The 57,671-nt window shown below is 43.7% G+C and carries 42 protein-coding genes and 1 tRNA gene (1 of these 43 cut by a window edge); 9 read left to right on the top strand and 34 right to left on the bottom strand.

Annotated elements, in window-relative coordinates; genetic code table 11:
• Positions 1–162: 162 nt before the first annotated feature.
• The 3 genes from ABQ275_RS08280 to ABQ275_RS08270 form a co-directional block, all read right to left on the bottom strand.
• Positions 163–438: an RNA-binding protein gene (locus tag ABQ275_RS08280; protein WP_349317815.1), complete on the bottom strand. Its 276-nt coding sequence runs from the start codon at positions 436–438 to the stop codon at positions 163–165.
• Between the two features lie 257 nt (positions 439–695).
• Entirely contained in the window at positions 696–848 is a 153-nt protein-coding gene (locus ABQ275_RS08275) for a hypothetical protein (protein WP_349317814.1), read from the bottom strand.
• A 60-nt stretch (positions 849–908) separates the two neighbouring features.
• Positions 909–1,934 carry a sterol desaturase family protein gene (locus ABQ275_RS08270; protein ID WP_349317813.1) on the bottom strand — a complete coding sequence of 342 codons (1,026 nt, stop codon included), beginning with the start codon at positions 1,932–1,934 and terminating at the stop codon, positions 909–911.
• 122 nt (positions 1,935–2,056) lie between these two features.
• On the opposite strand from ABQ275_RS08270, the gene ABQ275_RS08265 reads away from it, so the two are divergent.
• Positions 2,057–3,148 (top strand): metallophosphoesterase, encoded by a 1,092-nt coding sequence (locus tag ABQ275_RS08265; protein ID WP_349317812.1) that lies wholly within the window; start codon positions 2,057–2,059, stop codon positions 3,146–3,148.
• Here ABQ275_RS08265 and ABQ275_RS08260 read toward each other — a convergent pair.
• Entirely contained in the window at positions 3,127–3,717 is a 591-nt protein-coding gene (locus ABQ275_RS08260) for a dihydrofolate reductase family protein (RefSeq protein ID WP_349317811.1), read from the bottom strand. The two genes, ABQ275_RS08265 and ABQ275_RS08260, sit on opposite strands and share 22 nt — an antisense overlap.
• 98 nt (positions 3,718–3,815) lie before the next feature.
• On the opposite strand from ABQ275_RS08260, the gene ABQ275_RS08255 reads away from it, so the two are divergent.
• From ABQ275_RS08255 to ABQ275_RS08245, 3 genes are all read left to right on the top strand, one after another.
• Positions 3,816–4,796, top strand: coding sequence for a helix-turn-helix domain-containing protein (locus ABQ275_RS08255; protein WP_349317810.1), 981 nt, complete (start codon positions 3,816–3,818; stop codon positions 4,794–4,796).
• 43 nt (positions 4,797–4,839) lie between these two features.
• Positions 4,840–6,492, top strand: a complete 1,653-nt coding sequence (locus tag ABQ275_RS08250) for an acyl-CoA dehydrogenase family protein (RefSeq protein WP_349317809.1) — start codon at positions 4,840–4,842, stop codon at positions 6,490–6,492.
• Between the two features lie 101 nt (positions 6,493–6,593).
• A complete protein-coding gene (locus tag ABQ275_RS08245; RefSeq protein ID WP_349317808.1) occupies positions 6,594–8,765 on the top strand; it encodes a TonB-dependent receptor in 2,172 nt (723 codons plus the stop codon).
• A gap of 146 nt (positions 8,766–8,911) precedes the next feature.
• Here ABQ275_RS08245 and ABQ275_RS08240 read toward each other — a convergent pair whose 3' ends face one another.
• The 12 genes from ABQ275_RS08240 to ABQ275_RS08185 form a co-directional block, all read right to left on the bottom strand.
• Entirely contained in the window at positions 8,912–10,084 is a 1,173-nt protein-coding gene (locus ABQ275_RS08240) for an N-6 DNA methylase (protein WP_349317807.1), read from the bottom strand.
• Between the two features lie 6 nt (positions 10,085–10,090).
• A complete protein-coding gene (locus tag ABQ275_RS08235; protein ID WP_349317806.1) occupies positions 10,091–10,957 on the bottom strand; it encodes a hypothetical protein in 867 nt (288 codons plus the stop codon).
• Positions 10,957–12,672, bottom strand: coding sequence for a hypothetical protein (locus ABQ275_RS08230; protein ID WP_349317805.1), 1,716 nt, complete (start codon positions 12,670–12,672; stop codon positions 10,957–10,959). Before ABQ275_RS08230 ends, ABQ275_RS08235 begins: the two co-directional genes overlap by 1 nt.
• Before the next feature lie 867 nt (positions 12,673–13,539).
• Positions 13,540–13,623: transfer RNA gene (locus tag ABQ275_RS08225), tRNA-Leu, on the bottom strand.
• A 95-nt stretch (positions 13,624–13,718) separates the two neighbouring features.
• Complete coding sequence (locus ABQ275_RS08220; protein WP_349317804.1) at positions 13,719–14,123, bottom strand: carbohydrate-binding protein; 405 nt, start codon at positions 14,121–14,123, stop codon at positions 13,719–13,721.
• Between the two features lie 220 nt (positions 14,124–14,343).
• Positions 14,344–15,408: a glycoside hydrolase family 76 protein gene (locus ABQ275_RS08215; protein ID WP_349317803.1), complete on the bottom strand. Its 1,065-nt coding sequence runs from the start codon at positions 15,406–15,408 to the stop codon at positions 14,344–14,346.
• 112 nt (positions 15,409–15,520) lie between these two features.
• Positions 15,521–16,666, bottom strand: coding sequence for a glycoside hydrolase family 76 protein (locus ABQ275_RS08210; protein WP_349317802.1), 1,146 nt, complete (start codon positions 16,664–16,666; stop codon positions 15,521–15,523).
• A 7-nt stretch (positions 16,667–16,673) separates the two neighbouring features.
• Complete coding sequence (locus tag ABQ275_RS08205) at positions 16,674–17,807, bottom strand: SusE domain-containing protein (protein WP_349317801.1); 1,134 nt, start codon at positions 17,805–17,807, stop codon at positions 16,674–16,676.
• A 26-nt stretch (positions 17,808–17,833) separates the two neighbouring features.
• Positions 17,834–19,441, bottom strand: coding sequence for a RagB/SusD family nutrient uptake outer membrane protein (locus ABQ275_RS08200; protein WP_349317800.1), 1,608 nt, complete (start codon positions 19,439–19,441; stop codon positions 17,834–17,836).
• 19 nt (positions 19,442–19,460) lie between these two features.
• Positions 19,461–22,955 (bottom strand): TonB-dependent receptor, encoded by a 3,495-nt coding sequence (locus tag ABQ275_RS08195; protein ID WP_349317799.1) that lies wholly within the window; start codon positions 22,953–22,955, stop codon positions 19,461–19,463.
• 79 nt (positions 22,956–23,034) lie between these two features.
• The gene (locus ABQ275_RS08190) at positions 23,035–24,051 is read right to left on the bottom strand and encodes a FecR domain-containing protein (protein ID WP_349317798.1); all 1,017 of its coding nucleotides are present in this window, start codon (positions 24,049–24,051) and stop codon (positions 23,035–23,037) included.
• A gap of 82 nt (positions 24,052–24,133) precedes the next feature.
• Positions 24,134–24,742: an RNA polymerase sigma-70 factor gene (locus ABQ275_RS08185; protein ID WP_349317797.1), complete on the bottom strand. Its 609-nt coding sequence runs from the start codon at positions 24,740–24,742 to the stop codon at positions 24,134–24,136.
• Positions 24,743–25,246: 504 nt separating this feature from the next.
• On the opposite strand from ABQ275_RS08185, the gene ABQ275_RS08180 reads away from it, so the two are divergent.
• On the top strand, positions 25,247–26,371 hold the full coding sequence (locus ABQ275_RS08180) for a peptidoglycan bridge formation glycyltransferase FemA/FemB family protein (RefSeq protein WP_349317796.1): 1,125 nt from the start codon (positions 25,247–25,249) through the stop codon (positions 26,369–26,371).
• Positions 26,372–26,380: 9 nt separating this feature from the next.
• On the opposite strand, the gene ABQ275_RS08175 is transcribed toward ABQ275_RS08180, so the two are convergent.
• From ABQ275_RS08175 to ABQ275_RS08160, 4 genes are all read right to left on the bottom strand, one after another.
• On the bottom strand, positions 26,381–27,145 hold the full coding sequence (locus ABQ275_RS08175) for an SDR family oxidoreductase (RefSeq protein WP_349317795.1): 765 nt from the start codon (positions 27,143–27,145) through the stop codon (positions 26,381–26,383).
• A 97-nt stretch (positions 27,146–27,242) separates the two neighbouring features.
• Positions 27,243–28,145, bottom strand: coding sequence for a helix-turn-helix transcriptional regulator (locus ABQ275_RS08170; RefSeq protein ID WP_349317794.1), 903 nt, complete (start codon positions 28,143–28,145; stop codon positions 27,243–27,245).
• A 51-nt stretch (positions 28,146–28,196) separates the two neighbouring features.
• Complete coding sequence (locus ABQ275_RS08165; RefSeq protein WP_349317793.1) at positions 28,197–28,517, bottom strand: hypothetical protein; 321 nt, start codon at positions 28,515–28,517, stop codon at positions 28,197–28,199.
• Positions 28,518–28,694: 177 nt separating this feature from the next.
• On the bottom strand, positions 28,695–29,981 hold the full coding sequence (locus ABQ275_RS08160) for a glycoside hydrolase family 71/99-like protein (protein ID WP_349317792.1): 1,287 nt from the start codon (positions 29,979–29,981) through the stop codon (positions 28,695–28,697).
• Between the two features lie 164 nt (positions 29,982–30,145).
• Here ABQ275_RS08160 and ABQ275_RS08155 point away from each other — a divergent pair, with 164 nt between their 5' ends.
• Both ABQ275_RS08155 and ABQ275_RS08150 read left to right on the top strand, forming a co-directional pair.
• Complete coding sequence (locus tag ABQ275_RS08155) at positions 30,146–31,069, top strand: SMP-30/gluconolactonase/LRE family protein (protein ID WP_349317791.1); 924 nt, start codon at positions 30,146–30,148, stop codon at positions 31,067–31,069.
• Positions 31,070–31,251: 182 nt separating this feature from the next.
• On the top strand, positions 31,252–31,680 hold the full coding sequence (locus ABQ275_RS08150; protein WP_349317790.1) for a response regulator: 429 nt from the start codon (positions 31,252–31,254) through the stop codon (positions 31,678–31,680).
• Here ABQ275_RS08150 and ABQ275_RS08145 read toward each other — a convergent pair.
• The 11 genes from ABQ275_RS08145 to ABQ275_RS08095 form a co-directional block, all read right to left on the bottom strand.
• Positions 31,662–33,347, bottom strand: a complete 1,686-nt coding sequence (locus ABQ275_RS08145; protein ID WP_349317789.1) for a PAS domain S-box protein — start codon at positions 33,345–33,347, stop codon at positions 31,662–31,664. The two genes, ABQ275_RS08150 and ABQ275_RS08145, sit on opposite strands and share 19 nt — an antisense overlap.
• Before the next feature lie 85 nt (positions 33,348–33,432).
• Complete coding sequence (locus tag ABQ275_RS08140; RefSeq protein ID WP_349317788.1) at positions 33,433–34,302, bottom strand: sugar phosphate isomerase/epimerase; 870 nt, start codon at positions 34,300–34,302, stop codon at positions 33,433–33,435.
• A gap of 2 nt (positions 34,303–34,304) precedes the next feature.
• Positions 34,305–36,737 carry a sugar-binding domain-containing protein gene (locus ABQ275_RS08135; protein ID WP_349317787.1) on the bottom strand — a complete coding sequence of 811 codons (2,433 nt, stop codon included), beginning with the start codon at positions 36,735–36,737 and terminating at the stop codon, positions 34,305–34,307.
• A complete protein-coding gene (locus ABQ275_RS08130; protein ID WP_349317786.1) occupies positions 36,724–37,731 on the bottom strand; it encodes a nucleoside hydrolase in 1,008 nt (335 codons plus the stop codon). Before ABQ275_RS08130 ends, ABQ275_RS08135 begins: the two co-directional genes overlap by 14 nt.
• Before the next feature lies 1 nt (position 37,732).
• Entirely contained in the window at positions 37,733–38,557 is an 825-nt protein-coding gene (locus tag ABQ275_RS08125; RefSeq protein ID WP_349317785.1) for a polysaccharide deacetylase family protein, read from the bottom strand.
• 27 nt (positions 38,558–38,584) lie between these two features.
• Positions 38,585–40,771, bottom strand: coding sequence for a PQQ-binding-like beta-propeller repeat protein (locus ABQ275_RS08120; protein WP_349317784.1), 2,187 nt, complete (start codon positions 40,769–40,771; stop codon positions 38,585–38,587).
• 6 nt (positions 40,772–40,777) lie between these two features.
• A complete protein-coding gene (locus tag ABQ275_RS08115) occupies positions 40,778–42,250 on the bottom strand; it encodes a RagB/SusD family nutrient uptake outer membrane protein (protein WP_349317783.1) in 1,473 nt (490 codons plus the stop codon).
• Between the two features lie 18 nt (positions 42,251–42,268).
• A complete protein-coding gene (locus tag ABQ275_RS08110; RefSeq protein ID WP_349317782.1) occupies positions 42,269–45,571 on the bottom strand; it encodes a TonB-dependent receptor in 3,303 nt (1,100 codons plus the stop codon).
• A 255-nt stretch (positions 45,572–45,826) separates the two neighbouring features.
• A complete protein-coding gene (locus ABQ275_RS08105; RefSeq protein ID WP_349317781.1) occupies positions 45,827–47,023 on the bottom strand; it encodes a FecR domain-containing protein in 1,197 nt (398 codons plus the stop codon).
• 121 nt (positions 47,024–47,144) lie between these two features.
• The gene (locus ABQ275_RS08100; protein ID WP_349317780.1) at positions 47,145–47,732 is read right to left on the bottom strand and encodes an RNA polymerase sigma-70 factor; all 588 of its coding nucleotides are present in this window, start codon (positions 47,730–47,732) and stop codon (positions 47,145–47,147) included.
• Positions 47,733–47,815: 83 nt separating this feature from the next.
• Positions 47,816–48,409, bottom strand: a complete 594-nt coding sequence (locus tag ABQ275_RS08095) for a hypothetical protein (protein WP_349317779.1) — start codon at positions 48,407–48,409, stop codon at positions 47,816–47,818.
• 203 nt (positions 48,410–48,612) lie between these two features.
• On the opposite strand from ABQ275_RS08095, the gene ABQ275_RS08090 reads away from it, so the two are divergent.
• Positions 48,613–50,991, top strand: coding sequence for an ABC transporter permease (locus tag ABQ275_RS08090; protein WP_349317778.1), 2,379 nt, complete (start codon positions 48,613–48,615; stop codon positions 50,989–50,991).
• 26 nt (positions 50,992–51,017) lie between these two features.
• Here ABQ275_RS08090 and ABQ275_RS08085 read toward each other — a convergent pair whose 3' ends face one another.
• Positions 51,018–53,294 (bottom strand): hypothetical protein, encoded by a 2,277-nt coding sequence (locus ABQ275_RS08085; RefSeq protein WP_349317777.1) that lies wholly within the window; start codon positions 53,292–53,294, stop codon positions 51,018–51,020.
• Positions 53,295–53,393: 99 nt separating this feature from the next.
• Entirely contained in the window at positions 53,394–55,706 is a 2,313-nt protein-coding gene (locus ABQ275_RS08080) for a hypothetical protein (RefSeq protein ID WP_349317776.1), read from the bottom strand.
• 482 nt (positions 55,707–56,188) lie between these two features.
• Here ABQ275_RS08080 and ABQ275_RS08075 point away from each other — a divergent pair, with 482 nt between their 5' ends.
• Positions 56,189–57,085 (top strand): AraC family transcriptional regulator, encoded by an 897-nt coding sequence (locus ABQ275_RS08075; RefSeq protein ID WP_349317775.1) that lies wholly within the window; start codon positions 56,189–56,191, stop codon positions 57,083–57,085.
• Positions 57,086–57,117: 32 nt separating this feature from the next.
• Here the strand turns inward: ABQ275_RS08075 and ABQ275_RS08070 are convergent, their stop codons facing one another.
• A protein-coding gene (locus ABQ275_RS08070) for a glycoside hydrolase family 97 N-terminal domain-containing protein (protein ID WP_349317774.1) crosses the window boundary here: on the bottom strand, positions 57,118–57,671 show its end. The gene runs 1,327 nt beyond the window's last position; 554 of the gene's 1,881 nt are visible here — the last part of the coding sequence; the start codon falls outside the window, past its right edge; it ends in the stop codon at positions 57,118–57,120.

The following is a 57,671-nucleotide window of genomic DNA, read 5'->3' as shown; positions in this document are numbered from 1 at the left end:
TATTTAGTTGTAAGATTGGAGGGTAGTTCAACAGTACGATGGCTATTATTATCAATACCACCCGCAAGTAAATGGGATGGTATATGATGTAAGCCGTTAAAAAAGTCTGAAAGACAATTTATAATATGCTGGTAATACAAGTGAGATGACGATAACGCTATCTTACCACCTGTTATTCCTGTTATTATTGTTATTCTCTTTGGGTCTGGCAACTGCTACTCCCAGTGATCTACCCTGTACTTCTGTGTTATTCAAACCCTGAATTGCTTCGTTTGCTTCTGCATCGGAAGGCATTTCAATAAAACCAAATCCACGTGACTGGTTAGTAAATTTATCCACGATGATTTTTACGGAATCAATGGCGCCGAATTTAGAGAACAGGTTCCTCAGGTCTTCCTCTGTAGTATATGAACTCAGATTAGAAATATAAAGATTCATGATGACGTATTTTATGTTAGATATTAAACTTTGTGAAGGAAAAACCGGGAAAAAATTCCCGTTGATTCAAGTAGTGATTCCGCTGCCATTGAACGTCAGCTGAGCTACTTACGTAGTGAAGGTAGGTCAATTTAATGATATCAGAATAATTATTTACAGATACAACCGTGCCTGTACAACAAATCCCGTCAGTATGTAAAAAGCCATGTTACCGTTTGATAACATGGCTTTTTAATCGGGGGCCTTCACGCAGCTCATCAACTTCCTCTTGTACCACCTGTCTTTACCGGTTTCTTGGTAAAGGAGGGTGCAACATTGGGTTTGATGAATGCGTTGCCACCTGGCATATTGTTCTTTACTTGCTTATTATCTTTTTTACCGTTTTTCTTGTTGTTGTTTAGCAGAGACATAATATTCAGCGTTGGTGTAAAACAAATATAATACATCGCGGGGAACAAAGTGCATGTATTTTACGATACCGGCTCTTCTACAGGCCTGACCTCTCCCCTGGCCTTCATTTCATCGAGATAAGCCTGTTTCACTACTTTTGCTGTTTTATGCTGGCCCGTATGGCTCCATCCGGGCGGCATCACAATGTACAACAGCTTGTTGGTGATACCGGGTGCATGAATGATATCCCGGCCAAGACAATACAGCTCCCCGAAATATACATCCCATAAGTTACCCGGATTCATCTCTCTCGAAATACCATACTCAATCTCCAGCTCCTTTTTCTCGTATTGGAATGTGCCGAATACCTTATCCCATATATTGAGCAGGTTACAGAAATTAGTATCCATATAAAGCGGATTCTTGGCATGATGCACCCGGTGATGTGAGGGTGTCAGCAGTATCCTGTTCAGAAAACCCAGCCGCCCGTCTTTGATCAGATTCTCGCCTACATGAATAAAAGCACCCCAGGTACCATCAATAAACATGATCAGGAATAACAACGGTGGATTAATCCCCGCCAGGATACAGATCGTTGTACGGATCACATCTGCATAGGGCGCCTCCAGGAAAAAATGCGTATAGGTAACCGACAGGTTCATTGCCTTGGGCGCATGATGCGTGGAATGCAGACACCAGAACAACCGCACCTTATGCCCCAGGTAATGATAAATGAAGTGCGAGAACTCCCACACCACATAGCCATAGATAAACCAATACCAGGTAAAAGTGGTTTTAATAGGCGCATACTTTTCAAAGAAACCGATACAGAAAGCAACAGCCGCAATAGAAATAAACCTGGAGATAAAACGATTAAGCACAAAGATCAGAAAAGGAATTTTATAATCTTCTATCTTAAATCTTTTGTAGATAAAAGCGCGGATTACTTCTATCAGCAGTAAAAAAGGAACAACAGGAGAAATTACAGAAAAGATACCTTTAAGCGTAAGCAGCGCCCTATAATCACCTGTTTTATACATCTCCAGTAACTGCCCGATCCCCAGAAAAGAGATCAGCTCATGATATATTGTCTGTAAAAAATCCATAAGCATACCATTAAAATGAATAAAACGTAGAAAATCTTCTCCTGAAAATTAATAATTTTTTGATAGATTTCAGGAAATACAATTTATTGTAACATTTCTGTCTTTTTTTAATCTGACACTACGTGCCTTCAATCAAAAGAATACTGGCCCGGTTCATCATATGGGCATCCAATAAAATATCATCAAATCCTGACAGGGAAACGGTTTTTACCTCTTTATCAAAATTGCAGCAGGATATCCTCGACGGCAAGGAAGATAAAGGGCTGATCTTGTCCTGTGACCAGGAAAATGCCCGCTTCATTATTTTTTCCGATCAGCATAAAGGTGCAAAAGATGCGGCAGATGATTTCATGCCCGCAGAAAAGAACTACCTGGCCGCCCTTGGCCATTATTATGAAAATGACTTTACCCTGATTAATCTCGGCGATTGTGAAGAACTCTGGGAAAGCACACCCGGGAAAGTGATAGAGAAAAACCGTTCCTCCCTCCTGGAAGAAGCCCGGTTCCTCCAAAAAGACCGGTACTATCGGATCTTCGGTAATCACGACCTGGAATGGCACTACCTCGTACCACGGGAGCAGTTCCTGAAACCGATTTTCGGCAAAAAACTCAAAATATACGAAGGACTGATCCTGCAAACAAAATACCAGGATGCCGATTTCCGGATATTTCTCGCACACGGCCACCAGGGTGACCTGAGAAGCGACGGAAACGCTTTCAGCAAATGGGTGGTAGCCGCCATATGGACCCCCATCCAGCGCCTGTTTGATATTCACCTGGACACTACCGCCGACTCCTTCGATCTTGTAGATGCCCATAATATCATCATGTATGAATGGACCATCCAGTATAAAAACACCCTGCTCATTTCCGGGCATACGCATAAGCCTGTTTTCGCCTCCCTCGATCATATCGACCGCCTCACCAAACAACTGATAAAAGCAAAAGAGAAAGGCGACGCCGATCAGATGAAAGCACTCGAGGCAGAATTGCAGAAACGGCAGGCAGAATATGCCGGCAAACAGCTGGTAAAAACAATGGTACACCCCACCTATTTCAATACCGGCTGCTGCTGTTTCAGTGATGGCGATATCACAGGTATAGAAATAGCCGATGGCTTTATCCGCCTGGTGAAATGGGTGAAAACGGATGCGGCCCCTACCCGTAAAGTGCTGGAAGAATCACCCCTCTATTATTTATTTGAACAGCTGTAAAGCGCCTGATAGTAGAGCACAACAACGCCCGATCTGAATCTTTTAGTCTTTAACAGTTTCAGGTCCAGTTTATCATGCAGGCCATGGAGAAAAGGCATCCCCTCTCCTAAAATAACGGGATACACCCACACCAGATACTCATCAATTAAGCCCAGCTCCATAAAAACAGTTACGATGCTGCCGCTACCAAGTATGACCAGGTCTCTGCCGGGTTGTTGCTTCAGTTGCATCACTTCTGCGGCTATATTTTCCCTGATCAGCCTTGTATTTTTCCAATCAACCGTGGAGAGTGTTTTTGAGAAAACAATTTTGTTGTAATTGTTCATCATAAAGGCATACGCAGCATCCTCCGCCGTGGCGGCATAGTTGGATTCTACAGATTGATAATAACCAGCCATCGCCTCATATGTAACCCGTCCCAATAAAACGGTATCTATTCTGCTCAGCTGCTGATCCGCATATCTTGACATCTCATCACTCCAGTGTGGGAAATGCCAATCAAGCCCCCCGTTTGATGTTGCCATGAAGCCATCAAGCGTTACATTCATGGATACAATTACCTTTCTCATACTATAGGCAAATATACCGCCGGCATGCCGGTTTCAGGACGTGCAGATGCGACATTTTAAGGGGTTGATCGCGACTTTTTATTCCTTATCTTTATTCTATGAAACACATCACCATACTTGTTCCCAACGAGGCTGTCTTAGCCAGTATTTCAGATCCGCGCTATATGTTCACCGCCGTAAACGGATTCCTGGAAGCAGCCGGCAAAGCGCCGATGTTCCATGTTCAACTGGCAGGACTTTCCCCGGAAGTGCGGCTGAACAATGGCGTGTTTACCGTACATACGGACCTGCTGATACAGGATATAAAAAAGACGGATCTCATCTTCATACCAGCCCTGAGCGGCGACCTGAAACAATCGCTGGAAATCAATAAAGCATTTCTCCCCTGGATTGTTGATCAATATAAAAACGGCGCCGAAGTAGCCAGTCTTTGTATCGGGGCTTTTCTACTCGCAGCAACCGGTTTATTAAACGGAAAAGAATGTTCCAGTCACTGGCAAACAGCCAATGAATTCAGGAGCATGTTCCCGGAAGTAACCCTGGTAGACGGCAGGATCATTACAGAAGAAGATGGCCTGTATTCCAGCGGTGGCGCCAACTCCTACTGGAATCTCCTCGTATATCTTGTGGAGAAATATGCCAACCGCGAAACCGCTATTCTCGCCTCCAAAGTATTTGCAGTAGAGATAGACAGGAAAAGCCAGTCGCCCTTTATTATGTTTACCGGACAAAAGAAACATGAAGATGAACCGATAAAAAATGCACAGGAATTTATTGAACATAATGTAGCCGATAAAATATCCGTTGAAGACCTGGCGCTGAAATACGCCATCGGAAAACGTCACTTCGAAAGACGTTTTAAAAAAGCAACCAACAACACCCCTGTTGAATATATACAAAGAGTAAAAATTGAGGCCGCAAAAAAACACTTTGAAACCAGCAGCAAAAACGTAAATGAAGTGATGTATGATGTAGGTTATTCTGACACCAAATCTTTCAGATCCGTTTTTAAAAAGATAACCGGTCTGTCACCGATTGATTACAGGAACCGGTATAACAGAGCGGCGGTTGTGGAATAACATCATGGAATAATTTTGATTGGAGTATCAAAAATCGCCCCTTATGCTTTCTTCCGGTTTTGATTTTCAGAAGTCCATCAACCAGGTTCCCGTTATTGAAGATTATAATTCATTTACCACCCATGAAGTGCTTCAAGATGCGGTAAATGCCTATGGTGGCAGCTGGATAAATGAGCAGGCCACAGCTTTTGGAAAGATCATGGGAAGCCACCCTATGCAGGAAGCGGGTAACCTGGCCAATAAAAATTTACCGGTACTGAAAACCCACGACCGTTTTGGCAACCGTTTGGATGTAGTGGAATTTCATCCGGCTTATCACGAGATGATGGAAGTTTCCATCAGGCACCAGGTCCATTCCATTGCCTGGACCTCCAATAGGAGCGGCGCTTACCTGGCGCATAGTGTACTGGCGTATCTGAAACAGCAAATAGATGAAGGCAGCAGTTGCCCGTTGACCATGACCTTCGCTGTTGTGCCTTCCCTGAAAATAGTAGCAGACATAGCCGAAGAATGGCTGCCACTGGTACTTTCAAATGAATATGATGCACGGCACATTCCTTACTTTGATAAAAAAGGCGTTACGTTTGGTATGGCCATGACCGAACCGCAAGGTGGCAGCGATGTGCGTGCCAATCTCACTTTCGCCAAACCCATGGGTCATGGAATTTATAAAATTACCGGGAGAAAATGGTTTTGCAGTGCGCCCATGAGTGACGCATTCCTGATCCTGGCGCAAACAGATAAAGGGCTGAGCTGCTTCCTGGTACCCAGGTTCACCCTGGAAGGAGAAAAAAACAAACTCTATTTCCAAAGATTAAAAGATAAACTGGGCAACAAATCAAATGCATCAGGCGAAGTTGAATTTCATGAAGCATGGGGAAAAATAATTGGAGATGAAGGCCGCGGTGTAGCCAACATCATGGAAATGGTACGTCATACCCGGCTGGATTGTGCTATCGGTTCGGCTGCCACCATGCAAAGAGCATTAACAGAAGTCATCCATCACTGCAACTACAGAAGCGTTTTCGGAAAAAAACTGATAGACCAGCCTTTAATGAAAAATGTGCTGGCAGATCTGTGCCTGGAATCTGAAGCTGCTACCACATTAGCGATGCGCCTGGCAAAAGGTTTTGATGATGCCATCTTTGATGAAGAAGCCATGCATTTTACACGGATTGCCACAGCCATTGGAAAATTCTGGAACACAAAAAGAGCGGTACTGGTATTAGGAGAAGCATTGGAATGTATTGGTGGAAATGGCTACGTGGAAGAGTCGATTATGCCAAGATTATACCGGGATGTTCCTGTCAATGCCATCTGGGAGGGCTCAGGCAATATTCAGGCGCTGGATGTTTTGCGTGCCATGCATAAAGAGCCTGCGAGTAAGGAAGCACTCATGAACTACTTCCGGAAAGCAAAGGGCCTCGATCCTACTTTAGACCTTCACCTGGCGGATTTACAACAGTTAATGACCAACCCGGCAGCATATGAATTCAACGCACGGATCATGGTAGAAAAAATGGCTTTAGCCATTCAAGCTATTGAATTAATTCAAATAGCACCGCCATCTATTGCGCAATTGTTTTGCGAATCGAGACTTTCGGAGAAACGGAATTTAACCTGGGGTACACTGGCACATGAAAACATCTTGCATGAAGTGATCAACCGGATATCCCTGATAAAAAAATATGATTAGAAGTGCCATGGAGGATCAGTATATTTGCTCCCATGAAATGGCTCATGATCATATTTTCCTTGTACGTGCTGACCACTTAGACTTAGATTGTTAACAGACGAATGATAAAGTTATTTAGCAGCATACTGATACTGTGCTTTGCCCAGTTATGCCTGGCGCAGAACACCTTCAGGGCCGTCATAAAAGATGCAGATACAAAAGCGCCAATGGCCGGGGCTACTGCTGTTCTGGCTGGCACCAGTAAAGGTGCAAAAGCAGACAACAATGGAATAGTAACCATTAATGGTATTCCTAATGGGAAGCACGTCATTATCTGTAGTTTTTTGGGATACCAGGAGAAGACTGATACATTTTCTTTTCCGTTAACCGCTGACTCGGTGGTTGTTTTCCTGGATCACGCCGGAGAAGAGATGGAAGAAGTGGTTATTTCTTCTACCAGAAGTAACCGTAGTATAGAGGATATTCCCACCCGCGTTGAATTTATAGCCGGGGAAGAGCTGGAAGAGAAAGCGAATATGAAGCCTGGTGATATCCGGATGATGCTCAATGAAAGCACTGGTATTCAAACGCAACAGGTTTCGGCCACGTCTGCCAACTCCAGTATCCGTATACAAGGTCTTGATGGCCGCTATACACAGATTCTTAAAGACGGATTTCCCTTATATGCCGGATTTTCGGGAGGCTTGGGGCTATTGCAAACCCCGCCGCTGGACCTGAAGCAGGTAGAAGTGATCAAAGGATCTGCCTCTACGCTGTATGGTGGAGGTGCCATTGCAGGGTTAGTAAACCTGATATCAAAAGCACCAACGGAGGAACGGGAACTGCGATTCCTGCTCAATGGTACATCTGCGGGAGGGCTGGACATTAATGGTTATTATGGCCAACGGTTCGACAAGGTAGGGGTAACAATCTATGCTTCCCGGAATAGTAACAAACCCTATGATCCTTCCAACACAGGGTTTACGGCTATTCCTGAATTTGAGCGGTATGTTATCAATCCGAAGCTGTTTGTGTATTTCAGCCCAAAGACCAAAATGAATCTGGGATTAAATTTCATCACCGAGGACCGGACCGGTGGCGACATCCTTTATATTAAAGGACGGGGAGACAGTACCCACAGCTATTATGAGAAGAATAAGAGTAATCGTTTCTCCACACAATTTGCCTTTGATCATCAGTTTAGCGAAGGAAACAGTCTGACTGTAAAAAATTCCGTGAACAGCTTTAAGCGAAAAATTTCCATTCCGGATTATACTTTTGATGGCCAGCAGTGGTCCTCATATACGGAAGCTACGTATAGCCATCAACGGGAGAATACAGACTGGGTTGCAGGTATCAATCTATATACCGATAATTTTAAGGAAGAGCAGACGGATACCCTTCCGGGGCGGAATTATGATCAGCATACACTGGGCGCTTTTGTTCAGAATACCTGGAAAGCTAATGCCTGGCTGCAGTTAGAAACCGGTCTGCGGGGCGATTATGTGGTTGACTATGGCTTGGTGCTGCTACCCCGTCTATCTGCCTTGTTTAAAATATCACCGAAACTTTCATCCAGACTGGGCGGTGGCCTCGGATATAAAACGCCTACAATTTTCACAGAGGAAACAGAACGCATCCAGTATAAATCCGTATTGCCCATAAATCCTGATGCCAATAAGCTGGAGAAATCTTATGGCGTAAACTTTGATTTTAATTATAAAACGGCCTTGTTTGATGATAAAGTGAGTTTCAGTATAAATCAACTCTTCTTCTACACCCGTATTAATGATCCTTTATTACTCAACAGTGTCCCGGGTAATTTATACAGATTGGAAAATGTGAAGGGATTTATAGATACCAAAGGCTGGGAAACAAATGTCAAATTCGGTTACGATGATTTTAAACTATTTATTGGTTATACTTTTACGGATGCGCAATTAAATGATAACGGCACAAAGAGAGAAAACCCGCTTACGGCACGTCATCGGCTGAATAATGTATTGATGTACGAAATGGAAGATAAGTGGAAGCTTGGACTGGAAGCCTACTACTACAGCAAGCAGGCGCTCAGTGATGGCACTACCGGCAAGCCTTACTGGATATGCGGATTCATGGCAGAACGTTTATGGGAACGGTTTTCTTTGTTTATAAACTTTGAAAACTTCATGGATACCCGGCAAACCCGTTTCGATAGTATATATACCGGAACTGTCACGCATCCGGTGTTTAGAGATATCTATGCTCCGCTGGATGGTTTCGTTGTAAATGGTGGATTGAAATTAAAATTATGATGCGCAGATAAAATTAAAAAAGCCTTGTAAGTAATAGAAACTTACAAGGCTTTTTAGTGCCCAGAACTGGATTCACATCTTGTTCCGGGTGAATATATTGTGAGTTATTTGTGTCAATGAGGTGTCTATTTCAATATACCAAAATTTCAAACATTGATTGGGAAGTTTAATATATCATTTTTACTTATAACCTTCGCACAAACCCCATGAGATATTGCCTGTAGCCAGCTTTGTCCCACCTCTGAAATAAGAGCATTCCAAACTTGATCACGATGTTCTGGTGCCACTCTAATTCTATAAATACAATCGGAATATAATGCTTTCCCTTGTGTGACCATTGAAACTTTTCCAATATTACCTACTCTCGACAATAAAATGTCTCCTTTTTGGGTGAGCCGAAATTTCCCTTCAATAATTTTGCTGGATTTTAAGCGTAAGCATTTTTCCATGTGCACCATATTAGTAGTATGTACATAAGATTTACCTGAATTTTTTAATTCTTTATGTGTTAAACTACCTCGTTGAACATCTGCACTTAAATCCCTTAAGGCTAGTGTTTGGCGTTTACATCTCTTAAATGAAGCTTGCCAAGAATGAAATTTAAAATCCATTCTATCTACCAAAGAGGCATGATCAACATCAATAGAATTGATAATGGTGCCTTTATTATCTGATAGAAACAACGTTGTATTAGGCTTTAGGGGCTTTTGCTTTTCGATATATAGTATATGTGTTAGGGCTTCCGTTTTAGGGAAAATATTTTCGGGTAATTGTATAATTCCCTTAATATGGTATTCCTGAATTAACGCTGCCCTAAAGTTCTCAAATTCTTTCCCTGTGATAAGGCTATCAGGCAGAATTATTCCAATTTCACCATTGGCTTTTACTAATTGCAAATTCTTCGCTAAGAAGATAATGTCTGATGTTAAAATCCTTAATTTTCTACAGGCATCTAAGTTAGCATCATGAAATAAGCTATCATAGCACAGTTCATTTCTTACCTTGAGATAAGGTGGATTGCAGATCGCAATGTCAACAGATCCATTTTTGAGATTTAATTTCTCAGATACATTTTCTTTAATAGTGTCAATATGAAAAGTATTGATAAAAGGCAATTCCTCTTTTATCTTTTCTAGGGAATTATGATCCACGTCAGCCACATAATAAGACGCATTGGCCCACCTACTTAAGGCAGCTTTTATTAAGGAACCGCCACCTACTCCAAGTTCCAAAATTGATGTGGGCTCCTTAGTAGAAAAAGTGTTTACTAAAAGCTCAGAAAATAATTCTGCCGTATAATATCTCCCTAATAAATCCATCCTATTTTATATGCTTTGATAATATTTATAATATTTTGAGTATGCCGCCTGCATAGTTAACTTAGGCTTAGGTGGATTCAATTTTGAGTAAAATGTATCAAAATATTGCCCAAATAACTGTTTGTCTTTATCGAAATCCCATGTCCATATTGGATTCGGTATTTTGTGACTCCCTTCCACTAAAAGTCTATTTAGTATCCTTTCCATCAACAAATTGTTGGTAATTCTAACAGTGTTGTGGCATACAGTTACAAGTTGTTGCAACATTGTGAAATCGAACTTGATTGGCTTCTCAATATGTGACTGATGCTTATTTAGCCCCAAACTAATGGCATTCTTCGAGCCAAATTTACCAAATCTATGGACAATACAGTGCCTAAGCTCACATATTTCACTAAACTGAGTTAATGTTTCTTGGAGGTCGGGAGGTATTTGTGAATCTTGCAACGTTAAATTTAGAAAGTTCTTAAACGAGTCAATCAAATTTTTTCTACCTGCGAAAGATATATCCTCAAATAAGGCCTCGGGCAACATTAAATCATCAACTGCCAAAACTGCACCATATGAAACCTGCCGTTTCTCACAGGCTTCCCTGCATTTGTCATCTATCAAAATAAGTCTACGAAATAATGCGCGAAAATAGCTTTCTATTGCAGATATATATCCGAGTATGATCAAGTTTCCTAAAACTTGGGAGGGAGTCGCTGTGAAAAGTTTGTTTATCTCAGTTCCATTTGATATGAAGCTATCGATTGGCGAAAAATCAGATTCTTTATGTTTTATGTCAATCGCATTTCTCAGGTCGTAGCCAACAACGCCTGCCATAACTGAGTTTGCCTTCAATTCGAAAATAGCTTTTTTATCTTTTCCCATTATGCTAAGAATTCATCAACAGTTTTGACTACTTCACTATATATTTTTGTGGATTTCACTTCCCCAATTCTAGGAATTTTACGGAGCGTTGCAGCTGGATCTTGTAGAGCAAGAAAATCTCCTATTACATTGAGTCCTATTTCCTTAACTTTTACTTTTTGCCAATCTGTTAAAGGAAGTGCATCAACTGAAATTTTTAAGCATTTCTCAAATGCGGATTGATTGACTAATTCCTTACCACAATTATGACAAAATCGTTGCTCTACAGTTAATCTTGGGGTATTACAGGATTGGCAAGGAGGCAGATCTAACGTAAGTCCATCTAATTCTTCCTTGTCTAATAATGTATTGAGTACCCTTCTAACAGGGTGTTTCTTGGATTTTTTCTTAATATTATTTAAGGTTTCTGAGAAACTTGTGCCGTGACCTTGAGAGAAGGTTCTATTCTGTATTAGAAATAAGATGTGAGGAATATATCTTTTATATTCTCTCTTTTCGCCTTTCTCTTGTACACCGTGCTTCACTGGAACCTCCTCATAAAGCAGTCCTGCTTCAATGAGAAATCTTACCATTCTGCTTGCGAGTTTGATACTATCGATACTTTCAGATTGAATGCCAATCACAATATTTTTGTACTCACCAGAAGTTTTATTTTCTTCCTTGATACACTCAATAATATTCTTGAATAAACTATTTCCTGTTTCAATTACCTTCCGATATTGGACAAGTTTTTTCTCAATCGAGAGATATTCTGTTTCAATAAATTTTGCCTGCTGATCTATTGCTGCATTAAATTTTGCAAGTGTACTTTTATCAGGATTCCCTTTGTAATTTCTAAGGAGGCTTATAAAAGCTCTTGGAACACCAAAAGAGGCATATTTAAAAAGCTCGATTATTTCAGTACTGATTCCACTTTTGTATTGTACAAATCTTTGCTCTACCAAACTATCCATAAATGAAGAGTAAGTTGAGTTCTCTACCCCTAACCAACATGGTACCATCTCTGCATCTTGGCCTACATGAAATCTTGGTCCATATTGAGTAGTGCCAGGATATACTGATGCTTTTGGAGAAATCCCTTTAGTTTTTAAGCTTCTTACTATATCGAAGAATTCTACTAAATATTCAGGCGTTAATGATAACGCGGCATCATCCAGCATCAATACTACTCGCTTCCTTTTATAATGGTTACAAAGCTGTTCTAGACAGTCTATAACCTTGTGAATAGTTAGATCAACAATAAGGCTATCATTGCTCAATTGCGATGCACGTAGTTTTTCTGCCTTTTCTACGAAAGTTGTCACCGCCTCTTTGGACAGTGACCTTGGAGAGTTCGCAAAAAGAGAATAATCATCTTTTCGTTCTTCAATCAGTGCGTAACAACTGAGGATTATTTTGGACAAAACCCAAGTATGAAATACTTGCAATGCATTTGGAACCTTAGTTAAAAATGGCTCCAAATGATAATACTTCGTAAACGAAACAAATATTGAAAGCGGTTTAGAATTATCTTTATTACACAATAAATGGGCGATTTTCATTTGGTGCGTTTTGCCAGTACCCCTAGGCCCAACCAAAAGTTTTGCTCCAACTCCTAGTAGTTTCTTTTGGATGAAGTCAAAATGCTGATTATGGACGTTCCATAATTCTAGATTATTGTCTTCTATATAGTCTGACCTTTCTTCAAATTCCTTCTCATCAAGGAAATCTGTCATAAATGAATATATTATATATTATGTATTTATACTATTCAACTCTTCGAAGCTAAAAGTATCCTATAAAATTTACGAAAATATAAAACTATTTCGGAAAAAGATTTTAAAGTATATATGTTAACGCCTTGAGGCGCTTTTCTTAGCGCCAGCAAGTTGTATGGTTGTTACACAACCTCTTGAAAAGCTGCCTCCAATGTCGGCGCTTTTATCAGAAAGAATCGATCGGGGCTCGCGATTATCTACATTCAAATCCGAAAATAATTATAAAGAATTCGGTAGGCTAATAGCCTGTCGATCTTAAAAATCCAATATAATTTACGATTCAATCAACTGAACAAGACTATTTTGGAACCACACTTTTACCTCAGCGGCTACTTTTTTCATCATCGTTTTCTCGGCATTACTTAACGCGGCTGCCCCTCTGGAATCCTTATCCCGATCATTAATTAACCTCATTTTCCGGTAGAACGTTGGGGTGCTCCAATTGCATTCCTCACACATTCTTTCCCGGGAAAAAAACCGGGGTATGGGTAAAAACACTATGTAATTCAGAAAGACAGTTTGGATTCTTATTTATCGTGATTGTCAAATTTGATTGATGAAAAAGAAAGAATAACTGAAAAGACGGTGACCTCTCTTTTGCTCCGGACTTCGATATTTCCACCTAGTAAATCAGCATATTGTTTGCACAAGTATAGCCCCAACCCTACTTCGGCTTTACCGCATTCCAATGTCTGATAAGGCTCAAAAATTGTCTGGAGCTTTTACGTGTCGCAAATAGTGTAAAAAAAGTGGGTAAAAGCGTAGAAAAACGACATTGACACAAATAAAAAAAGGTTGTAAGTCAATAGCTTACAACCTTTTTAGTGCCCAGAACTGGATTCGAACCAGCACACCGTTGCCGGCGCTGCGACCTGAACACAGTGCGTCTACCAATTTCGCCATCTGGGCAACTGATATTGTGTCAGGGAGCGCAAAGATAAGCAGCCGTTTCATTTTTCCAAAAAATAGCAAACATTTTTTTCCGGCTAACGGAAATGCCTATATCAATAATTATAAATAAAGGAGAAAGATGTAATGCTAAAGGCGATCTCACCGCGTGCTACCAGGTACAGATCATGTACTCCTTCTGCATGTCGGAGGTTGCCGGTGAGCTTCAGGGCGTAGGTGCTGTCGCCTGTATAGGGAATATCCAGCGTGCCGATAATTTTGCCCTTGGGTTTGTCGATCCGGAACTCCAGCTTTGCATTGCTCTTTTTATGCTCACAGGCTACTTCTACTTTAAAACCAATTTCACCCAGGCTGAGGTTCACCTGCGTAAAGCTCAGATAACTCCCTTCCTTCATCTTAAATTCCGTTGAACGCTCCCCCTTTTTACCCGCCGGGGCAGCCGTCTGTCCATAGACAGTCAACTGCACAAAGGCAAGCAAAAGAAAAAGGATTAGCCGCATAGGAATAGGATAGGTTTACGCTATAGCTTAAAAAACGGAACAGGTACACCCTATTCCCCTTAAAGTAATGATAATAATCATAAAATTAAGAAATTATGTAATATTATATCAAAATAATAACAGCCCATTACAGGGCATCCCTCGTTTCGGGCATCCTGCAATAAAAAGCCGCCTGCAGTAAAGATCTGCACACGGCTTATTCATATCTCCCAAAAAAATATTACAGCGTTGCTAACCTGGCATAGATCTCCATCATCCCTGCCTGTCCAAGCAATTCCTTTTCGGGGCGCTTACCCAACATGTTATTACGTTTATCACGATCCTGCTCCCAAACATTATCCGCATACGTCTGCATGGCATTGATATAGCGTTTATCATTATCTACTTTATACAGCGCCTCATATCCCCGCAGCAGCACCGCATTAAACCAATAGGAAGAATTAAACCTGCCATTATGGAAAAAACGCGCATAACTGCCGGCTGCAATCGTCTGTGCTTCCTTCAGGTACTGCGCATTCCGCGTAATACGATACAGCTTTACATTGGCTTCCAGCATAGTTCCTGTATTATAGGTATACACCGCAGAATCAATACGGTTATGCTCTTCCGGCTTGATGGCATCCCAATAAACGCCCTGCGGATCACGCAGGTACTTATTTACCCAATTGTATAAAAGCATGGCGGTATCGAGGTAGGCTTTCTTATGGGTGGCTTCATACAACTGCAACGCCAGCAGGATACCCGGGCCATTGGAACAGGTATTTTTGGTGGTCTTATCCCCTTCTTTCCAGTACAAACCGCCGCCGGTAATGGTATCGTAGCCCGTCATCATAAACCGGTAAATTTCATCACCCTTCTGCATAAACGATTTTTTCCGGGTACGTTGCCAGGCATCCAGGTAGGCAATACCGATCCACTGATTGTCGTCGTAGTAGCGGTCCTCCCGCCTTTCGCTCACCACATAGGATGCATAGCCCGGTGCCGGCGGAATAGGATCGTAATACTGATCAATGGCGGCTACCACCGGCTGCATATACGACTTTCCCGGATGCAGGCGCTCCATTTCATTGGCGGCCTGAATCAGGGCACAGAGACCCCAAAGATCTGCATGCAGGTTATTATTCTTCGCCGGATCACTGGTTTGAATAAATAACTTTGTTTTGCTGTTATACAGATATTTATACACCGCTGCATGCAGCTCATCTGCCCGTTGCGCATTGGTTTGCGCAAAGCCACCGGCTGCATACAACAGACAGCATAACGTAATAATGGTTCTTCTCAACACGATAAAATATTTTCGGATTTTTAAATGTTGGAATTTATAAATGCAGCGGAGCACAAAATTCAGATTCGCTGCATTTATAAATTCCAACATCTCAAAGTCGTAAATTAAAAAATTATTTAAGCAGTCCCATTTCTTTTAACCTCGCCGCCGCTTCTATGACCATGGCGCCACTCAGTTGTGTTGTGAGATCGCTGGTAGTACTGGTGGTCTGCCAGTTGGTGTTAAAGAGCAGCTGCGGCCTGGAAGTACCTTGCAGCCAAAGGGTTTCGGCATTCAGTTGCAGGAAGCTGGCATATTTTGCAGCATCGGTACTACTCAGACTTCCATCGGTAATCAGCAACATCAGGTAACGCACCAGCACACCTTTGAATAAACCGCCATCACCACCACCTTCTTCTTTCAGGATATTATTCTTCGTGAAATTGCCGCCCAATGCATTATTCGCGGTTCTCACCGCATCGTTGATATACATGGCCTCGCCGGTGAGCTTATACAATTCAACACCTGCACCTATAAATACGCCCTGGTTGTAGGTAAACAGCCAGCTCTTATTCACGGTACCGCTGCCGTCCTGGTTAAGTCCGTCCCACACCATACCGGTGGCAGGATCTACCAGGTTGCTTTTCTGCCAGTCATAAATTTTCTTTGCCCACATCAGGTCATCCGGCTGCTGACTTACCCCATACATCCTGCAAGCAATGATACAGGCGGGGGCATTAGCGGGTGTATTCTTATAGTTCTTGCTTTTATCCTTGTTCCAGTGAATACCACCACCCCATACTTCATCCCAACCGCCTTTGATATCGTTCCATAATAATACGGCCACATCTTTATAACGGGGATCGGCGGTGGCTTCGTATGCGCGCAAACAGGCCAGTGTCATCCATTCCATATCATCATAAAAGTAGTTGATGTAAGTGTTGCCGTTCTTTGCTTTTACGCCGTCCAGCAAGTCATCCATCCGCTTTTTGATCGCAGGGTCATTTTTGCGCAGATAACCATCTACCAGTACATCCAGTGCATGTGCATTGGGCCAGTAGTTAAAGTTTGTTTTGCCTGCGCTGTTTTCATTGAAATACTTTTCCTGGTTCCAGAAATTGCCGGTAAGGGCATTCTGTGTGGAATCGGCGATCATGGCCCAATCAAAGGCGTAATGCGCTTTCTCCGGATTCGGACCGGGACCATCGTCTACCGGCTCTTTTAAACAGGATGCGAATGCTAATGCCAATACTACCATAAAATATCGTGTATGCTTCATAGTTATATTATTTAACAATCACTTCGTGGGTGTAATTTTTGTCAGGCGCAAAAGTTACGATTACGTCACAGTTTTTATTATCTGCTTCTGATGCAAATTTGTAGCAATAATTCCACTGGTCGTTATTGCTGATTGGATGAAACTCCCAGAAGCTGAGCGGAGTACCCGCAGTAGGACGGTTATTATCTGCATTGGAACTGCCAAACCATTCTTCACCGGGCGTACCATCACTACCTATTACGGCTACACGGAATTTGTAACGTTCATCACGACCCCACGATTCTTGTTTGAAAGTGATCGGCTGATTACGGAACGCCCAGATGCTGTTGCCTTCATAAGACAGGTCGTAGATAAACTTGTTCAGCGGCGCAAACCAAAGCCCGATACCGGTTATCTCTGTACTTGCTGCTGCTGCATTGTTGAAATCCAGCCGCAGGCGGTATACTTTGGTACCTGTTGTTTGTTCTGATTCACCCCCTTCCTTTACAGCTGTTCCGCTGATAGAATAAGTGCTGGGCGTGCCGGTGTTCCTGTTGACGAAATGATATTTACCATTTTTCAGAGAAGTATACACTTCGTATACACCCGGGGAAACAGCTTTCAGCTTGATGGCCTTGGCCAGGTCAGTACCCGCTTCCGTGGCTTCTCCTGTCAGGAAAACATCCAGCGGAATTTCAGCAAAACCATTTGGCCTTTCTACTTCAATCAGTTTTGACTCCGCCGCTGGCTGAATGTTGTATCCTTTGGATGCCAGTACCGTCCATTTTATTTTACCGGTAGCCAGTGAAGCAATACCAGCTTTCCCGGCAATGCTGTTAAGATCTTTGTGAGATAAGGTGAGCTTATTCTGTACCCCGCCTCCGTCTGCAGCAAACTTTGCTACGGGTGAAGAGAAGTCGCCACCCTCTTTATCAAAAGCTACTTCATATAATACCAGCGAACCGTCTTCTGCACGCGCCTGATCCCATTCAAAGCTCACGCTCGCACTGGTTGTAGGTTGCAGCTTTATGTATTTATTATCCAAAGGAGCGGTGAGTTTTTCCACCGGCTGCATATTGGTATTAAGTGTATAGTTGTCCTTTTTACAAGCAGTAAACAGTATGCTTAAAATGGAACATGCTGTGATAATATATTGCTTCATATACGTACTTTTTTTAGGTGGATGAATTACCAGTCTTGATTCTGTGAAAGGTTTTTATTCTGATCGCGCTCAAATGTAGGTACCGGCCAGAGGTTATGTTTAGGATCTGTAAACAGCCTGTTCTCTACAATGATGTAACCATTTGCATCTTTATTGAAAGAGCCGGAAGTTACTTTGATTCCTCTCACAGGTTTATTCAGTACCTGGTCAGCGATCTTCCAGCGACGGATATCAAAGATGCGAAGTCCTTCAAAAGTCAGCTCTGCTCTCCTTTCCCGGCGGATGATGGTCCGCTGCTGATCGGCTGTCCAGGCGGCATTGAACTCAGTGGCGCTGGCATCTGTGAATCCGGCGCGTACACGCAAAGCCCGGACTGTCTGATTCCAGATAGCAGCACTCAGCTGCCCCTGCTCCATCTTCGCTTCTGCATACATCAGCAGTATATCGGCATACCGGAAGAGGATGAGGTTCAGGCCCGACTGGTAATTGGTGGCGCTGCGGTCATAATACTTATAGAAATAGTAACCGGTAGGTGATGCGCCCTGATCATCCACGCTATTGGTAGCGGGTACGGAACCCGGTTGCGTGAGGATCGTTTGCTGCGCCCCGTTGAAATCTGTTACGATAGACCCATGATGCAGGATAGTGGCTTCAAAGCGCGGGTCCCTGTTTACATACGGATTGCTCTCCACATATCCGGAACCAGCTTCATTGATCCCTTTACCATTCCCCATCACGTAATCGTTTACAAGATCCTGTGTAGGTACCAGCACACTTCTCAGGGCAGCAATGGTTTGTGGGAGGAACTGCCGTTGCTTGTCGTACGTTCTGCCACCGCCATATTGCAGGTCCATGATCACTTCAGGATTGTATTCATTGGCAACGGTAAACAGGTTGCTGTAGCTGGGGAACAGGCTGTAAACGCCGTTCTCTGTTGTATTGATCAGCAGTTCACAGTCACTCACTACTCCCGGCCACTCGCTGCGGAACAGGTGTACGCGGGCACTCAGCGCAATAGCCGCACCACGGGTCACACGGCCGCGGTCTTTTTCCGCCAGCTGCGTATTCGTGGGCAAGTCTTTCTGAATATCGGCCAGCTCCTGTAATACAAACTGCTGCACGGTGTTTTTATCCGTACGTGCAATAACACGGGACTGCTCAATAGAGATAAGGTCCGTATAAAAAGGTACATCGCCGTACCAGGCAGTGAGCTGAAAATAAGCATAGGCACGTATAAACCGGGCCTCTGCTACGATCCGGCGTTTCAGGGTACTATCCATTCCGGGTACACGGTCTGCATTGGCAGTAACGGTGTTGCACCTACGAATAGTTGTAAAGTAATAACCCCAGGTATCTTTTACACGGGCATTGGAACCATCGTAACCGCCGTTGGAAATGGAGGTTACATTCAGTAATCCGCTACCGCTGTTATAAGCGTTATCGCTCAGGGCTTCATCACCAAAAAAGTAATCATCTTTGGAGAGATGCTCATAACAGGCGGTCAATGCGTCCAGCGCATCCTGTGAATCACGCCAGTAAGCCGTTTCAGTAAACTCCCGCGTGATAGGCTGGTCCAGCTTACGACAACCGGACATGCCCGCCGCGAGTAATATTATCAATAGTAACTTCTTCATACAATAGATTGTTTAAGCATCAGAACTTTACATCCAAACCAAAAGCAAAGGTGGCAGCATTGGGATAATTACGTCCTGCAATAGGATTGTAACTAGCATTACCCAGCTTGTCATCAAATTGCGTAAACTCAGGATCTACCCCCAGCTCACGGAATCGTTTAGGCATTATTGTTATGAGGTTCTGGCTGGTGAAATAAACCCGTACACCCTGGATCTTCGCCTTGTCCAGCAATGATTTCGGCAGGTTATATCCTACCTGTAAATTTTTAAGGCGCAGGTATTTGGTGTCAAACATCCAGTAATCGGAGTATGCAAAATTGTTGGCATCTGCCGCACCAATAGTGAGACGCGGATAAGTAGCGCCGGGATTGGTAGGCGTCCAGCGGTCCAGGTGTTGGATCATGGCATGGTCTTCATTGTTATGGAAGGCCTCTACGATGTCACCCCGCAGGAACTGGGATCTTTTGCCCACCCCTTGCCAGAACATGGTCATGTCAAAGTTCTTCCAGCTCACACTATAGGTAAAACCAAAAGTATAGCGGGGGAAAGGATTACCAAATACATAGCGGTCGCTTTCATCGATCACGCCATCGCCATTGCGGTCGATATATTTTATATCTCCCGGCATTACCTGCTGGTTATATGCGAAAGGCACTTTTGGCGCACTTTTCAGATCATCCAGGTTCTGATACAGGCCATTGGATTTATATCCATAGTACGAAGCAATGGGGAAACCTTCTTTGATGATATAAGTAAAATCGCTGCCGCGGATTGATTCCTGTCCGAACTTGATGACCTTATTCAGGTTATCAGCCAGGTTAAAACCAAAGGAATGATTAAAAGCGCCTGTCCTGGTGCGATACGTCAATGCCAGCTCCCAACCTTTGTTATTTACTTTACCCACATTTTCCAGTGGCGCATCTGTACCGGCAGTACCGGGAACGGTCTGGAAAAGGTAAATGCCGGTGGTCATCTTTTCAAAATAATCGAAAGATGCGGTGAGCTTACCTTTAAAGAAATCCGCATCCACGCCGTAGTTGCTCATCGCGGAAATTTCCCACTGCAACAGATCATTATAGGTTGAAAAAGTGGAGCCGGTTACCGGTGAATTGTTGAACGCATAATAACCCGAATTGATATTCACCCTGGCCAGGTAGTTGAATCCGCCGATAGTGGAATTACCCACCTGTCCCCAGGAATAGCGCAGTTTTACATTACCCACCTTGTCTTTTATTCCCTGCATAAAGGCTTCATCTGTCAGTCTCCATCCCAGTGAAAACGCGGGGAAGAACTGCCAGCGATGACCCGGCGCCAGTTTGGAAGAACCATCATACCGCCAGGTAAATTCTGCCAGGTATTTATCATTATATACATAGTTTACCCTTCCGAATAAAGAGTTCAATGCATACAGGTTAGGATTGGTAAAATCGTTGTACGTACCTATCTGTGCATAGTCGTAGGTACCATCCGCTTTGGGAATATATCCACCCCCGATAGACCAGTCCTTATCAAGATTAGTGGTACCAAAACGATCCCCACGGAAGCCATAGCCTTCATTTACCGCATCACTGCGCACACCTACCTGTCCTTTCACATAATGACGACCGAAAGTATTTTCATACTCCGCAGTGGCGTACACGTTAGTATAGAGGTCCTTGTATTCACTCTGATGCATTTCATTATACAGTGGCGGATTAGCCGTGGTATAATAAGGTGCGTAACTGAACTTGTTGATACGGCGGGTTTCATTGTTGATATTGTAATTACCGGATGCATTCAGGTTGATCTTAAAATGATCTGCCGGGGTAATCACCACATCCAATCCACCCATCAGGTTATCCATAGCATTCATTTTATAACCGCCTTCACCCAGCTGTGCAAACACACTGTTACTGGTAAGACTGGGTACTACCCAGTTACCCAACGAATCCTTCACCGGATAAATACGGGGAACACGCATGGCATCACGCATCAGGAGTCCCATATCAAATACCTGTGTGCGGGTGTTGGAGCGCGTGTAAGCTACGTTTCCGGATACTTTCACATATTTGCTTACGTCTATGGATACATTCAGGCGTGCATTGTAGCGTTTATAATAAAATTCCTGGTCTGATGGCAGCCACTTGTTTTGCAACATGTTGCCCTGGTCTACATAACCCAGTGACAACAGGTAGCTACTGGTTTTACCACCACCGGTAACGCTCAGACTATGGTTCTGCTGTGGTGTATATTCCCGCACCATTTCACGCAGCATGGCCGGTTCGGAGCCACGGTCGTGCCAGGATTTAATATCAGCGGGCGCAAACTGCGGTGTTTTACCGGAGTTGACCAATGCTTCATTTTTTAGGGTCATGTACTGCCATGCTTCTACCTGCCGGGGCAAAGTAGTAGGTGTTTGCCAGCCGTACATACCATTGTACTGCACCGTAGGACGCTCGTCTTTCTTTCCCCTTTTTGTAGTGATGTAGATCACGCCATTTGCCGCCTGTGACCCGTAGATAGCCGCAGATGCAGCATCTTTCAGCACAGAAATATTTTCCACATCATAAGGATTCAGGTTTTGCAAACCGGTGTTACCTGCCTGCACCCCATCAATAATCACCAGGGGTGCGTTGCCTGTTAAGCTACCCACACCGCGGATATTCATATTGATAGTGGCGCCCGGCTCGGCCGTGTTCTGTTGGATAATCAGGTTAGGTGCAAGTCCCTGTAAAGCCTGGAACATACTGGTAGCAGGCCGGCTGGTAATATCTTTGTTAGAGATCGTACTGATGGCGGCTGTTACCTGTGTTCTTTTCTGCTGACCATAAGCAGTGATCACAATCTCGTTCAGGTCTTTTGCATCTTCCGTGAGCATGGCTACTATATGGGTTCTTCCATTGATATTTATCTCCGCAGGAATATATCCTACAGAAGAAAAAATCAGGATACCATTGGCCTGTGCGGCAGGTATCTTTAAGGAATAAACGCCATCCCTGTTGGTCACCGTACCGATGCTCAGGCCCTGTACACGCACGTTTACATTGGGTATCCCTTCTCCTTTGTTGTTGACAACACGGCCGGAGATGGCTAGTTCCTGTTGCTGATCATCCAGTGTAGCAAGACTTGTTTGTTTCAGGATGATTTTGTTGCTGATCATCTCATACCGGATATTCAGCGGCAGCAGGATCATCTGGAGAACATCGTCCAGTTTATTATTTTTTACATTCAGCGAAATCCTTTGTGATGCTTTGATTTCATCGTTGGAATAGACAAACACCAGGGATGTTTGCTGCTCAATTATTTCGAGTACTTGTCCGAGGCTGGCATTTTCTACCTGCAAGCTCACGACATAATTCATTCCGCTTTCCCGTTCTTTCACCTGTTGGTCCGATGGCGGTCTGCGCATACCCGAAGCATAGGCTATCTGCGCGTGCAGATCCAGCACGCTCAGGAATACCAGGCACATTACCAGCGAAAGGAAAGGCGATCGAAAAGAAGGCCCGCAAAGAGCTTTGATCAGTTCTTTTCTCATAACGTAGTGGTCAATTAATAATTAGTGAATAGGAAATTATTTATCAGCAAAAACAATCAGGCATTCGTATAACAAGTATTTATTCTGCAATAACAAGTGTACTATCAGTAATGGTATAATGAAATGCTTTTGAACGGCTCAGGTAATACATAATATCTTCCAGCGAGTTATTATGGAAAGATCCTGTAAGCCGGAACTGGCGCGGTGCTTTGGCTTCAAATATGACCCGCTTGCTAAAGTTCCTTTCCAGGCTATAGCCGATTTCTTCCAGGGTGGCGTTTCTGAAAATCAGGCGTCCTTCTGTCCAGGCTTTATCTTCATTGCCGATGGTGGTACCTTTTACGAGCGTTCCGCTGCTGGAAGTGTAGGTCACTTTCACATCGGGTGTAATAAGAATGGTGTCTCCTATTTTCCGGGTGCCTTCATACCTGGGAATAAAGGCCACCTTACCCGTTACCACAGCCGTTTGTACCGGTTCATTATTATATGCACGGATATTAAAGGAAGTGCCTAGTACTTTAATCGTACCTTTTTTCAGGTGAATAATAAAAGGGCGTTCCACATTGTTGGCTACATCAAAAAAGGCTTCCCCTTCGAGGTATACTTCACGGTTGCTGCTATTGAACTTGCGGGGATAAGTGAGTACGCTCGCAGCATTCAGCCATATTTTACTGCCATCGGCCAATGTGATAAATGATTTGATCCCTTTACCATTGCTGCGTTTGAGCCACTGGGTGTTCATGGCTGTTTTTTTAGCGGAGCTACCTTTAAACAGGTACAGGCCACCAGCCAGGATTCCTATTACGCTTGCTGCCGCTGCCCATTTCCAGGCAGATAACTGCCATTTTTTGTGTTGGGGAGATGGGATGGCATCTTCCTGTGATCTGATTTTTGCCAATGTACGTTGCAACACCAGCTCGGTGTTCTCCGCCGCCCGGTTGCCGGGGTCGGTGAAGTAGTTAGCGAGCAGGGTGTAACGTTCCGCTAATTCCGGGTATTGCGTCAGCAAGGCATCCAGCTCCTGCTTTTCCGCCACAGTAGCCACTCCTGTAAGTACATGTGTGGCCAGGTTGATAAATTTCTCTTCGTGGATCATAAAATGGAATCGTATACGATACCAAGGACAGGTAAAGGAGAGGGAATTACTTACAAGCGGGAAAAATATTTTTTTGGGGGGATCAGACAAAGTACGACAATGCCAATAAGATCAGCAACGGCGGCAATATGTTCCGGCCCTTGTGCAGCCTTGACAAACCATCATTAAGACGGCGCATGGCCCTAAAAAGCTGTGTTTCTACGGTTCTGGGAGAGATATTGAGGATCTGGGCTACTTCTTTATATTTAAAACCATCTTCTTTGATGAGTTTAAAGATCCGGCGGCACTGTTCCGGCAGTGATTCCACGATCTGGTCCATCTTAAAACGCATCTCTTTCCATTCCAGGTCACGTTCCAGGTCTACGCTGTTGCGGAGATTGGCCATACCGGATTCATGCAGCGGCACAATGCGGAGATGGGAATACTGTTCGAGATAATTGAGCGAATGATTTTTTACGGCAACAAAAAGATATACCTGGAGATTATTTACTTTGTCGAGCTCGCTGCGACGGTTCCATAGCTTCACAAAAACGTCCGACACAATTTCTTCCGCCGCTTCGGTGACATGCACATACTGTACACAAAAATGAATGAGGCGGTCATAAAAATGGCGAAACAAACAGGCAAATGCCTGCTCGTCATCATTTTGGTTGATCCGGTGTTGCCATTCAGAAATGTCAGCCCTGTTCATTGGTTGCTAAAACGTTTATGCTAACTTAATAAAAAAAATCAATCTTTTAACATTCTCTTACCATTTGTGCCTGTCACCCTGATTCGGTGTATCCCGCAAATTGTACTCACGGCGGATTTTACTGCTCCGCCACAAGAACAGCAAAATGTCATCTTCGCTACCCCAGGAAGTAAAAAATATTTTTTTCGTACCTTTGCGCCGGCATGTTACACTGCATATCATATCGCCCGATAGATTGCACGGATAAGTCTCTGGCTTATTGCGTGCCGGTGCCGCCTGTAGCGGATACTGCCCCCTTTTTCTGCTTTTGTAAGAAACTGTATTTCGTCTCTAATTACAAAGACTTTCATACAAAAGCCCCGAACCATTTATAGTTTATTACCATGTTCGGGGGAATCCCATTTTATCTTTTTTTATCATGCTTTCACCGCGAGGTTAAATGATTATTTCATTTAACAAAAAGTGATAATATCAGCATGATCATCATTGCTAATACGGTCAGAAATGAATATCAAAGTCAGTAAAAAAGAAATAGAACAGGTGAATAAAACACCTATACTGCAACAAACGGCCTTTTGGTCGGAAGTGAAGACCCGACAGGGGTTGATGTCGAGTGCCTTTGATTTTAAGGTAGCAAAAAGTGAATTATTTACAGATACACCTGAACATAAATTTGTAGAGAGCGATGTGCTGGTGATCATCCGGCAGATCAATGATGAATATTGCATGGCCTATGTGCCCTACGGCCCTGAAACGGAGCCCCATATGGACCGCCAGGGCGTTTTCCTGGAAGAATTATCGGAGTCCCTCCGTCCGTTGCTGCCCAATAAATGTATTATGATCCGTTATGATCTGGCATGGCAGTCGCACTGGTCTATGGACGAGCAATATTTTGACGAACAAGGTATCTGGACAGGCCCTCCCGGCAAAAAGATGCAGGAACTACGCTTTAACTATAACACACAGAACTGGAACCTGAAAAAGACGAACAGCGACATCCTCCCATCCAATACTATTTTTATGGATTTAAAGAGAGATGAACATGTTTTGCTGGAAAATATGAAGACCAAAACCAGGTACAATATTCAGCTGGCAAAAAGGAAAGGCGTAACGGTAAAATCCTCCGGATTGGAAGATATCACCACGTGGTACGACCTATACACGCAAACTTCGGCCAGGAACGGTATTTGTCAGGATGACATTAATTATTTCAAGACCGTATTAACCGCCCGCGCCAGCAACACCAACTCCCCTGCGGAAGTTGAAATGCTGCTGGCAGAAGCAGACGGCATGCCGTTGGCCGCCATGTTCCTCGTGGTGTCTGGCAACAGGGGTACCTATCTCTATGGCGCCTCTGCCAATATGAACCGGAACTATATGGGCACCTACCTCCTGCAATGGGAAGCGATGCGGCGCGCCAAACAAAAAGGCTGCACCGAATACGACTTCTTCGGCGTGTCTCCTACCCCTGACCCACAACATCCGTTGTATGGCCTGTATAAGTTTAAAAGGGGCTTTGGCGGTGAAATGTACCACCGCATGGGATGTTGGGATTATCCCCTGCATGAAGCCCAATATATTGCCTTTACAGCGGCAGAACTGAGCAGCAAGGGATACCACGTGAGGTAAAATGACGGATTACAAAAAGAGGCCGCCCGACGCTTCAATTCTTTGTGCAGTAATCCAGCGGGCTTCCGGTGTACAAAGGAAAGCAACAATACCGCCTATATCATCCGGCTGCCCTACCCTGCCCAGGGCAGTAAAGGAGCTCATAACAGTTTCCAGCTGCGGCTGATGCGCAAAAGCATTTTTTGTAAAGTCGGTATGCGTAATACCCGGCGCCACTGCATTCACCGTAATGCCCCGGTGACCCAGTTCCTTGGCCAGGTATTTTGTGAGCACTTCCACCGCGCCTTTCATGGCTGCATAAGCAGCATAGCCGGGTGTTGCAAACCTGGTTAAGCCCGTAGAAAGATTGATGATCCTGCCGTTATCATTGATAAAAGGCAGGGCTTTCTGGGTGAGGAAATAGACGCCTTTGAAATGCACATTCATCAGGGCATCAAATGCGTTTTCAGTGGTATCAGGGAACAGGGAATGCGCGTCAATACCGGCGTTGTTGACCAGGAAATCGAACTGGTGCCGGTTCCACTTTTCTTTCAGGATGCTGCCCAGCGATTGGAAGAAAGTATCAAAGGAGGAGGTATCTGCGACGTCGAGTTGCAACAGGGCAGCCTTTCTGCCGGTTTTTTCAATAGTGGCCACCACTGCTTCGGCCTCTTCTTTATTACTACGGTATACCGCAATAATATCTACACCACTTGCTGCGAGTTTCAAAGCCATGTTCTTTCCTAAGCCGCGATTGGCACCGGTTACGAGTGCTATTTTGTTATTGGATTCCATTTGAATAACTATTTTGAATGATTGATACAGCAAAGGTAGCATGGGCATGGCCCTGCATGCTTGCGGGTATCAAATCAATACTAGCGAAATTCAAATATCAGGACCGGAATGCGGTGGGTGTAAGCAGCGTATGTTTTTTAAAGAGATAATTAAAGTGAGAGGGATCTTCAAATCCCAGGCTCCAGGCAATTTCTGAAATGTTCCTATCGGTATGTTTCAGCATTACTTTGGCCTCTTTTACCAATCGCTCCGCAATGAGTACGGTAGTGGTTTTGCCGGTAACGTCCTTTAATACTTTGTTGAGATAATTGACATGTACCGACAACTGGCTGGCATAATCCTTTGCTGCCCGCAGTTTCAGCTGTTGCCGCGGAGACTCAACGGGGAACTGCCTTTCCAGGAGTTCCGTAAAAAGCGCAGAAATTCTGCCGGCTGCATTGGAATCAGTATACAAGGTAGTAACAGGCTGCAACTTCTGCCCGTTGTGGATGAGTTCTATCACATAGTTCCGGAGCAGGTCATATTTATATACATAGTCGCTGTTCATTTCCTTAAACATTTTAAGGAAGATATGCTCCACCTCCTTTACCTGCTCAGCTGTAAGAGATAGTACAGGATGACCTCCCGGACTGAATACCGGCAGCTGTTGCAACAGCAGGTCACTACTGTTTTTTGTCAGAAAATCTTCTGTAAAGATGCAGAAATAACCACCCTGTACATCGCTCAACGGTTGCCAGTTATAAGGTATTTTAGGCGTCGCAAAAAGAAGGGCATGCGCTTCAATATCAATGACTTTGTCGGCATATTCCGCCCTGTTTTTTCCTATGATCAGGCTAATCTTATAATAGGCCCGGCGGTCGTAAGGCATGGGCGCCGCCTTTTCTCCGGCAAAATGAGCGGTTTCAAACACGTTGAAATGCCCTATTTCTTTCGGCACATTCTCCGGTACGGAAGCAGCAGTTTCTGCATAAAAATCCTGGATCGACTTTATATCTGCCATACTGCAAAGTTGCATTATTCACCTGATATAATAACCGGCAGCGCCCTTTAGCTATTTTATCAGGGATAGGATCTTTTCTGCCGGGGCCACCCGGCCTTTCAGCATACTTCCTATCCCTGCATGACGGCCACAGCAGGCTGCAACCACTTTCCTGGCCAGGAAATCCGCCAGGTCGGGACTTGTCCAATCCACTGTTTTCATCCCGTAAGCAGTGATAAAAACCTGTTTTACCACCTCCCCTGCATCGGAATAATCTTTCACCTTCAGGTAGGCAAGATAAAACAGCGACTTATAATACTTCCCGTATGCTGCTTCAAATGCCTTGTCATTATTGCCGGAAGAAGCCCTGGCTGGGGTTGGGAAAATTTTCATAGCCATTTCATGGTTTAAAAGATAATTGACGTTTACTGCTTGTCATCAATATTACAGCTTCCAAAAGTGCGAAGTGTTAACCATTTCTAAACGCTACAAGTTTTTTTAAAAATAATTCCCTACCCCCAGCGAAAATGCGCAAGCCTCATGCAGGCGTTTCACCCCCCTGTTCATGTACTATTTACGTTCCGGCAACACCAGGCTAACAGGTTTTTCTTTACGCAACATCTTTGCCGCCTCACCGGTGAGCCATAAATACCAGTCGGAAGGCTTTCCATCCATACCAATAAATGCAACATCCGTTTTTGTTACAGGTGGGTTATCCGAACATTTAAAAATGGCTGTACCTTCATTTACTTCATCAAACATCGCTACATAAATCATAGAAGCACCTGCATTGATGGCAGTAGCTAATTGCTGCCAGTAAAACCGGCCGCCCTGCCGCGGAATAGAGCCCAGTGGTTTTACATCATCAGGAAATTCATAACGGCTCAGGTTATGCCAGCTGAAACCGGGATATACACAGGGAACATATTCCACCTTGTTTTTACGGCACCATTCCATATCACTGATCAGCAGATCCCGGTAGCGGTCCATATCATTATGCAGCAACGGCGAAAATCTTTGTACTGTCCAGGGCAATACCATATCTGCCTGCCTGATCAGCGTGTGCAGGTAAGGATCGTGGATACAATCTGCATTCAGTTCCCGCCAGGAAGTAGGCACACCCAGCATCACGGTACAGTTGCCATATACCGGATCATTTTTCAGAAAATCAATGACCCGTTCCAGACCAATGTTACGGATATCATAAGGCCGGTCCGGAAAACCCACGCCCCAGATCACCACTACCGGCTTGCCATTTTCATGCAGATAGGTATGGGTGCCCGTCTGCCGGGTAACCCCGATCTCATCTACCAGGTATTTCCAATCGTCAATAATAGAAGAACAATCTTCCCCCTTTCCTTTCAAACCGGAAAGATCATACATAACAGCAATCGCTCTTTTATATTTTGATGCCGCCAGCAATGCATTGCTCAGGATAGTGGTGGATTCGGACCTGCTTTTCCGGTCCCGCTTTGTTTCCTGGAAGAACCGTTGCATGAATACACCATCTACGCCATATTCCTGCATCCACTTAAAATGAAGATCAACGGTACTTTTATCGTGCGAGCTAAAGAAACGCGCCTGGCTGCCATCTTTCAGCAAAAAAGGAGTGGCATAGGTTTGTTCATACTCGCTTACATCCGGCCATGCATCAATACCACTGCGGGTTTCATCGCCATAAACATGACGCCGGGAGGAAGTACCATCGCCTTCTGCCCTGAACCAGCCCTGGTATCCGGCCATCACCAGTCCTTTAAATGATGGGTAGGTAGTTTGTGTACTGTCCTTGTTTTGTGCTGATAAAGTCTGACAACATAGCAAAAGCACAGCAGCTACCAACAATAATGAGTTTCTCATGTGGAATTAATTTAGAAAGTAATTTGATAAGCGGAAGATGTTATTGCTGTTCTTGCAGCAGCCTGCAAACTAATACCGATGGCTTAACGGCAGACTTAATTAAATACTAATTCGCCCGTTAATACCATCTTTTCTATAATAATTTCCCGATAATTACTACACTTGTGAAACGATTCCACGATATGCAAATAATAAAACAAGTTTATGCAGGCATTTTCTTTTGCCTGATATACGCACTACAACCGGTACAGGGTCAGCAACCCAATGCCGGCATCATTGCTGATAATGCCACTCCGCAACTGGTTTCCAGCCAGTTTTCTTTTACCGAAGGGCCGGCGTCAGATAAAAAAGGCAATATCTACTTTACGGATCAACCCAATAACAAGATCTGGAAATATGATACAGACGGGAAATTGTCTGTTTTCATGGACCCTGCCGGTCGCTCCAACGGTCTTTACTTCGACAGGAAAGGCAATATGCTGGCCTGTGCAGATGAAAAAGATGAACTATGGTCCATTACGCCCAAAGGAAAGGTGACCGTGCTGGTAAACAATTTCGAAGGACACCGGCTGAATGGCCCGAACGACGTATGGATAAGCCCTGCGGGCAATATTTACTTTACCGATCCTTATTATCAACGCGCTTATTGGGACAGGCAAAAACCCGATATTGAAGCTCAACAGGTATACTATCTGCCAAAAGGCAAAAAGAAACCGCTACTGGCAGCCGGAGATCTTACAAAACCCAATGGTATCATCGGTACCCGCGATGGGAAATGGCTTTATGTAGCTGATATCGGCGCCGATAAAACCTACCGGTACAAAATCAATAAGGATGGTACCCTCTCAGACAAGCAACTCTTCATTTCCAAAGGTGGTGATGGGATGACCCTGGACAATTTGGGTAATTTGTACCTATGTGGCAACGGTGTATTGGTTTATGACAAAACAGGGAAGGAAATTGAACATATCGCCATCCCGGAAAAATGGACCGCTAATATCTGCTTTGGCGGAAAAGATAACAACCTGTTATTCATTACCGCATCCACAGCCATTTACACCTTACAAATGAAGGTGAAAGGGGATTAAAACATTTTGGGATGCTGAGATGCTGTTTCCGGGATGGTATTCCACTGTAACCAAATGACCCGAAATTACTACCATCATATGTTCGTTGGTACAGGCAGTGCCGGGGCCTTTTAAGGACTGGCATTAATTGTGATACCCATTGCCATGTCCGCAATGTTTAAATAATAACGATGGTAAAAAAGATGGCATATATTCTCCTGGCAGACGATGATATTGAAGACCAGGAAATTTTAGTGGAAGCTATTTTAAATCTCGATGCTACTGTGGCGATACAAAGTGTACAGAACGGGCAGGAAGTCCTGAAATACCTGGAAGGTTGTGCTGATCATGAGTTGCCTGCGCTTGTAGTTCTTGATTATAAAATGCCGATCCTGAGTGCAGCCGATGTTTTAGAGAGAATGAATGATCGTCCCCGTTATGGCTCCATTCCTAAAATAGTATGGAGTACCTCCCGGCAACCGGAACATATAAAGCTATGCATGGAAAGAGGCGCCACCCACTATTTCACGAAGCCGGTTAACCTTACAGAGCTTACGGCCCTGGCAACGCAGATCCTGGAAATACGGGGTAATAGTATTAATACAGTGGATGCTCAACCACAGGGTATATAAAAGGTAAAGCAGGCTCCCTCACCAGGAATGGCCGCCGCCTCTATGAAACCTTTATGATTCTGCATGATCTTTTTACACAGGGATAAGCCGATGCCCGTTCCCGGATAATTCTCTCTCCCATGCAGCCGCTCAAACATTTCAAAGATTATTTCCGAAAATTCAGCCTCAAATCCAATCCCGTTGTCCTGAATAGATATTTTGTGCATTTCCTGACCAGCAGTTATGCTTCCTGCTTCTTCAGCAGGGTTCAGTACCCTTTCATAATTAATTATAATATGCAACACCCGTTGCGGAGAATGATATTTAAGTGCATTACCTATCAGGTTGTCAAACAACTGCCGGATTTGAAAAGGTATCCCGGTGATAACCGGTAGCGGGACTGCTGCTATAACAGTATTTGTTTGGTCAATAACGTCCTGGTAAGAAAAGCAGACTTCTTCCAAAGTTTTATTCAAATCAACCTGCTCAAACATTTCAGCGGTTGTAGACATTTTGGTGTAAGTCAGCAGATCTTCAATCAATTCCTGCATGCGCATGGCTGCCATGCTGGTCCGGTCTAAATAGTTTTTTTCTTTACCGGGCAATTGCACCATCTCGTTACCCATAATAGCGGTAGTATAAAACTGGATCTTTCTCAAAGGCTCCTTCATATCATGCGCAGCAGCATAAGCAAACTGCTGGAGTTCTTTGTTCTGCAATTCCAGTTCACCCGCGTACTGTTTCATTTTATCTTCCGCTGCTTTTCTCTCGGTAAGGTCGCGGGTTACTTTTGAAAACCCGATGATGTTGCCCTGATCATCATGTAAAGCGGTGATAACAATGCTTCCCCAGAATGCGGTACCGTCTTTTCTAAGCCGCCAACCTTCATGGCTGGCCCGCCCAAGTGTCCGCGCTTCTTCAATCAATTTTTCCGGCAATTTATTTTGCTGATCTGCCGGCAGATAGAATATCCTGAAACTCTTTCCTACAATTTCTTCTTCTTTATACCCTTTTATTTTTTCTGCACCTTTGTTCCAGTTCTGTATAATACCATTTTTATCCAACAGCAGGATAGCATAATCTTCCACTTCCGCGATCATTTTATGAAACCGCTCCTCACTCCTTATCAGTGCTTCATTTTTTTGCTCTACTTCCAGTGTTCTTGTTGCTACTTTTTGCTCCAGCTGGTCCGCCAACTGGCGAAGTTTTCGCTCATTTTCCTGTAACGCCTGCTCTGATTGTTTTATCTCCGTAAAATCAATCAACATATTCACTGCCCCGGTAATTTTACCGGACTGATCAAAAATGGGTCTGGGATGGACACGCACATTCCGTCTTTCCCCATCCGGGCGCTCCACTATGATCTCTTCTCCTGATAAAGGACGCCCCTCTTTCAAAGCAATGGCCATCGGGCAGCTATCCAATGGAAGATGCGACCCATCCGGCCGGGAAATCTTCCAGGAGCCGCACCATAAGTCCACCCCTATAACCGGCTCACGCCCCCAAAGCATTGCTGCCGCTTTGTTGTAGGACGTTATATAACCTTGCTGATTTGTTGAATACATGGCAACCGGAAACCCGAAGAATAGTTGCTGATACTGCTCTTCACTTCCCTGTAATAAATCTACGATAGGAGTTACTGCCGATCCCTGCTTCCCCGGGGAATCATTTTGAGGCTCTTTATACATGAGGTTGCTATGTTCGTTCACTTAACTTAACTGCACTGCATGCAATATACCTGATATTTGATTACATCATAGCGTCCTTCTATCACTACCTGAATGTCTTCTTAAAAAAATCACAACTCTTTTTTATACTGCGGAACGGGTTCATAGAAAAATTTTCCTGTTCGATAAAATAGCGGCGCACCCCTGCTTCTTGTGCATGTGCAAAGATCTTTTTGAAATTGATACTCCCGCTTCCTACTTCTGTATTTAATGCCGGATCTGATTTATCCATATCCTTGATATGCCACAACGCAAACCGGCCAGGTGCTTTTGCGAAAAGCGCCAGCGGATCTTTACCTGCCTTGATGGCAAAATACAGGTCCAGCTCCATTTTTACCAAAGAAGCATCCGTTTCTTTCAACAAGATATCATAACCGGTTTGTGTACCAAATTGCTTAAACTCAAAATCATGGTTATGATAGGCCAGCTGTAAGTTGGCGCTCCTGCATAATTCACCGGCCCTGTTCAGCTTTTCAGCCGCCATTTTACAGCCATCAGCTGTGTTGTACAATGCTTCCGGTAAACTGGGAATTACTATATATGTTTGTTGCATGATGTTGGCCGCCTCCATAAAGGATAGGATAACATCATCAAATTCTTTAGCCACCTGGTAATTCACCGGGAAATAGTAATGCCCACTGGAAGAGATGAGCTGATGATCGTTCAGCAATTGCTTAAATATTTTCGGGGCCAGTCCGAAAAACTGGTTGCCGCCGCCAAAAGTCTCCACATCTGCATATCCTGCTGCTGCCACTTTTGCCATGACTCCTTTCACATCTTTCTTCAATTCTTCCCGCAATGTCCATAGCTGCAATCCCGCTTCCGGCGCTTTGAGCAGGAAATCGGATGGATTGATAAACAGACCTGCTGAAAGCAGTCCTGCCTGTTGAATGAAAGTTCTCCTTGGTATTGCCATAATCATTTCTGTTTAATCATTAAATCCACTACCGCATCTTTTAATCCCGGGGAGCTGATGGTAACCACGGCTTTGCCTGGCTTGTCCAATGCCTGAATATACACCTTTAGTTTTCCCCGGAAAGCATGATGATGGTTTCCTTTATAATCTGATGTATCTGTAGGATTTGAATTTTCTATTCCCAATAATTTTACCGGTCCTGCTGTATGAATAGTAATGTTATTTTCTGCGAGATAAACGGGTACGTTATGCTGATCATCTACATAAACCGATATACTTGTTACATCTTGTCTGTCTGCTTTTAAATAAGGCTTGTCACGCTCCGCCCTGAGCTGCGTGGCGGCTCCCGCCGTGTTCAATTCATACTCCGCCAAAACTTTTCCACCTGAACCTGCCCTTGCTTTCAACGTACCTTTTTCATATGGCACCAACCAGGTGATCACATGATCTGCAAAGTCGGCCATCTTTTTCTTTCCTAATGATTTGCCATTTAAGAACAGTTCCATTTCTTCGCAGTTAGTGAATCCGCGTATTTTAATTGTTTTACCGGCTGTCCAGTTCCAATGAGGCAATGCATTATGATGATCCCATAAATAGTAGATGGTAGGTTCCGTTACCGTTGTATCCCATGCGCCGATGTATGCCATTGGTTTTTCGCTCCACAAACTTTGGCGGAAATACGCTTCCGGTTTAAAAAAACCTCCCAGGTCAATTATTCCAAAAGGATTAAGCCGTTGCGGCCATTTAAATGATTCCCCCATGTATTCAAATCCGGTCCATAAAAATTGTCCTATTACAAAATCGTTATCCGTTACGGCTTTCCAGTATTCAAACCGGTGGCCGGTTTCACTGCCATAGAGGATCTGTCCCGGATACTTTTTATGATTTGCAGGATATAGGCTTTCCTGGTAATTATACCCCACTACATCTAAAGCACCTGCATAACCTACTTGTGTAGACATATAAGCAGAAGCAAGACCAGAGGTAACCGGGCGTGTAGTATCAACAGATTTAACAACGGTTGTGAGCTTTTGAGCGAGGTCCTTCAGCCTGGCTGCATCGGGATTACCAGGTGTATACCGCGCAAAAGTTTGCGGATTGGCAAAGCTATCAAGACTGGGATGCGTATAAGGGTCATTCGGGAAATCTATTTCATTGCCAATGCTCCACATGATAACAGATGGATGATTTCTGTCGCGCAATACTTCATCGCGGAGATCCGTTTCTCCCCACTGCGGGAAATACTGCGCATATCCGTTCTTTACTTTTTTGGTCTGATTCCATCCGTCAATCCATTTGGTTTTAGGATGATCCCATTCATCAAAAGCTTCTGCTATTACCAGGAAACCTTGTTCATCACAAACGTCCAGGAATTCCGCTGAGTGCGGGTTATGACAGGCACGGATGGCATTACATCCTAATTCTTTCAGGGTATGCAGTCTTGATTCCCAAACGGCGCGGGGCACAGCTGAACCCAGTACACCCGCATCATGTACCATACAAACGCCTTTCAGCTTCATGTTTTTCCCATTCAGAAAAAAACCTTTTTCACTGTCAAACCGGAGCTCCCTGATACCTGTTTTTATATCCTGCTGATCAATGACCTTTCCACCTGATCTGATGGTTGTCCGCAGCGTATACAGATACGGCGTATCTACAGACCATAACTGAGGCTTGGGAACAGTGAGACTTAGTTCAAATGTTGTCTCTCCTTTACCGGAGATGCTTCCGTTGGCCGTTGTCCTGGCAATGTTATTGCCGGCAGCATCGAGCAAACTGGTTTCAACAACAACGGAACGAGTCTTTTCTGTTTCGTTTTGCAAGGCAATGGAGGTATTTACCAGCGCCTGTGCATGCGATACGCTTGGTGTGCGGACAAAAGTGCCCCACTGTTTTATATGAACAGGATGCTTATACAACAGGTAAACATTCCGGTAAATGCCGGAACCTGTATACCATCCAGAGTCTGTAAGGTCCGTGTGATCAGCCTTTACGGCGATCACATTTTCTTTGCCGAAAATGATCCAGGGTGTAAGGTCGTATTCAAAAGCTATATAGCCGCTGGGACGTTTACCCAGGTAATGTCCGTTAATCCAGACCTCACTGTTTTTATAGACCCCATCAAAATGAATAAATACTTTCTTTCCTTTTTCCTTTAACGGTGCAGTAAACGACTTGCGGTACCATCCTATTCCACCCGGCAGATAGCTGTTGCAACTCGGCAGGTCTTTATTAAAAGAACCTTCGATACTAAAGTCATGCGGCACATCCAGCAGCCGCCAATCCTTATCATTAAAAGCGGGTTTAAAGGCGTCCGGAAGCTCACCATGATGGAACTTCCAGGCGAAATTAAATAATTCACGACCATATTCCTGTTGTGCAAAAACAGGCACTGATAATACTATCAGCAACAAAGCCAGGCTAATTCTTCTCATACTTTTCTTTCAACTTCTTATAGAGTAATTCAAACGTTTTTTCCCGGTCTGCATCGTAGCATCTTAATAGTTTTCCGTTACTCCTGTAAAAGTTGTAGGTAAGATCTGGTTCTATAGTCGGGCAGGTGGCTGCTTCCCATTTTCCGATTTCCGGATCAATCAGCACGGCAATATCTCCCATATCAAAAAAGCCCCTATTGGCGCTTTTCCATTGTTCATTTTTAAGACGGTAGTTGTACAGGTATTCCCCCAGCTCTCCATAAGGTTTTACATGCGCTTTGGAATCTTCCATAGAAGCAGATAACTGGCCACCTGTATCAAATAATACAAATGGTAAAGGGGTATGAAATAAAATGCGGGCCGCATGCATATCGCCAAAAATGTTATAGTTATAGGCTTTAAACGGCCACTGGGTGCGCCCATGCCAGAATACCACGATTCTGTCTTTAATAGCAGGTTCCTGCAGGTAAGCGGCAGCGATGTCTGTTGCAGACCCCAGTCCTATGATCCATAAAGGATTTTCCGGTGTTCCGGCCATGGCTCTTTTTATAATAAAGTCCACTCCCGGCGATTTGTTTGAGGTACTGTGATACTGCATCGGCTGTGAGCCGGCATACACGGGATATTTCCCTGCCATCCCTGCTTTGCTGAGGATAGTACGGATAAGCGCCGTTGATTTTTCTATACTTTCTGGACCAAATTCGCCCAACATGCCATAATCAAAATTTCCACCAACAAATCCTTCTATCTCAAACCGTTCCGGATAAAGAAGCGCCAGGGAGATGGCCCATACATCATCCACTTCCGTAGCGGCATCGCTGGCTATGATCACCCGGATACGTTGCTCTTTGGGAGGAATAACAGGCGCCGTTGATTTCTCTCCATAATAATTTTTTACTTGTGCCCATACAGGCTGTCCTATCATGATCGTCAGGCAGCAAATAACGATGGCGACAATTGTTCTCCGTTCCATGCTGAAAAAATAAGTGTCCATACTATTTCATCTCCTTTTTACCTTTCCGCTGAGCGGCAATATAGTCCATCACTTCCTGGAATGTTGCCACCCACACATCATTACCGTGGCTTGCCAGGTACTGCAATAGCTGTTCATGCGCCTGTGCCGACACTTCTATATAATCGCCGCCTACTCCATGAAACATAAAAACGCCCAGGCCCCCTTTCTGCTGCGCAGCTTTAACAAAAGCAATCAATGCATTGCCGTCCGGACTATTCGTAACGCCCCAACTGGGCACCCGGAAAAAATTCAGCCCCTTCAAATCGGTGATAACCGCTTTTTCATCTCCACCCCAACGAACATATTTAATAAGCCCTGAACGCTTTAAGCTATCTGTATAATCCACTCCACCGGCTAATGACTCACTACAGGGGAAAGCAAATGTGCGGGTTCTTTTTCCATCAATACCAAACAGTATTTTATTCATCATACCAATTTCCCGCAATGTTGTATTCACATCATAATTCTCTGCATAATATTGCGGTGAATTTTTATACATCCGCTCTGAGCAGGGATGGTACAGCGTATGATTGGCCAGTTCAAAACCTTGTTTACTAATGCTGCGCCAGCGCAGCATCTGGTCTTCCGTTACACTACCGGTGAGAAAAAAGGTGCCGGTTAATTTATACTTGTTCAGTTGAGGAATGCCTATATCCAGCTGTGAGGTCAACCCATCATCATACGATAAAACAATAGCCGCTTTTTTACCGCCCGGCCATTTATTCACTTGCTGTGCATAGCCTTCATTCATTATCGTCAACAATAATAAACTGAAGATTAACCTGTATGCCGTTGTCATTCTCATGGCCGTTTTTTTTTAAATTATTCCCGTTTACTTTCCCGGTAATGCAAAAGCAACATAGCTATCACCGGATTTTGTCTTCAATTTTCCACCACCACAGGCAATCACCACATATTGTTTCCCGTTCACTTCGTAGGTAGCTGGCGTGGCAAATCCGGCAGCAGATAAAGGCGCTTCCCACAATAGTTTGCCCGTTCTTTTATTAAATGCGCGGAACTTCCCGTCTTTAGTAGCCGCAATGAATAACAAGCCACCTTTTGTTACTACGGGCCCGCCATAATTTTCAGTTCCTGTAACCTTTGCACCGCTTGCCTGTAAAACAGAATCAACACCGAGTGTTGTTTTCCATACATGCTCTCCCGTGTTCAGGTCAATGGCCGTCATCGAGCCCCAGGGCGGAGCGATAGCCGGATTACCGGATGCGGTCAGGAATTTATCATAGCCGGAATGCTGATACGGTACCATCCGGAAAGAATCTGCTGCAGTTAGTTGTGAAATATATTTTTTGCCCTGTTCTTTTTTAAGATTTAAAACAAACGATGCGATGGCATCTTTATCTTGCTGGCTGAGGTGTTTAAAAGCCGGCATCATCCCTCTTCCTACATTGATGAAAGCTACAAAACTGCCAGCATTGTATTTTTTATTTGCCGCTGTTATAGCCGGGTAGTTGCCGCTGCCTTCCCGTTCGGGACCATGACAACTCATACAATTTTGTTTATAGAGCCTTGCTCCTGCCTGTGCGAAATTTTCGGTGTGTACCTTTTTCTTATCAACATCAAGCATCCGGAGTATCCATGCCATTTCATTCGCATTTACGTACAAGATCCCCGTTTCCGGATCTACTGCGGGTCCGCCCCATTCTGCACCGCCATCAAACCCCGGCAGGATAACCGTTCCCTGTTTTGATTGTGGGGTAAACAATTTATTACTTCGGTAAGAAAGTAGTTTTTTCTTTACATCATCATATTCTTCTTTTGATAAGTAAGGATTAATATCATTTACAGTAAACTGTTGACGCACGAAAGGAGCTGGTTTCTGCGGAATGGGTTGTGTAGGCCATAACCTTTCACCGGTCAGTTCTGTTACGGTATCAACAGGTGTTTCTATTACCGGAAAAAGGGGCGTTCCGTTTTCACGGTCAAACAGGAACACAAACCCTGTTTTAGTGGTTTGTGCTACGGCATCTATCTTTTTACCGTCATGATTTACGGTTAATAAAACCGGCGCTGAAGAAGGGTCCCAGTCCCAGGTATCATGGTGGATATATTGAAAGTGCCAGATGTATTTGCCGGTAGCAGCATCAAGTGCCAGGATGCAGTCCGCATATAAATTTGAGCCCCGTCTTTTTCCGCCATAAAAATCTGTAGCAGCTGATCCTAATGGAATATAAGCGATGCCTCTTTTCTGGTCAATCGTCATTCCCATCCAGTTATTAGCGCCCCCGGTCATTTTATAGGCTTCCGGATTTTCCCATGTTTCATAACCCGGTTCTCCGGGGTGTGGAATCGTATGAAATTGCCATACCTTTTTACCTGTTCTCACATCATATGCCCGTATATCGCCAGGTGCAGCATCCATTGCCTCGGATACCCTTGATCCGCACAGCACCAGATCTTTATAAACAGATGGCGCAGAAGTATTGGTGACAAACAGGTCCTGTACGTTTTCCATTTCCAATCCTTCGTGTAAATCCACTTTCCCGTTTACACCAAAACTGCGATCCGGTTTACCTGAATCCGCATCAAGCGCATACAGGTAAGGACCGGCAGTATAAAAAATACGTCGTTCTTTTTTGCCATCACTCCAGTAAGCAACGCCCCGGTTGTTGTTCATCATAAAGTGAAACCACTTTTCCCCAACAGTGGTATCATTGGGCGAGAACACCCATTTCTCCTTACCGGTAGCCGCATCAATGGCGAATACTTTCAGCATGGGAGATGTGGTATACATGATACCATTTACAACAACCGGATTGCATTGAATTTGTGAATGAGCGGAGGTATCGGCATCCCGGGTATGAAATTCCCAGGCCACCTCCAGCTCATTCACATTGGAAGTATCTATTTGTGTTAAGGAAGAATATTTATTCCCTTCCTCATTACCATGTGCCCTTTTCCAGCCACTATAATCTTCCGGCTGGTGATTGTTGCAGGAGGTCAGGATGAATAATGCACCTACGACCGGAAAAAATTTTAAGTACTGAAAAAAGATCATCATGTTTTGTTATAAGTTAGGATTGACGCTCGCATCACCTAATGGAACAGGAAACCAGTAATCATCTTTGGTAATAGTCCCTATTGGTTGAAGGTCTGCCGCGTTTTTATTTGAGTTTGCTTCTTCTACTTTTTCCAGACGAATTAAATCGAACCACCGGGTGGTTGCCTCACCGGCAAATTCCCATGCTCTTTCCATTACTACCGCATCCGCAAAAGCAGGTCCTCCTAAATTAGTGGGAGCGTCTCCTAATCCGGCGCGTTTACGCACCTCGTTCAATGCCTTATAAGCATCTGCATTAGGTGTACCGGTAGCTCTGGCCTGTGCTTCTGCATAGATCAGCAGCACATGCGCATAGCGCATTAAATGCACCGGCATAGAGGAATACCAACGGTCGTTGTGTTCGATCCTGAATTTCCCATAATAAGGATGCTTGGCAATACTATTCTGCCATTCCACTAAAGTACCATCTGCTTTATGGAACACCGTATAAAAGGTAATATCCTTTCTTTTGCCGGCGGGGAAATTATTAAAAAAATTGATTTCCGCGTGATAATCTTCCCAGCCACCTTCTTCCGCAGGAACAGTCGGAGCACCCGCCATAGAGTTGGTAGATCCGCCATAATTTTCCGATGTATGAATGGCCATTACCTCTTCTTTTGTACCGATAGCGGTAACATTACCAGCCCATAATACGGCAAAGTCTACCAGTTCAAAACCATAGGTGGCTTTATTATCGATCACTTCTTTTGCTTTACTGGCAGCCATTGCATATTTGGAAGCGTCTTTGATCGGCCATCCGGCTTCTGTGAGATAAACGTCTGCCATCAGGGCTTTCACTGTGCCTTTGTTAGGTCTTCCTGGATCGCGTTTAGTGTTTCCCACGAGTGTTTCAGCAATCGCTAAATCACTTTCGATGACTTTATATACGTCAATGGGCTCCGATTTTGTCATGTTCAGCAACTCCGTTGTAACAACGTATTCCACTTTTGTTAGCAGTGGAATAGGACCAAATCCCCTTACCAGCCAATAGTAGCTTAAAGCCCGCAGATAATAGGCTTCTCCCAGTATCTGATTGATCGTGGCCTGATCAGTAGCTGCAATAGGAACGATACCCGGTGCATTTTCAATGACATTATTAGCGCCTTGAATCGTTTTGTAACAGCCATTCCATATCATCGCGATATGGCCGTTTGATGATGTCACTGCAAACTGATCAATTTGTCTGAATTCGGCCTTATTCCCACCAAACAACGTGGTCAGATCATCGCCACCCATACCAAATCCCTGCGTGCTGGAATTGATAAACCCTCTGGACCACGTACGTGCCAGTCCTTTGTAAGATCCGGTCAGCGCAGCTTCCAATCCTGTTACATCAGCTATTGCTGCCGAGCCCTGAACCAGCCCTTTAGGCGATTCTTCCAGAAATTTAGAACAACTCACCAATAGCCCGCAAAAAAGAAAGACCATATATTTTTTCATGATAATCTTTTTTAAAATTTAAAATGTTACGTTTAATCCAATCGTATAGACCTTCGCGTTAGGATAGGCCCCTTGATCCAACCCCTGTTGGGTATCAGCTACATATCCATTCCAGGTAAGCCCTTCAGATTGATTAGAGTTGGCTTCAGGATCTATGCCGCGGTAATTGGAAAAAGTAAGCAGATTGGTAGCACTGATAAATAACCTTGCCGATGCAATGTTTTTCAACTGTACTCTTTTAAAATCATAAGATAAACTCAGATTTTTCAGTCTTAAGAAATCTGCTCTCTCAATAAAGCGGGAACTTTGCGCTTCGGAATTACTAGGTGCAGAACTGAAACCCGGGATATCGGATGTTTCATTTACGCCAGGAATATAACGGTTTTTGATATCAGAGAACAGGATCTCTTTAGCATCCGTGCTTCCCAGCATACCATAAGCATAAGAATAATTTAACTTGTCCATGCCATACAATCCTTGCACGAAAACATTCAGCCCAAAGTTTTTGTAAGTAAAAGTATTATTCCATCCTAAAGAAGTTTTAGGTAATGCATGTCCTATTATCTGGTAATCATCTTCGTCATACTTCCCATCGTCATTCACATCCAGGTAGCGGGCATCGCCTGGTTTAAGGCCATATCTTGCCGCGTCGGCTGCGTCCTTAGCCTTATAGGTGCCCAGGTATTTATAGCCAAAGAAAGTACCAATAGGTTCGCCTGGTCTTAATATAAACTCGTCAAACCGTATTTCCTCCCGGTCTTCGCCCAAGCTTACCAATGTATTTTTTACAAAAGAGACGTTGAATGAACTATTCCAGTTGAAATCCCTTCTGGCAAATGCATTCACACCCACTGAAAACTCCCATCCCTTGTTTTGCATATTACCCACATTCGACAGAATGGAATTGCCACCCAGGTAGCCTGGTACAGGCTGATTCAGCAATAGATCACGGGTATTCTTTACGAAATAATCGGCAGTCAGCGTAACGGCTCCCTGGAAAATTTCCACATCTATCCCGGCATTAATCTGTTCGGTTGTTTCCCATTTCAGATCCAGGTTACCCGGATTACCCAAAGCAATACCGGAAACAATCGTACCGGCTGCGCCATTGAATACCATCCCCGCATCATCCAGATTGGTGGTATAGGCAGAAAGGGTTGCATAAGGATTAATACCCTGATTACCCGTTAAGCCCCAGCTACCTCTTAATTTCAAATTCTGGAAAATATTCAGGTCTTTGAGGAACGGTTCTTCAGATAATTTCCAGCCAACAGCTGCGGACGGGAAGGTGCTGAACTTATTCTTTCCGCGGAATTTGGAAGATCCATCGCGGCGAATAGAGGCAGACACGAAATATTTATCTTTATAATCATAGTTAACCCTACCTAAGAACGATAACAAACTCCACTCACCATAACCGGAACCCACTTGAGAGGAAACGGAAAGTGCCATGTTGTTGTATTTCAGATCGGGATAAGTAAGCCCATTCACTGATACATCAAAACCGGTTCCTTTGGATTGTTGTGTTTCCAATACCCCGGTCACTTCCAGATTATGAACATCATTAAATACCTTTTTATAGGTCAGGTTATTGGTGTTCTGTATCAGGATATTTTCATTGGAAGCACGGGAAGCCGAAGGCGTATTAGCCGTGATGGCAGGGCCAGCGAATCCTTTGTACTGATCATTGGTATAGTTGATACCACCCTGAATATCCAGGGATAATTCCGGCAAAAACTGATAACGTACTCCACCTATCAGGTTTACGTTCGTTCTGTCGTTTCGGTTATCGGATTGTTCATTGATCGCTACCGGATTAGAGAAGATAGAACTGGTGGGATCTTTGATGGTATACTGTCCGTTAGGCGCATAAACAGGCGTTGTAGGCGCCCACGCAAGTGCCTGTCCTAAAGAACTGCCCCTTGCTCCGGTACCACTGCTATTATGATTTTCTCTTCTGATACCGGTAAAATTAAGCCGGAGAGAAAACTTGTCAGTAATCTGCGAAGCAACGTTAGAGCGGATAGAATAACGCTTAAAATCCGAGTTGCGGATAATACCTTCCTGGTTTAAATAATTACCGTTGATCAGGTAGGTGGTTTTCTCGGAACCTCCTGTAAAACCAAGCTGGTATTCTTTTCCTATGCCGGATCTGAAAATTTCATCCTGCCAGTCTGTTCCGCCTTTTTGCCGGAATCCCTGGATCTCTGCATCAGAAAAGCGCGGTGTGTATCCACCGCCGGGAGGTGTCAGTGCCAGGTCGCGGGCATTGACGGTCTCCGCAAAGTCTGCGGCATTCATCACATCATAACGGCCAATCACTTCTGAAGTACTGAGCCTGGTCATGAGATTTACCTGCATCTTACCGGACTTGCCCGTTTTGGTAGTGATAATGATGACACCATTAGCGCCCCTGCTGCCATAGATAGCAGTAGAAGAAGCATCCTTCAAGACAACAATAGAAGCGATATCTTCTGTGTTGATATTATTAAAGTCTGCCCCTACAAAGCCGTCTACCACATACAGCGGACTATTATCGCCTGTTAAGGAGTTGGAACCTCTTATCCTGATACGCACATCACCACCGGGAGAACCGGAAGTAGTGGTTACCTGAACACCGGTTGCCCTGCCTTGTAAAGCCTGGTCTAAACGGGTAACGGGCTGGTCTTCGAAATCCTTACTGGAAACGTAAGATAATGACCCTGTGAGATCACTTTTCTTTGAAGTACCGTATCCAATTACTACGATGTCACTTATCTGCGTGTCTTCCCGCTTCAAAACAATGGACATCTGCCCGCCTGTAGCCGCCACTTCCTGGCTTTCGTAGCCGATGAAAGAAACGATCAAAACGGCCTTGTTATCGGGAATCTGCAGGTTGAAATTTCCATTGGCATCAGCCGAAGCGCCTTTGCTGCTCCCCTTTATCTTTACGGAAGCCCCGGGTAAAGGATTTCCCGCTTCGTCTACCACCTTTCCACTGATGTCCACAGGTGGTGGCGCCAGCATGGACGAGGATTCCAGGTTCGCTGTTTTTGGATTAACAATAATGATCTTATTGCTGATCGTGTATTCCAGCGGTTGGTTTCTGAAGCAAATGGCCAGCACCTCTTCCAGGCCGGCTTTGTCTACATTAATGTCAACTGGTTGTGTCTTTTTAATGACGTCGGGGTCATAAAAAAAGAGATACCCGCTCTGTAGCTTGATCTCCCTGAAAAGCTTTTCCAGGGGCGCTTTCTTTTCAGAAAGGGTTATTTTCTGGGGATATACTTTGGCGCTCACCTGAAGGCAAATACCTAGTAATAAAATGCTGGTTATCTTCATAAACTGCATTGTTTTACTGTTTGCACAGGGCCAATTGCAAACAGCGGTTATCAGTCTTTGTTTACAGAAAACTTTTAAAAACATAACTTTGTGCTGTTTAGGTGAAAGAATAGGTAATGAGATTCCATCAGTCTTATATAAATAAGACTGGCCTGAACGCTTCGCCGGGGGGTGCCGCAAACACTTCCCGGTTTTTGTTTAGCTGACTAAATAAATTGTTTCTTCTTTTTTAACGTGTTCTTTTCTGGTTGACCTTTATGGTGTTACTATCAGTTTTTTCCCTTCTATTCTGAAATGAACGTGGCTTAATTCTAATATTTTTAATACTTCAGATAAATTGAGATGACGGAATACATGTCCGGAAAAGTGCCGGTGGGGTATCTCTCCCTCGTAGGCTACATCAATATCATACCATCTTGATAACTGCCGCATGATACCGGGTAGGTCTACTCCGTTGAACCAGAACAGGCCATTTTTCCAGGCTACGGCTTCTTCTACTTCTACCCCATCATTAAATTTTATTTCATTACTCCTGGATACCTGTGCCTGCTGGCCAGGCTTCAGTAAAGTGGTAGCCGTACCTTTTGTTATCCTTACCGCACCTTCCAGTAACGTAATTTTTGTGGTGGCCTCATCGCCATAGGCATTTACATTAAAGTGTGTGCCCAATACATTTACCGCTACGCCATTTGCGGTTACTTTAAAAGGCATCTCTGCATTTTGCACTACTTCAAAATAGGCTTCTCCCACCACATCCACCTTTCTTTCCTTGCCGGCAAAGGCAGTTGGATAGGTGACTGACGAAGATGCATTCAGCCATACCTGTGTACCATCCGGCAGGATCAGTTTATACTGGCCTCCACGCGGCGTACTCATAGTATTATACAGGATCTCCCTGCTAGCCCCGCCATTTTGCTGGTAAGATAACTGTCCATTTGACAATTTTACCACACTGCTGTTCCCCTGTTGTGCCAGCATCCCGTTGGAAGCACTGTCCAGTACGATTTTTGCGCCATTTGATAAAGTCAGCACCGCTCTGTTGCCGCCTGGCATTACATCCTTTTTCAATTCAGATTTCTTATCCTTTTGGGCAAGCGGGCTGCTGGGCGTATAACGGCTCCAGAAGTAGGCGGTAATGCCAATCAGCAGCATAACGGCTGCAGCAACCTTTGTAAACTGTAAATATTTCCGTGTTGACCGTATAGGTATAATTTCAGCTTCATTCTGTTCCTGCATTTTTGCTTTTTCCTGCATCTGCCGGAACATTCTGTCAATATCAGCGGACCCCGACAAGCCACTATACGCTTTCTGATGCAGCTTTTCGGCTAAAACGCGGCGCAGGACTTCCAGGTTATCCTGGTCCTCTGTACCTGCTAAAAACACTTTTAATTCTTCCGGTGTTAGCTCACCTTGCAGAAAGTTTTCCAATAAGTGCTCGAAATCCGACGTCATAGTCAATATTTTATATGGTGCCATGATGATACCTGTATGCGGTATCAGCATCCGGCAACTCATTCATACTACTATAAAGACGTAAGCTGGAGAAAATAGGGAGCAACAGAAAAAAAATATTTTATAATTGCAGCATTATAAAGACAAGTACCGGTGCTGCATGTTGTCCCAGATGTTTCCGGAGACTGGCGATCGCCCTTACAATATGGCTTTTAACGCTTTCCCTGGAGATGCCCATCTTCACGGCGATTTCTTCGTGTTTTAAGCCCTGGAAGCGGCTGAGACAAAAAGCAGTTTGTTGTTGGCGGGGTAGTGAGCTAATGCCCTCGCGGATAATTTTTTCCATCTCCTTTAATTCAATATTATCAACGGGAGAAAGAGAGGGGTCTTTAAAATACTCTGTCAGGTATTGTCCATATTCATACGTGAACACTTTCTGGCGAAGCTGATCAAAAATCAGGTTCCGGGCGGTTATAAAAAGGAAAGCATCGAACCTGATGACGTCTTTTAACTTTTCACGCTTTACCCAGATCCTGGCAAATACTTCCTGTGCCATATCTTCGGACATCTCCGGAGATTTGGTAAACATGAACGCGGTGGAATAAATCTGGTCCCAGTAACGTGTGAATAATTCTTTATAAGCTGCTTCATCCCCCCCGGCTACTTTCTGGACTAACTCGCTCTCAGTATACAAGCTGGTTGGCAACATTTAAAACATAATATACCTTCAATATAATTATATTATTACAATTCCACCGGACAAAGTTTAAGCTCCTGTAACTACGGTCGCTTTTATTTCTTCATCTTTTTATCAATCTTACCTTGTAATACGGAAATAAGATTAATACACTCTTCTAAACGGGGAATACTTTTACTGCCATCAATAGCCAGATCCTTTTTACTCACCTCAACACCGGCAAAAAATGCTTCCAGGCTGGATAAGTAGCGGACTTGCTGTCCATATAAAACATCATAAATTTCATCATTCAGACGGTCGCCTTCTGCCCGGAGCTCCTTGCTTGCCAAATCAGTAACACTGCGCATCCGTTCCATAACGGTGCTCATCTTCGTTTTCATCAATTCCAGGTTATTGATATCCTTCCTTCCGGGAGCGATATTATTCCGGAACAAACTGTCTGAAAGGGTTTTTCTCGTCTTCATGTAACTGGTCAGGTCCTGTTTCAACTCTTCCAGATACTGGTTTAACTCGGCTCCTTTTTCGGGGGAATAATATTTATCTATATCATTATTCAAATGCTTGACCCATGCCAGCATCTCCACAGTTACATCCCTGACAGCCGGGTTTTCTGATTGTCCAAATGAATGAACAGAAAGGATCAGCAAAAAAAAGAGAACCAGTCTGAAGCGGACTTTACTAAAAATCATTTTTTATTTTAAGGTATGAAGTTTTTCTTTTAGAATTTGGGAAGCGTTCAAAAGTGAACAGTTTTTGTATCGAAAACGAACAAATTCGTATTGAGGAGGCAACTATCTCACTGTAAATCAACCACATGACTATCCGGCACTGTCTTAGCACACTGTCCCTTCAAACTGTACCCGTTACCATTTCAATGAGTTATTGACATTTTATGATTAGAAATTTCTTCAAAGTCGTTTACCGGAATCTTCTGCGTAATAAAGGATTTTCGGCAATCAACATTGCAGGTCTTGCAGTAGGCATGGCTGCGGCGATCCTTATTTTGCTGTGGATACAAGACGAGCAAAGCTACGATGAGTTTCATAAAAACAAAGACAGGATATACGAGGTATGGAATCGTGTACCATTTGATGGCAAAGTCTCCTGCTGGAATACCGTATCTGCATTGACGGCCCGCGCACTGGAAAAAGATCTGCCTGAAATAGCGCGTACCGTAAGGGTAAACACGAATGATAATATGCTCTTTTCAGTTGGTGATAAAAAATTAATGAAGTCGGGAATGACGGTTGATACCGGTTTTCTCCAGATGTTTAGTTTCCCGATGCTGAAAGGAAATCCGTCCACCGCCCTGTATGATATACATTCAGTAGTGCTTACTGAAAAAACAGCCAAAAGTTTATTCGGCCATGAAGACGCCATGGGGAAAATTATAAAAATTGACAATAGAGATAATTTCACTGTTACCGGCATTCTAAAAGATCCTCCTAATAATACAAGGTTTGATTTTGAGTACCTATTGCCCTGGTCATCCTTAAAATACAGGGAGGGAGAGGATTGGGGCTGGAGCGATAACAGCACCCCTACCTATGTGATGCTGAAGCCAAATGCAACCTATGCTGCTGTGGCTCCTAAAATAAAAGGATTGAAACAACAATACAGCGATGAAGCAAAAAAGATAAAATGGGAGCTGTTTATTTACCCGCTTCACCGCTGGCGTATGTATTCAAGCTTCACCAATGGTGTGGAAGACAACGGCGGTCGCAGCACATTTGTAAAAATATTCGGTATCATCTCGGGGTTAATATTATTGATTGCCTGCATCAATTTTATGAACCTGAGTACTGCAAGAAGTGAGAAGCGGGCGAAGGAAGTAGGGATACGAAAAGTAGTGGGCGCCCAGAAAAGTTCTCTCATCAGCCAGTTTATCGGGGAATCTGTTTTTATCGCCTTCCTGGCAGGTATTGTAGCTATCATTATTGTTCAGATAAGCCTACCCAGCTACAACCAGCTTACAGATAAAAAACTATTTCTAAACTTTGGCAGTATCTATACATGGGTGGCATTTATCGGGTTTATCCTGTTCACGGGTTTATTAGCCGGCAGTTATCCCGCATTCTTTCTTTCATCTTTCCAGCCCGTTAAGGTGTTAAAAGGTACATTCAAAAAAGCAAATGCATTAGTAACGCCAAGAAAGATACTGGTCATATTGCAGTTCACATTTGCCACCATGCTTATCATCTGCACGATTATCGTAAAACAACAGATAGACTATGCCCGTGACCGGGAGACAGGGTATAACAAAGATAATCTCATTTACCATTTCATGACGGGCGATATACCCAAGAACTATGCATTGATAAAAAATGAATTGCTCGAATCAGGTATTGCAACATCCATTACAAGAACAAACTCCCCGCTTACGGAGCGGTGGAGCAATGGCTGGGGACAGAACTGGGAAGGAAAGGACCCGGATGATAAAACATCTTTCGATCGGTATTTATCTGATGAAGGACTGGGTACTACAGCAGGGTTACAATTTATAGAAGGCCGTGATTTCGACTTAAAAAAGTTCCCTACTGATTCAACGGGGCTGATTATAAATGAATCGGCACTGAAAACAATGAAGTTCAAAGACCCGATTGGCAAAATAGTAAGTGACCTTGGCATTGACTGGCATATTGTAGGGGTTATAAAAGATTTTATTCTTACCAGCCCTTATGAGCCAACAAGACCGATATTGATATGCGGTGCCAAGAGTAGCTTCATGAGTTTTAAAGTGATACAGATAAAACTAAACGGGCATAATGCTACTGCTCAAAACCTGAAAAAGGTAGCAGCTATTTTCAAAAAATACAACCCGGAATATCCCTTTGAATATAAGTTCGTAGATGAAGCCTATGCGGAAAAATTCGACAATGAACAACGCCAGGGGACTTTAGCCGCTTTATTTGCAGGACTTACCATTTTCATTTCATGCCTTGGTTTATTTGGTCTTGCTACATATATGGCAGAAAGCAGGATAAAGGAAATTGGTGTGCGGAAAGTATTAGGCGCATCTATAACAAACATTACTACTTTATTATCCAAAGATTTTGTAAAGCTGGTCATTATTTCATTTGTAATAGCAGCGCCATTATCATATTGGAGTATGTATAAATGGTTACAGGATTATGAATATCATGTCAGTATTCAATGGTGGGTATTTGCGGCGGCATGTTTCTTATCAGTAGCGATTGCCATATTAACGGTCAGCTACCAGTCTATCAAAGCGGCATTAGTGAACCCGGTGAAAAGCCTGAGAAAAGAATAATCAGTCCCATCATCTTTCTTTGAAAATTACAGCAGTTTTACTTTCCCCGCCGCAGTAATATAAACCTGCCTTGTTTCTCCCGTTTTTAGTTTTACTTTAGGCCAGTTTACAAAAGCGGTGTAGTCAAGCGCCTTTAATGCCTGCTGACTGGTTTCAGCAAAAACGGCCACATTTGCATCAAACTGTGTAGGATTTTTCAGCAACAGCGTGGTACCATTAGCCTCCTGCTTAACAATTTTTGCTGCTACATGGTCAAACACATACAGTTTATTCTTGTCGGTTTGTATATATATACCCGGCAATTCCAGTCCCATGAGCATACCATTGGTTTCTGTCCATGAGTTGCGGGTATTGATGTAGTTGCCGATACTTTCTCTTCCTTCTGCATCGCTGGGTTGTATGCGCTCCATACTTGAACCGACAAGATTATTGGTTGTTATATGATGCGGCGGTATGTTTACCGCTTCTGCATGTGCATGTTGAATATCTCTGATCAAATCGGCATACAATTGATTACCGGTAGCACGATAGAGTTTAAACAAATAATCACCAGATGCTGTACAGATGCCCGGCGCCGCATGTTTGTTTTGAATACTTGCCCAAACAGCACCCGCCATTTTTGATTGTAGTTTTCCAATCTGACTATTAGATGGGAAAACGGGATCATAGGAAATTGTCCATGTAGCGCAAAGCGCAGCCTGTACTTCGGCCTTTTGCAACCAGGTTTTATCGCTTGTATAATAGTATAATGCCATTAATGATTCCAAAAACCCAAAAGCCGATTCAGCATCTGCATCCATTGAAATATCACCACAATGACCACCAGTGAGTCCTTGTTTTACTACATCTCTTGTGTAATAATAGTTAGCGGATTCTTTTGCTATCTGCAACCATTGTGGTTGTTTAAAATATCCGGCAGCAATGGCCAGCCCCGCAGGTGCAATCGCTCCGGCTGTTGAATTGAATACGGCTATTTCACCTGTTTCGGGTGCAATATACTGTCCGAATTCACCATACTTTCTCCAGGTATTTGCAAATGCTGTTGCCAGTTTTTGAGCAGCATTTTCCCATTCCGGTTTTATCATACTGCCATATCCCTGCGCTTTAAAGAGCAACAAGTGCTTCATTAACCAAAGCAGGGCGTCACTGTTTTTACGCACCATTGCCTGCGGTTCAGGAAAATCGGGATGCATTTTTTCAGGGCGCAATTCACCATTCGCTGTAATGCCTCCATAAAAATAGCCACTCTTCCCTTGTAATTTACTTACCACAAAATCAAGTTCAGCTGCTACACGATTGCGCTCTTTTTCGTTATTAAGCGCCAGCATCGGATAACTGTTCATCATACCACTTACCCAGCCCAGTTGAAAATCTTTATTGTTTTCGGGTGTGTAATAGCTTCCTACCGGAACGGTTACAAAATTATTGCTGCAAATAGTGGTGGCCATTTCTAACTCCTTGCTCATCGGTAGCTGGTTACGTGGCTCGTTGGGTCCAATAAAGGCTTTCCGAACATGTATAAATTTCGTAAGCAGGTCAGGAATATTTTTTGCATCAAATACATAGATCCTGCATTGCAACTTCACTTCATCTCCTGCTTTCCAGTTGACTGCCTTATCGCCGCTCTGGTGAAAGTCACCAAACCCGGCGGCCAGTTTCCGCATAGCTGGTACCGATAGTGAAAAGCTGCAACTGTCCTGCGCGGCATTTTCTGCGATTGTCATTCCATGATTACCCCATTCCGACTGCTGATCTGTAAGTACTATAAAACCCTTTTTTGTAGCTGGTGAAAAGAAACACATAGCAGGAGTAGCAGCGTTACCTGTTTGCAATTCAACTAGCGATGCCTTTCCATATTCAATTGCCAGGCGTGGATTGTTGGAAATGGTAAGCGGTACTTTGGGATTGTAATACATATCCTTTGTATAAGGAGGGCTGTAGCTGTTTCCAATGCTGTGATAACGGTTGCCATTATAGACAATAGCAGGCACCATTACATAATTGTCCTGGCTCCACTTACTAAAACCAAACGAAACAGATAGGGCGGTAGAAAGTGAAACGCCTTCTGTTAACTTAAAACTGGCAGTTATATCCAGCGCCTCCGGGTGATTAAGTACCGGTTTAGCATGTAATTGCATACGCCAGTTATCAAATGTGAACTGTTGAGAATTCTGAACAACAGTCATTTTCTCTACGGGGTTGTAGCCTTCATATTTACTTACTCCTAACTGAATACTTCCACTAATGGCTTTTAATACGTTATTAACCTCATTAAAAGACTGCGCATATATAACCTGCGACATAAAACTACAGGACAAAACAAGCAACGAAGCTCTAGACACACGTATCATATCTAATCGGTAATTTTTTACTTTAGTAAAGTGACAACGTATATTCAATCGTCAATATCCACCTGTTATATCTCTCGTCAAAACAATAGCGGCGCCTTTTTCGCCGTTCAGCATCGGGTATAGTTTCCAGTTATTATTGTCTACCTGTTGCAACCGCCAGCTTTTTGCCGGATCAGCCAGTTCTTTCTTTAAGCTCCTGGAGAACGCATTGGCAGCCCTTGCATTTTCCCATGTTCTGATCACTTCGAAAATAGCATCCTTCTGAGGGCAACTTTCAACGTCTTTCTGGTTTAGTTGCAGGCTGTATGTTGTGCCAACACCTACAGAAACAGATTGTATATGCTCGTATTGTTCTACCGTTGAACTGGCCTTGATAGGGAAATTCCCTCCCATACCCACAGGGAAGAAGTTGGCATAAGTTACATCCCGGAGATCCTTACCCTGGCTGGTAGTACTCCCCCATTCCCTGGTGTCAACATCGTATAAGTTTTTACCCCCGCCCACATTCCAGATACTTTGATAATGCCATGAACCTTCTGACAGCGTAGCCCCGGTAAAACGGATATACGGAACACCCAGTTTTGCAGCTCTTTGAAACATGTGATGGAAAAAACGTTTCGTCGAATAGTAGCCATGCCCGTTATTGAACAAAAACTCCTGTCCGTCGAAGTCATAATAGCCTAAACCGTTTATGTGACAAACATCGGCATAGTACTCGGCAATTTTATCCTGCAATTGCATATTGGGAATCAATCCATCGTATCCGTAGTTAATGGTTACCTGGAGCTTATAAATGGCATCCCCGGCGTTGTGAGCCGCAGGGGTGGTTTTCCAGTAGCCTCGTTTTACATTTAAAAGCCGGTAAGGTGCTTTCTCTGATACACCCAGATAGTGAATAAGTTCTTTCCCGATCTTTATCATATTCAAATCTGCACAATGTCCTTCCCAACTCGCAATCTCTTCCAGGTGGTTGGGGTCATCCACCAGGATGATCGTATCTGTTGGACCAAGACTTTTTACCAATACCCGTTTTTGCTGATAGCACAGGCTGTCGCTCGGATAAGGGCTGGCATCCATCGTTCCGGGAGCCAGGGAATTGGTTATCGGGGTTCTTCCTATTGTAATCCCCTGTTTTGCAGCCATTTCAGAAAACTCTTTATGAGATTTATTTCCTGCTGTTAGGTTCAAGGGCTTTTTTTCAAAATTTTTCCCGTCAAGGTATCCTTCATTTCCACGATCCGGCCTTAAAAACCCCTGATCGTACAAACTGATCGTTTTAAAACCTAACCTGGTGGTATAGGGGATTATACTATCGTACAAACCTCCGCTGGTAATGGCATCAGGAACAAAAGCAGCCGGATCTTTTACCCATTTCCCACCAATTGTGGGGTAAGGCAACCCCTCGGAGCGAACGATATTCCTGATTACATGCATCAAAGCAATACTGTCGGGACTCCCCCATAAAGCTATAGATGAGCCAATATAATCAACACCGGGCAACGGCTGCACTTCAATATGGTTTGGCGTGTTGGCAGCCATATTGGGGATTAAGGAAAAATAAACTTCCCTTTTTATAGACCGGTCTCTCGAATGATAGGCGATGGAAATCCTTCCTTTTTTGTCTACCTGCGCAGCATTGCCATACATAATGCGGTAGTAAGGCTCTTTATGTGCGTAAAAAGCCACATCGCTGACGCCATCGCCTCCCAGTGTAAACACCTGTCCTTCATGCAAATTTTCGGGTAAGGGGTAGCGTTGGGAATCGGGGCTATGGATAATATATTGAAAAGGAGCTGCATCCGCAATAGTTTCGGAAGTACCACCCAAAGTATTGTCGTTAAGCGCCAGCATGCCAATAGCATAGTTAACGGCTTCACTGGTATCCCGGGCTACGCCTATAATTTCTCCCAAAAGATTGGTAATATTGGTATAATAAAATCCCCATTGGACATCTTCAATTCCTTGCCGGTTGGTAAGTGATTTCAATGTCAACTTAAAATATTTTGTGTTGGTTTCAATTTTAACCCGGGCTACAGAACCGTTCGCGTAGTTTAATGAAAGTATGCCGGTACCTTTTGAATAAGTGGCTTTCTGCGGCTCGTAATACTTTTTTTCATTACCGTTGTACAAACACAGCAATGGTGATGGCTTATCAGTTGGACTAAACTCCCGGACAGGTGTCTTTCTGATATTCTTCATACTGGTAATAAAACCTTTCTCATTGATGTGTATCCTGAAATAATCGGTGGACAGATTTACCTGGGCATAACCCTGGCCAGAAAACAGGTATGTTACCAACAGGACTAAAAAGACAATTCTTTTAAAGTTACCGGGGTAGTTGTACTGTATATTCATGTTTTTCATATCAAATGCTGATTTGTCTCCGATACTGGCATAGAAGTATCTTACTTCTTTTGTGCAAGACGAAGATAAAGAGGAGGCTAAAAGCCGTCTCTTTACAACTTACGAGAAATTATTATAACTGCTCCCGGCAGGTACGGTTATTTCAAATTGTCCCTGGTCGCTAGCAACGGTACTTCCCTTCCCTTCCCTTCCCTTCCCTTCCCTTGCCTCCCACGCGGAAAACAGTAACACCAAGTAAAGCCGCATTCTCTTTTGGATCAATTAGTATTAGAAATTAATCATTTAGTATAGATTAAGGTATTTCATGGGTGAAATTCACTTAATATGCGTTTTTAAACCACCACTAATTTGATTGTTATTGATTTTTTTTTGCTATCTGCACCTTTGGAACACGGTTTCCCCCGGGAATAGTAAATGGATATATTTAAAAAATTTCGTTTAAATTGGAATTCCATTCTTTCAAGTACATATTTTAAACAGGCATGCAGTATTTATATGAGAATTTTACATTTCCACCCGATCAGTCTTTTACTGTTCGCTCCGACATGTTGGAGCTCAAAAAATACACTACGCTCAAAAGTCATGTAAACTTTGAAATTGCTTTACTGGAAAACTGTACGGGCAAACGCTTTATTGGTGACCATATTGAAGATTTTGAGGGACCTGAATTAGTATTACTGGGCGGCTACCTGCCACATTGCTGGCAATATTACCAAGCTATTGATCAGATGATACAGCCACAGGCTATCGTTATTCATTTCTTTCCCGATTTTTTGGGAAAAGAGCTACTCGAAAAGCCGGAGGCTAAAGAGTTAAATAAACTCTTTGAAAAAGCAGCGAAAGGGGTATTATTTTCAGGACAAACAATTCAGCGGGCAAAAATGGTGATGCAGCAAATGTTGTTTGAAAAAGGGCTTGGCCGGGCAGCGTTGATGTTACGACTGCTTGACATTCTTACCCAATCAACAACAGCCAGAATTTTGTCATCTCCATATTATAATACCATCGTAACATCAAGTGAGGCGCAAAAAATAAATAAAGTATTTGATTATATATTCCGAAACTTTAAAGAGGATATTGGATTGCACGACGTAGCAGGTATTATCCCTATGTCAACGGCTGCTTTTTGTCGCTTCTTCAAACAAAAAACAAACAGGACCTTAACTGATTTTGTAAAAGAAGTCCGTATCGGGCACGCCGCTAAACTATTGCTGGAAGGAGTTCATAATGTTACAGAAGCCTGTTATGAAAGTGGGTACAATAATATCTCCAACTTCAACAAACATTTTAAACGAATAAAAGGATTATCGCCGAGAGATTTTATGAAACAATACGAGGCAGATACCAAATCTTCAGCCAAAACTTCTCAAACAAAATAGGCAAGTACCTATTCAAACGATATAAATTTTTCTCATAACTGTTTTATCCAGACAGCCTGTCCACCTGAGGGAATCAGCTTGGCATCCAATACAGACGCTGACGTTACATTCATCCTTTTGATAGAAACCTTTGTTCTTACTTTAGAAGCAGGATCATCATAATAAATACTTGCCCGGTATTTTTTTCCCGGCGTCAGAAATGTTAAGGGAACCTTCAGCTCTCTTTTTTCCGTATTGGTAACGGTGCCTACAAACCAGTCATCATCTTTACGACGAGCAATGGTAATGTGTTTTCCAATTTCACCATCCACCACTTTTGTATCGTCCCATACCGTAGATACGTTATCAAAAAACTCCAACTCAGGTTCATCTTGCGAATCTTCCGGTGTATCGTACCAATACAAAAATTGTAAAGGACTATAAAGTACTACTGCAAGTGCTAACTGATGGCCCGACGTAGTTTTCATAACCCTGGCATGCTGTATTCCTGCCAATTGCTTCTTTAGTTCAGGACGATGATAATAGCAAATGGTATGATCTGCGGCTCCTGCAATGCAGCGTGTAAAAGGCTGAATAGTGCTGTTTG

The organism is Chitinophaga sp. MM2321 (genome assembly GCF_964033635.1).
In the GTDB taxonomy this organism is placed as follows: Bacteria; Bacteroidota; Bacteroidia; order Chitinophagales; family Chitinophagaceae; genus Chitinophaga.
Note: the sequence above shows the minus strand (reverse complement) of the source record. Positions and strands in the feature narration are given on the sequence as shown.

What these genes read in the sequence shown, in the direction of transcription:
- ABQ275_RS08280 (WP_349317815.1), bottom strand. Translation starts at nt 438, where the DNA reads ATGAATCTTTATATTTCTAATCTGAGTTCATATACTACAGAGGAAGAC.
- ABQ275_RS08275 (WP_349317814.1), bottom strand. Translation starts at nt 848, where the DNA reads ATGTCTCTGCTAAACAACAACAAGAAAAACGGTAAAAAAGATAATAAG.
- ABQ275_RS08270 (WP_349317813.1), bottom strand. Translation starts at nt 1,934, where the DNA reads ATGGATTTTTTACAGACAATATATCATGAGCTGATCTCTTTTCTGGGG.
- ABQ275_RS08260 (WP_349317811.1), bottom strand. Translation starts at nt 3,717, where the DNA reads ATGAGAAAGGTAATTGTATCCATGAATGTAACGCTTGATGGCTTCATG.
- ABQ275_RS08255 (WP_349317810.1), top strand. Translation starts at nt 3,816, where the DNA reads ATGAAACACATCACCATACTTGTTCCCAACGAGGCTGTCTTAGCCAGT.
- ABQ275_RS08250 (WP_349317809.1), top strand. Translation starts at nt 4,840, where the DNA reads ATGCTTTCTTCCGGTTTTGATTTTCAGAAGTCCATCAACCAGGTTCCC.
- ABQ275_RS08245 (WP_349317808.1), top strand. Translation starts at nt 6,594, where the DNA reads ATGATAAAGTTATTTAGCAGCATACTGATACTGTGCTTTGCCCAGTTA.
- ABQ275_RS08240 (WP_349317807.1), bottom strand. Translation starts at nt 10,084, where the DNA reads ATGGATTTATTAGGGAGATATTATACGGCAGAATTATTTTCTGAGCTT.
- ABQ275_RS08235 (WP_349317806.1), bottom strand. Translation starts at nt 10,957, where the DNA reads ATGGGAAAAGATAAAAAAGCTATTTTCGAATTGAAGGCAAACTCAGTT.
- ABQ275_RS08230 (WP_349317805.1), bottom strand. Translation starts at nt 12,672, where the DNA reads ATGACAGATTTCCTTGATGAGAAGGAATTTGAAGAAAGGTCAGACTAT.
- ABQ275_RS08220 (WP_349317804.1), bottom strand. Translation starts at nt 14,123, where the DNA reads ATGCGGCTAATCCTTTTTCTTTTGCTTGCCTTTGTGCAGTTGACTGTC.
- ABQ275_RS08210 (WP_349317802.1), bottom strand. Translation starts at nt 16,666, where the DNA reads ATGAAGCATACACGATATTTTATGGTAGTATTGGCATTAGCATTCGCA.
- ABQ275_RS08205 (WP_349317801.1), bottom strand. Translation starts at nt 17,807, where the DNA reads ATGAAGCAATATATTATCACAGCATGTTCCATTTTAAGCATACTGTTT.
- ABQ275_RS08200 (WP_349317800.1), bottom strand. Translation starts at nt 19,441, where the DNA reads ATGAAGAAGTTACTATTGATAATATTACTCGCGGCGGGCATGTCCGGT.
- ABQ275_RS08195 (WP_349317799.1), bottom strand. Translation starts at nt 22,955, where the DNA reads ATGAGAAAAGAACTGATCAAAGCTCTTTGCGGGCCTTCTTTTCGATCG.
- ABQ275_RS08190 (WP_349317798.1), bottom strand. Translation starts at nt 24,051, where the DNA reads ATGATCCACGAAGAGAAATTTATCAACCTGGCCACACATGTACTTACA.
- ABQ275_RS08185 (WP_349317797.1), bottom strand. Translation starts at nt 24,742, where the DNA reads ATGAACAGGGCTGACATTTCTGAATGGCAACACCGGATCAACCAAAAT.
- ABQ275_RS08180 (WP_349317796.1), top strand. Translation starts at nt 25,247, where the DNA reads ATGAATATCAAAGTCAGTAAAAAAGAAATAGAACAGGTGAATAAAACA.
- ABQ275_RS08175 (WP_349317795.1), bottom strand. Translation starts at nt 27,145, where the DNA reads ATGGAATCCAATAACAAAATAGCACTCGTAACCGGTGCCAATCGCGGC.
- ABQ275_RS08170 (WP_349317794.1), bottom strand. Translation starts at nt 28,145, where the DNA reads ATGGCAGATATAAAGTCGATCCAGGATTTTTATGCAGAAACTGCTGCT.
- ABQ275_RS08165 (WP_349317793.1), bottom strand. Translation starts at nt 28,517, where the DNA reads ATGAAAATTTTCCCAACCCCAGCCAGGGCTTCTTCCGGCAATAATGAC.
- ABQ275_RS08160 (WP_349317792.1), bottom strand. Translation starts at nt 29,981, where the DNA reads ATGAGAAACTCATTATTGTTGGTAGCTGCTGTGCTTTTGCTATGTTGT.
- ABQ275_RS08150 (WP_349317790.1), top strand. Translation starts at nt 31,252, where the DNA reads ATGGCATATATTCTCCTGGCAGACGATGATATTGAAGACCAGGAAATT.
- ABQ275_RS08145 (WP_349317789.1), bottom strand. Translation starts at nt 33,347, where the DNA reads ATGTATAAAGAGCCTCAAAATGATTCCCCGGGGAAGCAGGGATCGGCA.
- ABQ275_RS08140 (WP_349317788.1), bottom strand. Translation starts at nt 34,302, where the DNA reads ATGGCAATACCAAGGAGAACTTTCATTCAACAGGCAGGACTGCTTTCA.
- ABQ275_RS08135 (WP_349317787.1), bottom strand. Translation starts at nt 36,737, where the DNA reads ATGAGAAGAATTAGCCTGGCTTTGTTGCTGATAGTATTATCAGTGCCT.
- ABQ275_RS08130 (WP_349317786.1), bottom strand. Translation starts at nt 37,731, where the DNA reads ATGGACACTTATTTTTTCAGCATGGAACGGAGAACAATTGTCGCCATC.
- ABQ275_RS08125 (WP_349317785.1), bottom strand. Translation starts at nt 38,557, where the DNA reads ATGAGAATGACAACGGCATACAGGTTAATCTTCAGTTTATTATTGTTG.
- ABQ275_RS08120 (WP_349317784.1), bottom strand. Translation starts at nt 40,771, where the DNA reads ATGATGATCTTTTTTCAGTACTTAAAATTTTTTCCGGTCGTAGGTGCA.
- ABQ275_RS08115 (WP_349317783.1), bottom strand. Translation starts at nt 42,250, where the DNA reads ATGAAAAAATATATGGTCTTTCTTTTTTGCGGGCTATTGGTGAGTTGT.
- ABQ275_RS08110 (WP_349317782.1), bottom strand. Translation starts at nt 45,571, where the DNA reads ATGAAGATAACCAGCATTTTATTACTAGGTATTTGCCTTCAGGTGAGC.
- ABQ275_RS08105 (WP_349317781.1), bottom strand. Translation starts at nt 47,023, where the DNA reads ATGACGTCGGATTTCGAGCACTTATTGGAAAACTTTCTGCAAGGTGAG.
- ABQ275_RS08100 (WP_349317780.1), bottom strand. Translation starts at nt 47,732, where the DNA reads ATGTTGCCAACCAGCTTGTATACTGAGAGCGAGTTAGTCCAGAAAGTA.
- ABQ275_RS08095 (WP_349317779.1), bottom strand. Translation starts at nt 48,409, where the DNA reads ATGATTTTTAGTAAAGTCCGCTTCAGACTGGTTCTCTTTTTTTTGCTG.
- ABQ275_RS08090 (WP_349317778.1), top strand. Translation starts at nt 48,613, where the DNA reads ATGATTAGAAATTTCTTCAAAGTCGTTTACCGGAATCTTCTGCGTAAT.
- ABQ275_RS08085 (WP_349317777.1), bottom strand. Translation starts at nt 53,294, where the DNA reads ATGTCGCAGGTTATATATGCGCAGTCTTTTAATGAGGTTAATAACGTA.
- ABQ275_RS08080 (WP_349317776.1), bottom strand. Translation starts at nt 55,706, where the DNA reads ATGAAAAACATGAATATACAGTACAACTACCCCGGTAACTTTAAAAGA.
- ABQ275_RS08075 (WP_349317775.1), top strand. Translation starts at nt 56,189, where the DNA reads ATGCAGTATTTATATGAGAATTTTACATTTCCACCCGATCAGTCTTTT.